The 54,921-nt window shown below is 68.7% G+C and carries 52 protein-coding genes (2 of these 52 cut by a window edge); 29 read left to right on the forward strand and 23 right to left on the reverse strand.

Annotated elements, in window-relative coordinates; translation table 11 throughout:
- The 3 genes in view from ACSFBC_RS10105 to ACSFBC_RS10115 are tightly spaced (at most 11 nt apart) and all read right to left on the reverse strand, a layout consistent with a single transcriptional unit that may run on beyond the window.
- Positions 1-628, reverse strand: the 5' portion of a protein-coding gene (locus ACSFBC_RS10105; RefSeq protein WP_435510192.1) for a sensor histidine kinase. It extends 440 nt beyond the left edge of the window; only the first 628 of its 1,068 coding nucleotides appear in the window; it begins with the start codon at positions 626-628; the stop codon falls past the left edge of the window.
- The gene (locus ACSFBC_RS10110) at positions 625-921 is read right to left on the reverse strand and encodes a 2TM domain-containing protein (protein ID WP_435510193.1); all 297 of its coding nucleotides are present in this window, start codon (positions 919-921) and stop codon (positions 625-627) included. Before ACSFBC_RS10110 ends, ACSFBC_RS10105 begins: the two co-directional genes overlap by 4 nt.
- A gap of 11 nt (positions 922-932) precedes the next feature.
- Complete coding sequence (locus ACSFBC_RS10115; RefSeq protein ID WP_435510194.1) at positions 933-1,460, reverse strand: DUF6622 family protein; 528 nt, start codon at positions 1,458-1,460, stop codon at positions 933-935.
- Positions 1,461-1,755: 295 nt separating this feature from the next.
- Here ACSFBC_RS10115 and ACSFBC_RS10120 point away from each other — a divergent pair, with 295 nt between their 5' ends.
- From ACSFBC_RS10120 to ACSFBC_RS10165, 10 genes are all read left to right on the forward strand, one after another.
- The gene (locus ACSFBC_RS10120; protein ID WP_435510195.1) at positions 1,756-3,102 is read left to right on the forward strand and encodes an efflux RND transporter periplasmic adaptor subunit; all 1,347 of its coding nucleotides are present in this window, start codon (positions 1,756-1,758) and stop codon (positions 3,100-3,102) included.
- Positions 3,103-3,115: 13 nt separating this feature from the next.
- Positions 3,116-6,214, forward strand: coding sequence for an efflux RND transporter permease subunit (locus ACSFBC_RS10125; RefSeq protein ID WP_435510196.1), 3,099 nt, complete (start codon positions 3,116-3,118; stop codon positions 6,212-6,214).
- A 136-nt stretch (positions 6,215-6,350) separates the two neighbouring features.
- A complete protein-coding gene (locus ACSFBC_RS10130) occupies positions 6,351-9,554 on the forward strand; it encodes an efflux RND transporter permease subunit (protein WP_435510197.1) in 3,204 nt (1,067 codons plus the stop codon).
- Positions 9,555-9,574: 20 nt separating this feature from the next.
- A complete protein-coding gene (locus tag ACSFBC_RS10135) occupies positions 9,575-10,984 on the forward strand; it encodes an efflux transporter outer membrane subunit (RefSeq protein ID WP_435510198.1) in 1,410 nt (469 codons plus the stop codon).
- Between the two features lie 197 nt (positions 10,985-11,181).
- Complete coding sequence (locus ACSFBC_RS10140) at positions 11,182-11,709, forward strand: 2,4'-dihydroxyacetophenone dioxygenase family protein (RefSeq protein WP_435510199.1); 528 nt, start codon at positions 11,182-11,184, stop codon at positions 11,707-11,709.
- Positions 11,706-12,440, forward strand: a complete 735-nt coding sequence (locus ACSFBC_RS10145; RefSeq protein ID WP_435510200.1) for an SDR family NAD(P)-dependent oxidoreductase — start codon at positions 11,706-11,708, stop codon at positions 12,438-12,440. Before ACSFBC_RS10140 ends, ACSFBC_RS10145 begins: the two co-directional genes overlap by 4 nt.
- A gap of 22 nt (positions 12,441-12,462) precedes the next feature.
- A complete protein-coding gene (locus tag ACSFBC_RS10150; protein ID WP_435510201.1) occupies positions 12,463-13,182 on the forward strand; it encodes an SDR family NAD(P)-dependent oxidoreductase in 720 nt (239 codons plus the stop codon).
- 184 nt (positions 13,183-13,366) lie between these two features.
- Positions 13,367-14,200: an IclR family transcriptional regulator gene (locus ACSFBC_RS10155; protein ID WP_435510202.1), complete on the forward strand. Its 834-nt coding sequence runs from the start codon at positions 13,367-13,369 to the stop codon at positions 14,198-14,200.
- A gap of 162 nt (positions 14,201-14,362) precedes the next feature.
- Complete coding sequence (locus tag ACSFBC_RS10160) at positions 14,363-15,187, forward strand: undecaprenyl-diphosphate phosphatase (RefSeq protein WP_435510203.1); 825 nt, start codon at positions 14,363-14,365, stop codon at positions 15,185-15,187.
- Positions 15,188-15,198: 11 nt separating this feature from the next.
- Complete coding sequence (locus tag ACSFBC_RS10165) at positions 15,199-16,671, forward strand: amidase (RefSeq protein ID WP_435510204.1); 1,473 nt, start codon at positions 15,199-15,201, stop codon at positions 16,669-16,671.
- A gap of 21 nt (positions 16,672-16,692) precedes the next feature.
- Here ACSFBC_RS10165 and ACSFBC_RS10170 read toward each other — a convergent pair whose 3' ends face one another.
- On the reverse strand, positions 16,693-17,502 hold the full coding sequence (locus tag ACSFBC_RS10170; RefSeq protein WP_435510205.1) for an IclR family transcriptional regulator: 810 nt from the start codon (positions 17,500-17,502) through the stop codon (positions 16,693-16,695).
- Between the two features lie 132 nt (positions 17,503-17,634).
- Here ACSFBC_RS10170 and ACSFBC_RS10175 point away from each other — a divergent pair, with 132 nt between their 5' ends.
- Both ACSFBC_RS10175 and ACSFBC_RS10180 read left to right on the forward strand, forming a co-directional pair.
- Positions 17,635-18,603 (forward strand): Bug family tripartite tricarboxylate transporter substrate binding protein, encoded by a 969-nt coding sequence (locus ACSFBC_RS10175; RefSeq protein WP_435510206.1) that lies wholly within the window; start codon positions 17,635-17,637, stop codon positions 18,601-18,603.
- An 18-nt stretch (positions 18,604-18,621) separates the two neighbouring features.
- Positions 18,622-20,970 carry a cytochrome P450/oxidoreductase gene (locus tag ACSFBC_RS10180; protein ID WP_435510207.1) on the forward strand — a complete coding sequence of 783 codons (2,349 nt, stop codon included), beginning with the start codon at positions 18,622-18,624 and terminating at the stop codon, positions 20,968-20,970.
- Positions 20,971-21,034: 64 nt separating this feature from the next.
- On the opposite strand, the gene ACSFBC_RS10185 is transcribed toward ACSFBC_RS10180, so the two are convergent.
- Entirely contained in the window at positions 21,035-21,643 is a 609-nt protein-coding gene (locus ACSFBC_RS10185) for a GNAT family N-acetyltransferase (RefSeq protein ID WP_435510208.1), read from the reverse strand.
- 291 nt (positions 21,644-21,934) lie between these two features.
- Between ACSFBC_RS10185 and ACSFBC_RS10190 the strand changes: the two genes are divergently transcribed.
- Positions 21,935-24,103: a tetratricopeptide repeat protein gene (locus ACSFBC_RS10190; RefSeq protein WP_435510209.1), complete on the forward strand. Its 2,169-nt coding sequence runs from the start codon at positions 21,935-21,937 to the stop codon at positions 24,101-24,103.
- A gap of 30 nt (positions 24,104-24,133) precedes the next feature.
- Here ACSFBC_RS10190 and ACSFBC_RS10195 read toward each other — a convergent pair whose 3' ends face one another.
- From ACSFBC_RS10195 to ACSFBC_RS10210, 4 genes are all read right to left on the reverse strand, one after another.
- Positions 24,134-24,952 (reverse strand): alpha/beta hydrolase, encoded by an 819-nt coding sequence (locus ACSFBC_RS10195; RefSeq protein ID WP_435510210.1) that lies wholly within the window; start codon positions 24,950-24,952, stop codon positions 24,134-24,136.
- 65 nt (positions 24,953-25,017) lie between these two features.
- Positions 25,018-25,857 carry a proteasome-type protease gene (locus ACSFBC_RS10200; protein WP_435510211.1) on the reverse strand — a complete coding sequence of 280 codons (840 nt, stop codon included), beginning with the start codon at positions 25,855-25,857 and terminating at the stop codon, positions 25,018-25,020.
- 84 nt (positions 25,858-25,941) lie between these two features.
- Entirely contained in the window at positions 25,942-28,542 is a 2,601-nt protein-coding gene (mutS, locus tag ACSFBC_RS10205) for a DNA mismatch repair protein MutS (protein ID WP_435510636.1), read from the reverse strand.
- Between the two features lie 322 nt (positions 28,543-28,864).
- A complete protein-coding gene (locus tag ACSFBC_RS10210) occupies positions 28,865-29,734 on the reverse strand; it encodes a MurR/RpiR family transcriptional regulator (RefSeq protein ID WP_435510212.1) in 870 nt (289 codons plus the stop codon).
- Positions 29,735-29,861: 127 nt separating this feature from the next.
- Between ACSFBC_RS10210 and ACSFBC_RS10215 the strand changes: the two genes are divergently transcribed.
- Complete coding sequence (locus ACSFBC_RS10215) at positions 29,862-30,857, forward strand: Bug family tripartite tricarboxylate transporter substrate binding protein (RefSeq protein WP_435510213.1); 996 nt, start codon at positions 29,862-29,864, stop codon at positions 30,855-30,857.
- A 4-nt stretch (positions 30,858-30,861) separates the two neighbouring features.
- Positions 30,862-31,815 carry a M14 family metallopeptidase gene (locus tag ACSFBC_RS10220; RefSeq protein WP_435510214.1) on the forward strand — a complete coding sequence of 318 codons (954 nt, stop codon included), beginning with the start codon at positions 30,862-30,864 and terminating at the stop codon, positions 31,813-31,815.
- 3 nt (positions 31,816-31,818) lie between these two features.
- Here ACSFBC_RS10220 and ACSFBC_RS10225 read toward each other — a convergent pair whose 3' ends face one another.
- From ACSFBC_RS10225 to ACSFBC_RS10245, 5 genes are all read right to left on the reverse strand, one after another.
- Positions 31,819-32,142, reverse strand: coding sequence for a DUF3325 domain-containing protein (locus ACSFBC_RS10225; protein WP_435510215.1), 324 nt, complete (start codon positions 32,140-32,142; stop codon positions 31,819-31,821).
- Entirely contained in the window at positions 32,135-33,817 is a 1,683-nt protein-coding gene (locus ACSFBC_RS10230; RefSeq protein WP_435510216.1) for a PepSY-associated TM helix domain-containing protein, read from the reverse strand. The genes ACSFBC_RS10225 and ACSFBC_RS10230 overlap by 8 nt, the downstream gene beginning before the upstream one ends.
- 13 nt (positions 33,818-33,830) lie before the next feature.
- Entirely contained in the window at positions 33,831-34,127 is a 297-nt protein-coding gene (locus ACSFBC_RS10235) for an iron uptake protein (protein WP_435510217.1), read from the reverse strand.
- Between the two features lie 237 nt (positions 34,128-34,364).
- Positions 34,365-34,886, reverse strand: coding sequence for a hypothetical protein (locus ACSFBC_RS10240; RefSeq protein WP_435510218.1), 522 nt, complete (start codon positions 34,884-34,886; stop codon positions 34,365-34,367).
- Between the two features lie 104 nt (positions 34,887-34,990).
- A complete protein-coding gene (locus tag ACSFBC_RS10245; protein ID WP_435510219.1) occupies positions 34,991-35,896 on the reverse strand; it encodes an AEC family transporter in 906 nt (301 codons plus the stop codon).
- 109 nt (positions 35,897-36,005) lie between these two features.
- Here ACSFBC_RS10245 and ACSFBC_RS10250 point away from each other — a divergent pair, with 109 nt between their 5' ends.
- The 8 genes from ACSFBC_RS10250 (at position 36,006) to ACSFBC_RS10285 (ending at position 43,116) form a co-directional block, all read left to right on the forward strand.
- A complete protein-coding gene (locus tag ACSFBC_RS10250; protein ID WP_435510220.1) occupies positions 36,006-36,980 on the forward strand; it encodes a tripartite tricarboxylate transporter substrate binding protein BugE in 975 nt (324 codons plus the stop codon).
- A gap of 63 nt (positions 36,981-37,043) precedes the next feature.
- Positions 37,044-37,985 (forward strand): site-specific tyrosine recombinase XerD, encoded by a 942-nt coding sequence (xerD, locus tag ACSFBC_RS10255; protein ID WP_435510221.1) that lies wholly within the window; start codon positions 37,044-37,046, stop codon positions 37,983-37,985.
- A complete protein-coding gene (locus ACSFBC_RS10260; RefSeq protein WP_435510222.1) occupies positions 37,982-38,764 on the forward strand; it encodes a DUF72 domain-containing protein in 783 nt (260 codons plus the stop codon). The genes xerD and ACSFBC_RS10260 overlap by 4 nt, the downstream gene beginning before the upstream one ends.
- The gene (locus tag ACSFBC_RS10265) at positions 38,761-39,732 is read left to right on the forward strand and encodes a Bug family tripartite tricarboxylate transporter substrate binding protein (RefSeq protein WP_435510223.1); all 972 of its coding nucleotides are present in this window, start codon (positions 38,761-38,763) and stop codon (positions 39,730-39,732) included. Before ACSFBC_RS10260 ends, ACSFBC_RS10265 begins: the two co-directional genes overlap by 4 nt.
- Before the next feature lie 31 nt (positions 39,733-39,763).
- A complete protein-coding gene (locus tag ACSFBC_RS10270; protein WP_435510224.1) occupies positions 39,764-40,756 on the forward strand; it encodes a Bug family tripartite tricarboxylate transporter substrate binding protein in 993 nt (330 codons plus the stop codon).
- 62 nt (positions 40,757-40,818) lie between these two features.
- Positions 40,819-41,394 carry a TetR/AcrR family transcriptional regulator gene (locus ACSFBC_RS10275; RefSeq protein ID WP_435510225.1) on the forward strand — a complete coding sequence of 192 codons (576 nt, stop codon included), beginning with the start codon at positions 40,819-40,821 and terminating at the stop codon, positions 41,392-41,394.
- A gap of 92 nt (positions 41,395-41,486) precedes the next feature.
- Entirely contained in the window at positions 41,487-42,620 is a 1,134-nt protein-coding gene (locus ACSFBC_RS10280) for a thiolase family protein (RefSeq protein WP_435510226.1), read from the forward strand.
- A 46-nt stretch (positions 42,621-42,666) separates the two neighbouring features.
- Positions 42,667-43,116 carry a MaoC family dehydratase gene (locus ACSFBC_RS10285; protein ID WP_435510227.1) on the forward strand — a complete coding sequence of 150 codons (450 nt, stop codon included), beginning with the start codon at positions 42,667-42,669 and terminating at the stop codon, positions 43,114-43,116.
- A 6-nt stretch (positions 43,117-43,122) separates the two neighbouring features.
- Here ACSFBC_RS10285 and ACSFBC_RS10290 read toward each other — a convergent pair whose 3' ends face one another.
- The gene (locus ACSFBC_RS10290; RefSeq protein ID WP_435510228.1) at positions 43,123-43,926 is read right to left on the reverse strand and encodes a ferritin-like domain-containing protein; all 804 of its coding nucleotides are present in this window, start codon (positions 43,924-43,926) and stop codon (positions 43,123-43,125) included.
- Between the two features lie 42 nt (positions 43,927-43,968).
- Here ACSFBC_RS10290 and ACSFBC_RS10295 point away from each other — a divergent pair, with 42 nt between their 5' ends.
- Positions 43,969-44,493, forward strand: a complete 525-nt coding sequence (locus ACSFBC_RS10295) for a gamma carbonic anhydrase family protein (protein ID WP_435510229.1) — start codon at positions 43,969-43,971, stop codon at positions 44,491-44,493.
- A gap of 126 nt (positions 44,494-44,619) precedes the next feature.
- On the forward strand, positions 44,620-45,618 hold the full coding sequence (gene hslO, locus ACSFBC_RS10300; protein ID WP_435510230.1) for an Hsp33 family molecular chaperone HslO: 999 nt from the start codon (positions 44,620-44,622) through the stop codon (positions 45,616-45,618).
- 21 nt (positions 45,619-45,639) lie between these two features.
- On the opposite strand, the gene ACSFBC_RS10305 is transcribed toward hslO, so the two are convergent.
- The 7 genes from ACSFBC_RS10305 to ACSFBC_RS10335 form a co-directional block, all read right to left on the reverse strand.
- Positions 45,640-46,311 (reverse strand): AAA family ATPase, encoded by a 672-nt coding sequence (locus ACSFBC_RS10305; RefSeq protein WP_435510231.1) that lies wholly within the window; start codon positions 46,309-46,311, stop codon positions 45,640-45,642.
- Positions 46,308-46,925 carry a nicotinamide riboside transporter PnuC gene (gene pnuC / locus ACSFBC_RS10310; RefSeq protein WP_435510232.1) on the reverse strand — a complete coding sequence of 206 codons (618 nt, stop codon included), beginning with the start codon at positions 46,923-46,925 and terminating at the stop codon, positions 46,308-46,310. The genes ACSFBC_RS10305 and pnuC overlap by 4 nt, the downstream gene beginning before the upstream one ends.
- Before the next feature lie 162 nt (positions 46,926-47,087).
- Positions 47,088-47,363 (reverse strand): septum formation initiator family protein, encoded by a 276-nt coding sequence (locus tag ACSFBC_RS10315; RefSeq protein ID WP_435510233.1) that lies wholly within the window; start codon positions 47,361-47,363, stop codon positions 47,088-47,090.
- A 21-nt stretch (positions 47,364-47,384) separates the two neighbouring features.
- Entirely contained in the window at positions 47,385-48,668 is a 1,284-nt protein-coding gene (gene eno / locus ACSFBC_RS10320; RefSeq protein WP_435510234.1) for a phosphopyruvate hydratase, read from the reverse strand.
- Between the two features lie 30 nt (positions 48,669-48,698).
- Positions 48,699-48,986: a DUF1330 domain-containing protein gene (locus tag ACSFBC_RS10325; protein ID WP_435510235.1), complete on the reverse strand. Its 288-nt coding sequence runs from the start codon at positions 48,984-48,986 to the stop codon at positions 48,699-48,701.
- Positions 48,983-49,840 carry a 3-deoxy-8-phosphooctulonate synthase gene (kdsA, locus tag ACSFBC_RS10330; protein ID WP_435510236.1) on the reverse strand — a complete coding sequence of 286 codons (858 nt, stop codon included), beginning with the start codon at positions 49,838-49,840 and terminating at the stop codon, positions 48,983-48,985. The genes ACSFBC_RS10325 and kdsA overlap by 4 nt, the downstream gene beginning before the upstream one ends.
- A 14-nt stretch (positions 49,841-49,854) precedes the next feature.
- Complete coding sequence (locus ACSFBC_RS10335) at positions 49,855-51,525, reverse strand: CTP synthase (protein ID WP_435510237.1); 1,671 nt, start codon at positions 51,523-51,525, stop codon at positions 49,855-49,857.
- Positions 51,526-51,661: 136 nt separating this feature from the next.
- Here ACSFBC_RS10335 and coaBC point away from each other — a divergent pair, with 136 nt between their 5' ends.
- The 4 genes from coaBC (at position 51,662) to ACSFBC_RS10355 (ending at position 54,529) form a co-directional block, all read left to right on the forward strand.
- Positions 51,662-52,888, forward strand: a complete 1,227-nt coding sequence (coaBC, locus tag ACSFBC_RS10340; RefSeq protein WP_435510238.1) for a bifunctional phosphopantothenoylcysteine decarboxylase/phosphopantothenate--cysteine ligase CoaBC — start codon at positions 51,662-51,664, stop codon at positions 52,886-52,888.
- Entirely contained in the window at positions 52,885-53,367 is a 483-nt protein-coding gene (locus tag ACSFBC_RS10345; protein ID WP_435510239.1) for a hypothetical protein, read from the forward strand. The genes coaBC and ACSFBC_RS10345 overlap by 4 nt, the downstream gene beginning before the upstream one ends.
- A gap of 4 nt (positions 53,368-53,371) precedes the next feature.
- Positions 53,372-53,818 carry a dUTP diphosphatase gene (gene dut, locus ACSFBC_RS10350; protein ID WP_435510240.1) on the forward strand — a complete coding sequence of 149 codons (447 nt, stop codon included), beginning with the start codon at positions 53,372-53,374 and terminating at the stop codon, positions 53,816-53,818.
- Positions 53,819-54,028: 210 nt separating this feature from the next.
- Positions 54,029-54,529: an outer membrane lipoprotein gene (locus ACSFBC_RS10355; RefSeq protein WP_435510241.1), complete on the forward strand. Its 501-nt coding sequence runs from the start codon at positions 54,029-54,031 to the stop codon at positions 54,527-54,529.
- Between the two features lie 147 nt (positions 54,530-54,676).
- On the opposite strand, the gene ACSFBC_RS10360 is transcribed toward ACSFBC_RS10355, so the two are convergent.
- A protein-coding gene (locus tag ACSFBC_RS10360) for an FKBP-type peptidyl-prolyl cis-trans isomerase (protein WP_435510242.1) crosses the window boundary here: on the reverse strand, positions 54,677-54,921 show its 3' end. Its footprint extends 280 nt past the window's final position; the window shows 245 of its 525 coding nt (coding positions 281-525); the start codon falls outside the window, past its right edge; the stop codon is at positions 54,677-54,679.

The following is a 54,921-nucleotide window of genomic DNA, read 5'->3' on the forward strand; positions in this document are numbered from 1 at the left end:
ACAACGTCACGCGCAGGTAGCTGTTGAGCCGGTCGAGCATGGTCACGGCACGCGGCGGGTCGAGCGTGATCAGCACCCGCAGGTTGGCCAGCGTGTTGAAGAGCATGTGCGGCTCGAGCTGCGTCTCGAGCAGCTTGAGCCGGGCCTCGGTGGCGGCGCGCTGTGCCAGGTCGATCTGGCTTTGCAGGTGCTTGCTCCTGCCCAGGCTGTAGAAGAAGTAGCACACGCCGATGGTGGCGGTGACCGTGATGACGAGCGCGGTGGCCAGCTTGTGGCCGGCGAAATCCAGGAAGTCGAAAGTCGGTGCGCCGACCCAGGCGTCGCCGATGAGGTTGCCGCCCAGGAAGCCGAAGGTCCCGCCGACCACCACCACCAGGTAGCCCCTGTAGCCGAGCGGCCAGCGGATGTCGCGGCCCCGGGTGAGCAGCAGCCTGCCGAGGTCGATGAACAGCCAGCTGATGGTGCCGATGGCCAGCGAATAGACCAGGTGGTCGGCCCAGTCGCCGCCCATGGTGAGGGTCAGCGCGATGGCGATCAGGCAGCAGAAGACGGCGGTGACCAGGCCATGCCGCAGGATGTCCCGAAGGTCTTCGGCAAGGCCCCGGGACGGAGGCTCGGCCAGGCTCATCCGCGCTCCCTGGCGCGCAGTGCGCGGCGTTCTCGTTCCAGCAGCCGGTCGTAGAGTCCGCCGCCGGGCGCGAGCAGCCAGATCGCCGCGCCATGGACCAGCAGGCCCAGGCCCCAGCCCATGAGCGGATAGATCGCCCAGGTGCGGCCGTTGGCGGCCGACAGCGCGACCAGCCCGAGGTTGACAAGCACGTAGACGAAGGCATGGATGTACCAGCCCATCTTGGCGCCGGCGCGGCGGCGGGCCATGCGTTCGATGTCGGGCAGGGTGGTGTTCGAAGCGGTGTGGATCATGGCGATGCGCCTCAGCATAAGGGGTGGGCAACGCCGCTGGCCATCGAATCGGTCGCGAGCGCCAGCTTCCACAGGCGCAGCGCGCGGGCCGCGAACACGCCGGTGAAGGCGCCGTAGAGCGTGGGCACCACCCAGGCGAAGGTGGCCTGGTGCTTCAAGTCGGGGTGCAGGGCCAGGGCCACGCCCACCACGTACTTGGTCAGGAAGATGCCCATCATCAGCATCAGCGGCACGGGGCTGCCGGCCAGATGGAAGCGGCGCGCCACCGCGTCGTAGCGGGTGGTGGCGGGCAGCGGCCGTTGCAGCAGCAGGGCCAGCATCACGGCCGCGGCCACCGCCCAGCCGAGCAGGGCGCCGGGGGAGCCGCCGAAGGCCGAGATCACGCCGTAGAGCGACAGGGCGCCCATGGCGACGGGCATCAGCGTGACGCGGTTCAGGCCCACGCTGTTGGCGAACAACTGCTTCGTGCCGAGCCAGAGCAACAGCGCGAGAACGACGAACACCCACTTGGGGGTGTGGAGGATGACTTGCATCAGCATGGTGGCACTCCGTGGAAGGTTGGGGAGACGGTGGAAGAAGAGGGCGGGAAGCGATGGATCGGACTGTGCCGGGCAGCGCCGGCACCCGCCATCGGCTTGCGACGGAACGCCTTCCGGCGGCGCGAGCGGGCGTCCTGCAGCGCCAGATGCGGCCGGCGGCAAGGTCGGGCCGGCGCTTTACCCGCCGTTTACGGACAGACGGAGCAAGCGTCGCAATCCGCGCCTGGGTGCAAGCTACGATTCGATGCAAATTTCCGCGCGTCGGTCCGACCGGCGGCTCTCTTCAGGACTCTCCATGGACAACCGTCCCGCCGAAGCACCCTCGCCCCCCCCGTCGACCGCAACACCGCCGCGCCCGCGGCGGCGCTGGCTCGGGGGCACGATCGCCCTGCTGGTCCTGGCCGCGCTGATCGGTACCGCCTGGTATCTGGCCAATCGGCCACCGGCCGACGCCGCGCCCGGGGGCCGGCCCGGCGCCGGTGCGCGTGGCCCGGGCGGACCTGGCGGCCCTCGGGCAGGCGCCGGCGGCGCCGGTCCGCTGGTGACCGTGGGCATGGCCGTGGCCCAGCGGGCCGACGTGCCGGTCTACCTGGATGCGCTGGGCACCGTGACGCCGGTCACGACCATCACGCTGCGACCGCAGGTCTCGGGCGTGATGACCGATGTGCTGTTCACCGAAGGCCAGACCGTCAAGAAAGGCGAGGTGCTGGCGCGCATCGACCCGCGGCCCTACGAGCAGGCGCTGATGCAGGCGCAGGGCGCGCGCGTGCGCGACGAGGCGCAGCTCGAGGCCGCGCGCGTCACGCTCGCACGTTTCCGCACGCTGCTGGGCCAGGACTCCATCGCGCGCCAGGAGGTCGACACGCAGGCTGCACTGGTCAAGCAGCTCGAAGGCACGGTGCTCACCGATCGCGCTTCCGAAGCCACGGCACGGCTCAACGTCGAGTACACCCGCGTCACCTCGCCGGTGAGCGGCCGCGTCGGCCTGCGCACGGTCGACCCCGGCAACTACGTGGCCGGCGGCGCGACCACCGGCATCGCCGTGATCACGCAGATGACGCCCATCGACGTGCAGTTCTCGGTGCCGCAGGACCGCGTGCCCGACATCGAGCGCCGCGTGGCGCAGGGCGCGAAGCTGAGCGTGACCGCGCTCGACCGCACCAAGGCCAGCACGCTGGACACCGGCGTCTTCTCCACGCTGGACAACGTGGTCGACGTGCAGACCGGCACGGTCAAGGCCAAGGCGCGCTTCGCCAACGCGGGCAGCACGCTGTTCCCGAGCCAGTTCGTCAACGTGCAGCTGCTGCTGCGCACGGTCGAGGGCGCGGTGGTGGTGCCCGTGACGGCGCTGCGCACCGCGGGCACCGGCAACTATGTGTATGTGATCAACGAGGACCGCACGGTGTCGATGCGCAACGTGAAGCGCGGCGAATCGACGGTCGAATCGGTGGTCATCACCGAGGGCCTCAAGGAAGGCGAGCGCGTGGTGACCGAGGGCGGCGACCGCCTCAAGGACGGCACCACCGTGCAACTGCCGACCGATGCGCCGGGCGCGCGGGCGCGCGGCGGCGCATCGGGCGCGCGCAACGGCGCTTCGGGGCCGCGCAGCGGCGCCTCCGGCCCGCGCCGCCGCCCGGAATGAGGGTGCGCCAGCCATGAGTCCGTCGCGCCCCTTCATCGAGCGGCCGGTCGCGACCGCGCTGCTCATGCTCGCCATCGTGCTCGCGGGCTTCGTCGGCTTCCGTTTCCTGCCGCTGTCGGCGCTGCCGCAGGTCGACTACCCGACGATCCAGGTGCAGACGCTCTACCCGGGCGCCAGCCCCGAGGTCATGAGCCGCACCGTGACCGCACCGCTCGAGCGCCAGTTCGGCCAGATGTCGGGCCTGAACCGCATGAGCTCGACCAGCGCCGCGGGCGTGTCGATCATCACGTTGCAGTTCGGCCTGGCCGAGACGCTCGACGTGGCCGAGCAGGAGGTCCAGGCCGCCATCAACGCCAGCAACTCGCTGCTGCCGGCCGACCTGCCCGCACCGCCGGTGTACGCCAAGGTCAACCCGGCCGACGCGCCGGTGCTCACGCTCGCCATCAGCTCGGGCACCATGCCGCTGACCGAGGTGCAGAACATCGTCAACACGCGGCTCGCGCAGAAGATCAGCCAGGTCTCGGGCGTGGGGCTGGTCACGCTCTCGGGCGGCCAGCGGCCGGCCGTGCGCATCCAGGCCGACACCAAGGCACTGGCCTCGTACGGCATCGGCCTCGACACGCTGCGCACCGCCATCTCGGCGGCCAACTCCAACAGCGCCAAGGGCAGCTTCGACGGCCCCAAGCGTTCGTACAGCATCAACGCCAACGACCAACTGGTCACGGCCCGCGACTACCGCGACCTGATCGTGGCCTACCGCAACGGCGCGCCGGTGCGCATGTCCGACGTGGCGGGCGTGGTCGACAGTGCGGAGAACACGCGCCTCGGGGCCTGGTCGGGCATCGACGGGCAACTGACGCCCAGCATCATCCTGAACGTGCAGCGGCAACCCGGCGCCAACGTGATCGCCACGGTCGACGCCATCAGGCGCCAGCTGCCCGACCTGCAGGCCGGCCTGCCGCCCACGCTCGACGTGCGGGTGCTGAGCGACCGCACCACCGGCATCCGCGCCTCGGTCAAGCACGTGGAAATCGAGCTGGTGCTGGCCGTGCTGATGGTGGTGCTGGTGATCTTCTTCTTCCTGCACAGCTGGCGCGCCACGCTGATCGCCAGCCTGTCGGTGCCGATCTCACTGATCGGCACCTGCGGCGTGATGTACCTGATGGGCTACAGCCTCAACAACCTGAGCCTGATGGCGCTGACCATCGCGACCGGTTTCGTGGTCGACGACGCGATCGTGATGATCGAGAACATCTCGCGCTACCTGGAGGAGGGCGAGGCGCCGTTCGCCGCGGCCGTCAAGGGCGCGACGCAGATCGGCTTCACCATCATCTCGCTCACCGTCTCGCTGATCGCGGTGCTGATCCCGCTGCTGTTCATGGGCGACGTGGTGGGCCGGCTGTTCCGTGAGTTCGCCGTCACGCTGGCGATCACCATCCTGATCTCGGCCGTGGTGTCGCTGACGCTGGTGCCGATGATGGCGGCGCGCATGCTCAAGAGTGAATCGCACAACGCTACGCGCGGCCTGGCCGGCAAGGTCCAGGCCTTCTTCGACCGCGTGGTCGCGCGCTACGACATCTGGCTGCAATGGGTGTTCCGCCGCCAGGGCCTGACGCTGATCGTGGCGCTGGCCACGCTGGCCTGCACGGTGCTGCTCTACGTGTTCATTCCCAAGGGCCTGTTCCCCACGCAGGACACCGGGCAGCTGCAGGGCCGCATCGAGGCCGCGCAGGACGTGTCCTATGCACGCATGGCCGAGCTGCAGCAGGCGGCCGCGCGTGCCGTGCTGGCCGACCCCGAGGTCGAGAGCCTGAGTTCCTTCACCGGCGTGGACGCGGCCAACAACACCATGCTCAACACCGGCCGCATGCTGATCAACCTGAAGGCAGACCGCGGCTCGCAGGAGGCCACGATGAACCGGCTGCGCGAGCGCGTGGCGCAGGTGGCGGGCGTGAAGCTCTTCCTGCAGCCCACGCAAGACCTGACCATCGACGCCGAGACCGGCCCGACCGAGTACCGTTTCTCGATCGAGGGCGTCGACTCGGCCACGGTCACCGAATGGGTCAACAAGCTGCGCGCGCGGCTGCAGGACGTCAAGCAGGTGCGCAACGTGACCAGCGATGCCGGCGCGCAGGGGCTGTCGGCCTACGTCGACATCGATCGCGCCACCGCCTCGCGGCTGTCGGTCACGGCCAGCGCGGTTGACGACGTGCTCTACAGCGCCTTCGGCCAGCGCATCGTCTCGACCATCTTCACCGAGACCAACCAGTACCGCGTGATCCTCGAGGCCAAGGTCGATTCGATCGAGACGCCGCAGCAGCTGGGCACGCTGAACCTCACGACCGGTTCGGGCGCGCCCACGTCGCTGGCCGCCATCGCCACCATCCGCGAGCAGCTCGCGCCGCTGCAGATCACGCACGTGGCGCAGTACCCGGCCGCGACGGTGGGCTTCGATACGGCCGACGGCGTGTCGCTGGGCCGCGCGGTCGATGCGATCCGCCAGGCGGCCAAGGACGTCGGCCTGCCGACGGGCGTGACCATGACCTTCCTGGGCGCCTCGGGTGCCTACGAGAAGTCGCTGTCGAACCAGCTCTGGCTGATCCTGGCGGCGGTGGTGTGCGTGTACATCGTGCTGGGCGTGCTCTACGAGAGCTACATCCACCCGCTGACCATCCTGTCGACGCTGCCCTCGGCCGGCGTGGGCGCCTTGCTGGCGCTGATGGTGACGGGCAACGACCTCGGCGTGATCGGGATCATCGGCATCATCCTGTTGATCGGCATCGTCAAGAAGAACGCGATCATGATGATCGACTTCGCGATCGAGGCCGAGCGTCACCAGGGCAAGACGGCCCTGGAGGCGATCCACCAGGCCGCGCTGCTGCGCTTCCGTCCGATCCTCATGACCACGCTGGCGGCGCTGTTCGCCGCGGTCCCGCTGATGCTGGGCTTCGGCGAAGGCGCCGAGCTGCGCCGGCCGCTGGGCCTGGCGATCTTCGGCGGGCTGATCGTGAGCCAGGTGCTGACGCTGTTCACCACGCCGGTGATCTACCTGGCTTTCGACCGGCTGGGTCGGCGCTTCGGCGGGCGGCGTGAAGAGGTGAGCGCAGCATGAACGGCTTTGCGCATTTGCTCCCTCCCCCTCCGGGGGAGGGCTGGGGTGGGGGCCTGCGGCCTGAGCAGCTGGCGGCATGGTTGCCCCCATCCCAACCTTCCCCCGGAGGGGGAAGGGGCAAGACAGGGGAGGGGTCATGAATCTCTCCAAGCCCTTCGTCGAACGCCCGATCGCCACCATTCTGCTGACCGTCGGCATCGCGCTCGCGGGCATCGCGGCCTTCTTCGTGCTGCCGGTGTCGCCGCTGCCCAAGGTCGACTTCCCGATCATCTCGGTCAGCGCCTCGATGGCCGGCGCGAGCCCGGACACCATGGCCAGCAGCGTGGCCACGCCGCTCGAACGGCGGCTGGGCACCATCGCCGGCGTCAACGAGATGACCTCGAACAGCTCGACCGGCTCGGCCCGCGTCACGCTGCAGTTCGACCTCGACCGCAACATCGACGGCGCCGCGCGCGAAGTGCAGGCCGCGATCAATGCCGCCCGCGTCGACCTGCCGGCCTCGCTGCGCAGCAACCCGACCTACCGCAAGGCCAACCCGGCGTCGGCGCCGGTGGTGATCCTGGCGTTGACCTCCAAGACCAAGACGCCGGGCCAGATCTACGACGCGGTGTCCAACATCGTGAGCCAGCGCCTGTCGCAGGTCGAGGGCGTGGGCGACGTCGAGATCGGCGGCGGCTCGCTGCCCGCGGTGCGGGTCGAGTTGCTGCCCTTCGCGCTCAACCGCTACGGCATCAGCACCGAGGACGTGCGCGCCGCCATCCAGGCCACCAACGCCAACCGGCCCAAGGGCGCGATCGAGGGCGAGGGCCGTCGGCTGCAGATCTACACGCCGTCGCCGGCACGCAAGGCCAGCGAGTACCGCTCGATGATCGTGGCCTGGCGCAACGGTGCGGCGGTGCGGCTGTCGGACGTGGCGAACGTGGTCGACGGCGTCGAGAACCGACGCACGCTGGGCCTGTTCAACGGGCAGCCCGCGATCATCGTGCTGATCACGCGCGAACCCAGCGCCAACATCATCGAGACGGTCGACCGCGTGCGCGCGCTGATCCCCGAGCTGCGCGCGCAGCTGCCGCAGGACATCGAGGTGCAGGTCGCATCCGACAGCACCAACTCGATCCGCGCCTCGCTCGAGGAGATCGAGCTGACGCTGGTGGTCTCGATCGTGCTGGTGGTGCTGGTGGTGGGCCTGTTCCTGCGCAAGGCGCGCGCCACCATCGTGCCGGCCGTGGCCACCGTGGTGTCGCTGCTCGGCACCTTCGGCGTGATGTACCTGCTGGGCTTCAGCCTCAACAACCTGAGCCTGATGGCATTGACCGTGGCCACCGGCTTCGTGGTCGACGACGCCATCGTGGTGCTCGAGAACACCATGCGCCACATCGAGGCCGGCATGGACCGCGTCGAGGCCGCGCTGCGCGGCGCACGCGAAGTCGGCTTCACGGTGCTGTCGATCAGCCTGTCGCTGGTGGCGGTGTTCATCCCGCTGCTGTTCATGGACGGGCAGGTGGGCCGGCTGTTCCGCGAGTTCGCGATCACGCTGTCGGCCGCGGTGCTGATCTCGCTGGTGATCTCGCTGACCACCACGCCCATGATGTGCGCGCTGCTGCTGCGCCCCGAGCCGAAGCTCGAAGGCCCGCCGCGCCGGGCGTCGTGGCCCGCGCGCTGGGCCGAGCGCGGCTACGACGCGGTGCTGCGCGGCTACGAGCGCTCGCTCGACTGGGCCCTGGCCAGCAAGGCGCTGGTGATGCTGATCCTGCTGGCGGTGATCGGCCTCAACGTCTACCTGTTCGCGAAGGTGCCCAAGGGCTTCTTCCCGCAGACCGACAACGGCCAGCTCAACGGCGGCCTGCGCGCCGACCAGAGCATCTCGTCGGAGGCGCTGGGCGACAAGCTGCGCCAGGCGGTCGACATCATCCGCCAGGACCCGGCGGTCGACACTGTGGTCGGCTTCTCGGGCGGCAGCCGCGCGGGCGGCGGCTTCATGTTCGTCAACCTCAAGCCGGTGAGCGAACGCAAGGTGAGCAGCCAGGCGGTGATCGCCCGGCTGCGGCCACAGCTCGACCGGCTCACCGGCCTGCGCGTGTTCCTGGGCCAGGTGCAGGACCTGCGCGGCGGCGGGCGCTCGAGCAACTCGACCTACCAGTACACGCTCAAGGCCGACAACATCGCCGATCTGCGCCTGTGGGTCGGCAAGCTGGCCGACCGGCTCAAGCAGGAGACGGCGCTGACCGACATCGACAGCGACCAGTCGGAGAACGGCGTCGAGACCTATGTGACGGTCGACCGCGAGACCGCGTCGCGCCTGGGCATCACCTCGAGCACCCTCAACAGCGCGCTCTACAACGCCTTCGGCCAGCGCTCGGTCGCGACCATCTACGACGAGCTCAATCAGTACGCGGTGATCATGGAGTGGGCGCCGAAGTTCATGCAGGGCCCGGTGGCGCTCAAGGACCTGTACGTGCCCGCCTCGGCCGCGACGGCCACTGGCGCAACCGTGACCGCGACCTCGGCCAATCCGGGCCAGCGCGGCGCGTCCACCGGCGCGCCGCTGAGCACCAGCGCCACGACCATGGTGCCGCTGAGCGCCATCGCCAAGCTGTCCGAGCGCGCGATCCCGACCTCAATCTCGCACGACGGCGGCGAGCTGTCGAGCACCATCTCCTTCAACCTCGAGGCCGGCGCCACGCTGGGCCAGGCGCAGGCGATCATCGACCAGGCCACGGCGGACATCGCGATGCCCATCAACGTGCGCGGCAGCTTCGGCGGCACGGCCGCCACCTTCCAGCAGTCGCAGGGCCAGCAGCTGTTCCTGGTGCTGGCGGCGCTGGTGGTGATCTACATCGTGCTGGGCGTGCTCTACGAGAGCCTGATCCATCCGATCACCGTGCTGACCACGCTGCCCTCGGCCGGTGTGGGCGCGGTGCTGGCGCTGATGGTGCTGCGCATGGAGTTCTCGCTGATCGCGCTGATCGGCGTGTTCCTGCTGATCGGCATCGTCAAGAAGAACGCCATCCTGATCATCGACTTCGCACTCGATGCGGAGCGCGCGCGCGGCCTGAGCGCGACCGAGGCGGTGCGCGAGGCCTGCATGCTGCGCTTCCGCCCGATCCTCATGACCACGCTGGCCGCTGCGCTCGGCGCGCTGCCGCTGGCCATCGGCTTCGGCCAGGGCGCCGAACTGCGCCAGCCGCTGGGCGTGGCCATCGTCGGCGGGCTGATCGCCAGCCAGCTGCTGACGCTGCTGACCACGCCCGTGGTCTACGTGCTGATGGACAAGCTGCGCCGCCGCGCCCCCAACGAACACCGTCTGGCCCGACCCGATGCGGCCACCACCGCGGCCTGAAGAGAAGAAACGAAACTGCCATGACCTCCCGACGCTTCCTGTCCACCCTGACTGTGCTGGCCGCCGCGGCTGCGCTCAGCGCCTGCGCCGTCGGGCCGCGCTACGAACGCCCGGCGATGGACGCCCCGAGCGCCTGGAAAGAAGCGCCGGCCGCCGAGGGCTGGCTGCCCGCCGCACCGGCCGATGCGCTGGCGCGTGGTCCGTGGTGGCAGCTGTTCGGCGACACCGACCTCGATGCCCTGGCCGATCGCGTGCAGGTGTCGAACCAGAACATCGCCGCGGCCGTGGCCAGCTATGCGCAGGCGAGCGCGCTGGTGCGCCAGCAGCGCGCGGGGCTCTTCCCCAGCGTGTCGCTGACGGGCGGCGCCTCGCGCAGCGGCAACCGCGACGCCGGCTCGGCCAGCGGCAGTGCCAACGCGACGCTGGGCGCGGACTGGGCGCCCGACGTCTGGGGCCGGCTCGGCCTGGCGGTGGACAGCGCCGCGGCCCAGGCCGAGGCCAGCGCGGCCGATCTTGCGGCGGCGCGGTTGTCGGCCCAGGGCGCACTGGCCTCGAACTACTTCTCGCTGCGCGAGGCCGATGCCGAACTGGCGCTGCTGGCGACCACGCTCGAGGGCTACGAACGCTCGCTGACCATCGCGCGCAACCGCTACGAGGCCGGCATCGCGGCGCAGAGCGACGTGCTGCAGGCGCAGACCACGCTGGTCAACACGCGCGCCGAACGCGTCGCGCTGCAACGCACGCGCGACACGCTGGAGCATGCGATCGCGGTGCTGGTCGGTGTGGCGCCGGCCGACTTCCGGATCCCGGTGGCCGGCAGCTGGACCCCGACCGTGCCGGCGGTGCCGCTGGGCGTGCCCTCGACGCTGCTGCAGCGCCGCCCCGACATCGCGTCGGCCGAGCGTGCCGTGGCCGCGGCCAATGCGCAGATCGGCGTCGAGCGCTCGGCCTACTACCCGAGCTTCAGCCTCAGCGCGTCGCTGGGGCGTTCGTCGAGCCGCGTGTCGGATCTGTTCGGCGCCTCGAACACGCTGTGGTCGCTGGGCCTGTCGGCCGCGCAGGTGATCTTCGATGCGGGCGCCATCGGCGCGCGTGTCGATTCGGCCAAGGCCGCGCACGAGGCCGCGGTGGCGCGCTATCGGCAGACCGTGCTCACCGCCTTCCAGGGCGTGGAGGACCAACTCACCGCCACCGCCAGCCTGGCCCAGCAGGAAGCGTTGCGTCGCGAGGCCTCGGCCGCGGCCGACCTGACCGAGCAGCAGATCCTCAACCGCTACCGCGCGGGGCAGGTGAGCTACACCGAGGTGGTCACGGCCCAGGCCTCGGCCCTGAGCGCGCGGCGCACGGTGCTGCAGCTGCAGGTCAACCGCCAGAACGCGGCCGTGACGCTGATCCAGGGGCTGGGCGGCGGCTGGACCGCGCCGGATTGAGAACGTGCGAATGAACCTGCTGCGCACCCCGATCCCGCATCTGCGGTGCTCACCGCACGTGAGTGCGGCTCCGCTCCTCAATGCAGGCTCGGCGCGCTCGCGACGGTTCCTTCGCACGTTCTGAGGGTTACTCCGACACGGGCGCTCACGGCATCTATCTACAATATGGACGACCATCCACATTATGGACAGATGACATGCCCGTCGAAGCCAACGATCCCGACCCGAAAACCCCCTACCAATACCCGAACCCACCGGACGCGCTGCCCGAGATCGTGATCAACCACGCGATCCCGCAGGACGAGCGCCTGTGGGTGCCGCAGGCCGAGAACGTGTGGTTCCGGCCGCTGTGCCTCAACGCGAGCCAGGGCTACTGGATGAACCTGCTGCGGGTGCGCAAGTCGGGCGTGCTGAGCCGCCATCGCCATCCGCAGGCGGTGCACGGCTTCGTGCTCAAGGGCCGCTGGCGCTACCTCGAGCACGACTGGGAAGCGACCGAGGGCAGCTACGTGTTCGAGCCGCCGGGCGAAACTCACACGCTTTACGTGCCCGAGGACGTCGAGGAAATGATCACCTACTTCCAGGTCAACGGTGTCATGTACTACACCGACCCCTGGGGCAAGGGCATCGGCTACGAGGACGTGTTCACCAAGATCGACATGTGCCGCAAGCACTTCGAGGCCGTGGGCCTGGGCGCGGACTTCACCAAGCAGTTCATCCGATGAGCCAGGGCTACGGCACCGCGCGCTACGACTTCGGCGGCAGCGTGGCGATCGTCACCGGCGGCGCGAGCGGCATCGGGGCCGAGGTGGCGAGCCGGCTGCGCGAGAGCGGCGCGCGGGTGGCGCTGTGGGACATGGCCGAGAGCGTCGACGCCGAAGCCTGGCAGGTCGACGTGACCGACCGCATGGGTGTGGACAACGCCGCACAGGAAGTGCTGGCGCGCTTCGGCCGCATCGACTTCCTGGTCAACAGCGCGGGCTTCACCGGCCCGACCCTGCCGCTGGAGGACTACGACCCGGCGCTGTGGGCGCGCATCGTCGAAGTCAACCTCGTCGGCGTGTTCAACGTGTGCCGGGCGGTGGTGCCCACCATGCGTGCGGCGGGCGCGGGGCGCATCGTGAACATCGCCTCGCTGGCCGGCAAGGAGGGCACGCCCAACGCCTCGGCCTACAGCGCGGCCAAGGCCGGCGTGCTGGCGCTGACCAAGTCGCTGGGCAAGGAGCTCGCGACCACCGGCATCCTGGTGAACGCCATCGCCCCTGCGGCAGTGCGCACGCCGATCCTGTCGCAGATGTCGATCGCGCACGTGCAGGCCATGGTCGACAAGAGCCCGATGGAGCGGCTGGGCGAACCCTTCGAGGTCGCCGAGATGGTGGCCTGGCTGTGCTCGGGCTCCTGCAGCTTCAGCACCGGCGCGGTGTTCGACCTGTCGGGCGGCCGCGCGACCTATTGATCCGGAATTTCTTTCTTCTCTCATGACCTATCAGGCAGATCTTTTCAAGGGCAAGCGCGCGCTGGTGTCGGGCGCGACGCAGGGCATCGGCGCCGTCATCGCCAACCACCTGGCCGCGCTGGGTGCGCAGGTCACGGCCATCGGGCTGGGCAAGGGCGACGGCACGCTGGATGCGGCGGTCGAAGTCAAGCAGGCCGACGTGACCTCGGCCGAGAGCGTCGAGACGGCGCTCGCGCCCATCGAGCGGCTCGACATCGTCTTCAACTGCGCGGGCATCATCCAGCGCGGCGCCGAGCACGACATCGAGGTCTTCGAGCGCGTGCTGGCGGTGAACCTCACCGGCACCATGCGCGTGTGCGGCGCGACGCGCGCGCGGCTCAAGGCCAGCGGCGGCTGCATCGTCAACACCGCATCGATGCTGAGCTTCTTCGGCGGCGGGCTGGTGCCGGGCTATGCGGCCAGCAAGGGCGGCGTGGCGCAGCTCACCAAGTCGCTGGCGATCGCCTATGCGGCCGACGGCATCCGCGTGAACGCGGTGGCGCCGGGCTGGATCGCGACGCCGCTCACGCAGGCGCTGCAGGACGACCCGGCACGCGCCGGCCCGATCCTCGCGCGCACGCCGCTGGGCCGCTGGGGCACGCCCGACGATGTGGCGCGCGCGGCGATGTTCCTGTGCACGCCGGCCGCGGCCTTCATGACCGGCGTGATCCTGCCGGTGGACGGCGGCTACATGGTGGCCTGAACGCACGAATGAACCTGCTGCGCACCCCGATCCCGCACCTGCGGTCCTCACCGCACGGGAGTGCGGCTCCGGTCCTCGATGCGGGCTCGGGGCGCTCGCGACGGTTCCTTCGCACGTTCTGAGCGCCAGGGCATGCGCAGATAATCGCGCGGCCCTTCGCCCACCTTCCTTCTTCATCCTTCGCATGCCCGCCCTTAGGTCTCCCACCGCCGTCGCCACGCCCGTCTCGGCGCAGGTCGCGGGCACCGCATCGTTCTCCAAGTTCATGCATGTGCTGCAGCTGGTGTCCGATGCAGAGGAGCCGGTCAACGTCGCGGCGCTGATGCGTGCCAGCGGCTACCCGCGGCCGACGGTGCACCGCATCGTCGCGGCGCTGATCGCCGAGCGGCTGCTGGTCGAGAACGAACGCAGCGGCATGCTCGCGCTGGGCCCGCGGCTGATCCAGCTCGCGAGCCGCAGCTGGGGCCGGTCCGAACTGCGGCTGGCCGCGGTCGACGAACTCAAGCGCCTGCGCGACCTCACGGGCGAGACCGTGCACCTCGCGGTGCCCAACGGCGCCAGCATGGTCTACATCGAGAAGCTCGAGAGCCCGAGCGCGGTGCGCATGACATCGCGCATCGGCACCAGCGTGTCGTTGCATGCCACGGCCGTGGGCAAGGCCTACCTCGCCGCCCTCGACGAGGCTGCGCTGGCGCCGCTGCTGCAGGGCCTGCCGCTGCCGCGCTACACCGCGAACACCGCCACCGACGTCGCGGCGCTGCGCGCGCAGGTCGCGCTCACGCGCACGCGCGGCTGGTCGGTCGACAACGAGGAGAACGAGGCCGGCATCTTCTGCTTCGGCGCCGTGGTCCGCGGCGGCACGGGCGCGCCGGTCGCGGCCATCAGCGTGAGCACGCTGGTGTTCCGTCAGAAGGACGATCCCGAGCAGGCCTATGTCACGCCGCTGCTCGAGGCCTGCCGCGCGATCTCGGAGCGCATCGCGCAGACGCCGGCGCTGTCGGCGGCGGACATCCTTTAGCGCTCAGGACAGGCGCGCGCCCGCGCGGCCTTGCGTTGCAAGCCGAGCCTCGACCGAACCTTTCCGCGACCCTTCGCGCATCGATCGCCCCACGGGTCGGATGCCTGAACGCCACCTGACTTGCGCGCTCGCGATAATCCAGGCTCTTTCAAAGGAGTACGCGTGGACATTGTTTTGCTGGCCAAGGCCGCCATCATGGGAATCGTCGAGGGGCTGACCGAGTTCCTGCCGATTTCGTCGACCGGCCATCTGATCCTCGCCGGCTCGCTGATGGACTTGCATGGCGACAAGTTCAAGGTCTTCGACATCGCGATCCAGACCGGCGCCATCTTCGCGGTCATCCTGGTCTACTGGCAGAAGATCCATTCCACGGTCGTGGCACTGCCGCGGCAGGCCAAGGCGCGACGCTTCGCGCTCAACGTGGTCATCGGCTTCCTGCCGGCGGTGGTGCTGGGCCTGCTGTTCGGCAAGGTCATCAAGGCGCACCTGTTCATCCCGACCGTGGTGGCCACCACCTTCATCGTGGGCGGCTTCATCATCCTGTGGGCCGAGAAGCGGCCGCCGGGTTCGGTGCGCATCGAGAGCGTCGACGACATGACGCCCTGGGACGCGCTCAAGGTGGGCCTGGTGCAGTGCTTCGCGATGATCCCCGGCACCAGTCGCAGCGGTTCGACCATCATCGGCGGCATGCTGCTCGGCCTGAGCCGCAAGGCCGCGACGGACTTCTCCTTCTTCCTCGCGATCCCCACGCTGATCGGCGCCGGCGCCTACAGCCTCTACAAGGAGCGTGCCTTGCTGTCCACGGCCGACATCCCGCTGTTCGCGGTCGGTCTGCTGTTCTCCTTCCTCAGCGCCTGGCTGTGCGTTCGCTGGCTGCTCAAGTACATCAGCACGCACAACTTCGTGCCCTTCGCCTGGTACCGCATCGCCTTCGGCATCGTGGTGCTGGCGACGGCGTGGAGCGGTGTGGTGGTCTGGGCGGACTAGGAGAGTTTGAGATGACGTTGGCGATGAGCTGGGACGACTGGGCCGCACACGACGGCCTGGGGCTGGCCGAAAGGGTCCGCAAGGGCGAGGTGTCGGCGGCCGAACTCGCGGCGCAGGCCGCGGCCGGCGTCGCGAAAGTGAATCCGCAACTCGACGCGGTGGTCGAGGTGTTCGACGACGTGGTGGCCGATCCGCTGAAGGACGGCATGAACCCCGCGGGCGTGTTCGCCGGCCTGCCGTACCTGATGAAGGACCTGGGCCCCACGCTCAAGGGCCGGTTGCAGGAATTCGGCTCGATGATCATGCAGGGCCATCGCCCCGCGGCCGACAGTTTCCTCACGCAGCAGCTGCGCAAGGCCGGCCTCAACATCGTGGGCCGCAGCACCACGCCCGAGTTCGGCGTCTGCAGCTCGGTCGAGAACGCGCTGCATGTCACGCGCAATCCGTGGGACCTTGCGTACACCACCTGCGGTTCGTCGGCCGGTACGGCCGCGGCGGTGGCAGCGGGCGTGCTGCCGCTGTCGCATGCCACCGATGGCGGCGGCTCGATCCGCATCCCCGCGGGCGTGAACGGCAACATCGGCCTCAAGGTGTCGCGCGGCGTGTTCTCGCTGGCACCGAACCTGTCGGACCTGTCGGGCCTGGTGTCCATTCAAGGTTGCCACAGCCGCACCGTGCGCGACACCGCGGCCTTCGTCGACCACTGCCGCGGCGGCGCGCCCGGCGAGTTCATGCCCTTCTGGTCGCCGGCCGCGCCGTACAGCGAATTGATCAAGAAAGACCCGGGTCGGCTGCGCATCGCGCTGTCGCACGAATGGGGTGACTTCCGCGCCACGCCGCATTTCGTGGCCGAGCTGACGCGGGTCGGCCGATTCCTCGAAGGGCTGGGCCACCATGTCGAATGGGCGCTGCCCGCGGTCGACTTCCAGGGTGCCTTCGCCGCGCAGACCACCTGCTACATCAGCAACTTCGCGCAGGTCATCGACGGCCACCTGCATCGCCTGGGCCTGGAGCGTCCGCCGGCCGAGCTGCTCGAGCCGATCAACATCAAGATCTGGGAAGCCGGGCTGCACACCTCGTTCTCCGAGCGCTCGAAGATGCAGGCGGTGTTCAACACCACCTCGCGTGCCTTCGGCCAGTTCTTCCAGGACTGGGACATCATCCTCACGCCGATCACCGCGCTGCCCACGCCCCGGGTCGGCACCAGCGAGTATCTGACGACCAGCACCAACCCTTCGGTGCACGACTGGTTCGCCAACCTCTGGCAAAACTTCGCCTACACGCCGCTGGCCAACCTCTGCGGCATGCCAGGCATTTCGCTGCCGATGGCAGCGCAGGAGAACGGCCTGCCGCTGGGCATCCAGGCGCAGGCGGCGCAAGCGAACGACGGCTTGCTGCTGCAGCTGGCGGCGCAGATCGAACGCGCGCTGGACGGCAAATGGAACGCGGGCCGGCGCCCGGGCGTGCACGTCACTCAGGGCTGAGCCGAAGCGCGCGCGGCCTGCTCAGCCGCGGGCGCCGAGGATGGCGCTGGTGGCCTGCGCCTCGCGCTGCACGGCCAGGGCGATCGGCCCGCCCAGGGCCGGGTCGAAACCGCCCGTGGCGCCCAGTGCCGTGAGCACGGCGCACACGCGGCCCGCATAGTCGTAGACCGGTGCCGCCACGGCGCTGATGCCGCGCAGGTAGGTGTCCTTCACGCTGGCGCAGCGCGCCTGCTGCACCTCGCGGCGCAGCTGTCCGATGGGGTCGGTGGCGTCGAGCGTGGCGCGCATGTCGGGCGTGGCCGCGGCCAGCTCCTGCTCGGCCAGCGCCACCACGCGCGACTCGTCGAGCAAGCCGAGGAAGGCGCGTCCGGTGGCCGACCACAGCATCGACATCACCGAACCGGCGCGCACGTTCACCGTCACCGGCAGGCCCGGCTCCTCGAAGCGCACGATGGTCGGGCCCTTGTTGCCCATCACCGCGATGAAGCAGGTCACTTCCAGCGATTCGCGCAGCCGGATCAGGCAGGGCTCGGCCGCGCGGATCGGGTCGGCCTGTCGCATGGCCGCCAGCCCGATCTGGATGGCTTCGGTGCCCAGGTAGTAGTGCTGCGATGCGGCGTCCTGCGACACCAGCCCTTCCTCCATCAGGCTGGCCAGGTAGCGGTGCACCTTGGCCGGGCTCTCCGCGACGTGGGCGGAGAGGGCGGTCAGGCTGCTGCGCCCGCCCAGGTAGGCCAGTCCCTTGAGCACGGCCATGCCGGTCTCGGCGGCCTGGACGCGCTGGCGCCGTTCGCGCACGGGCGCCGGGGAGTCGGGTGAGGAGGAAGTCATGTCGCCTGGATGTTAGGGGCTCGGATCGGTCATGCCTGCGCGTCGGGCGTGGGGTGGGTAAACCCGCAATTTGCAATTACGCAATGCGGATCATACTTACGCAATACACAACATCCCATCCGGAGACACCCCATGAAGAAGCACCTTGCCAGCGGCCTCGCACTGCTCTCCCTTGTCGTGGCGGCAGGCGCCAGCGCGCAGAGCTATCCCACCAAGCCGATCCGCTGGATCGTTCCGTACGCGGCTGGCGGCGGCTCCGATTTCCTGGCGCGCACGGTCGCGCAGACGCTGTCCACCCAGGTCTCGCAACCGGTGCTGGTCGACAACAAGCCCGGCGGCAACACCGCGCTGGGTGCCGCCGAGACTGCGCGCGCACCGGCCGACGGCTACACCATCCTTTCGGCCGACAACGGCACGCTGGTGTTCAATCCCGCGCTCTACAAGTCGCTGAGCTACAACGCCACCAAGGACTTGGCCCCCGTCACGCTGATGGGCAAGTTCCCGATGATCCTGGTGGTCGGCACCAACTCCGGCTTTGCCACGGCCAAGGACTTCATCGCGCAAGCCAAGGCCAAGCCTGGCGGCATCAACTACGCTTCGGCCGGCGCGGGCAGCCCGCACCACCTGGCGATGGAACTGCTCAAGGTGGAAGCGGGCCTGTTCATGGTCCACGTGCCCTACCGCGGCGCCGCGCCGGCGCTGGCCGACGTGGTGGGCGGACAGCTGCCGGCCATGATGGTCGACCTGGCGGCGGGTGCCGGCTTCATCAAGGGCAACAAGGTGCGCGCACTGGCCGTGGCCAACCCCACGCGCCTGCCGCAACTGCCCGACGTGCCGACCTTCGCCGAGCTTGGCTACAAGAACGTCGAGGCCGCTGCGCTGGTCGGCGTGGTGGTGCCCGCGGCTACGCCGACGGAGGTGGTGAACACGCTCAACCGCCAGATCGTCGCGGCCATCCACGAGCCCGCGGTGCGCACCCGCATGATCGACTTCGGCGTCGAGCCCGTGGGCAACACGCCCGCGCAGTACACCGAGCTGCTGAAGAACGAAACGACGCGCTGGCACAAGCTGATCCGCGACCTGAAGATCACGCTCGACTGAAAGAACGGAACGCCCGCCATGCCCGACACCGCCACCCCTTCGCGCGCTTCCGGTTGCCCTGTCGCGCACGGTCCGCTCTCCGCCGAGCGCACGCCCACCGGCTGCCCGGTGAGCCAGCGGGCCGCCGCCTTCGATCCCTTCGAGGACGGCTACCAGCAGGACCCGCCCGAGTACGTGCGCTGGGCGCGCGAGCAGGAGCCGATCTTCTACAGCCCCAAGCTGGGCTATTGGGTGATCACGCGCTATGCCGACATCAAGGCGGTGTTCCGCGACAACATCACCTTCAGCCCGTCGAACGCGCTGGAGAAGATCACGCCCACGGGCGACGAAGCCAATGCGGTGCTCGCAAGCTACGGCTTCGCGCTCAACCGCACGCTGGTGAACGAGGACGAGCCGGCCCACATGCCGCGCCGCCGCGCGCTGATGGACCCGTTCACGCCCGAAGAACTCAAGCACCATGAACCCATGGTGCGCGAGCTCGCCCGCAGCTACGTCGACCGCTTCATCGACGACGGCCGTGCCGACCTCGTCGACCAGATGCTGTGGGAGATCCCGCTCACCGTGGCGCTGCACTTCCTCGGCGTGCCCGAGGAAGACATGGACACGCTGCGCAAGTATTCGATCGCGCACACCGTCAACACCTGGGGCCGCCCCAAGCCCGAGGAGCAGGTGGCGGTGGCGCATGCCGTGGGCAACTTCTGGCAGTACGCGGGCAAGGTGCTCGACAAGATGCGGCAGGACCCCGACGCGCCCGGCTGGATGCAGTACGGCATTCGCAAGCAGATGCTGCAGCCCGAGGTGGTGACCGACTCGTACCTGCACTCGATGATGATGGCCGGCATCGTGGCCGCGCACGAGACCACGGCCAACGCCACGGCCAATGCGATGAAGCTGCTGCTGCAGCATCCGCAGGTGTGGCGCGAGCTGTGCGAAGACCCGGGGCTCATTCCCAACGCGGTGGAAGAGTGCCTGCGCCACAACGGCTCGGTCGCGGCCTGGCGGCGCCTGGTCACCGCCGACACGCAGATCGACGGCGTCGACCTGCCCGCGGGCTCGCGGCTGCTGATCGTGACCTCGTCGGCCAACCACGACGAAGGCCACTTCGCCGATGCCGACCTGTTCGACATCCGTCGCGACAACGCCAGCGACCACCTCACCTTCGGCTACGGCTCGCACCAGTGCATGGGCAAGAACCTGGCGCGCATGGAGATGCAGATCTTCCTGGAGGAGTTCACGCGCCGGCTGCCGCACATGCGGCTGAGCGAGCAGCGCTTCAGCTACGTGCCCAACACCTCGTTCCGCGGGCCCGAGCACCTGTGGGTCGAGTGGGACCCGGCCGCCAACCCCGAGCGCAACGACGCCGGTCTGCGCGACGTGCGGGTGCCGGTGCGCATCGGCGAGCCTTCGCGCCATGCGATCGCACGGCCGGTGGTGGTCGAGCGCGTGACGCGCGCAGCCGACGGCGTCGTCCGGCTGCGCCTGGTGTCGCCCGACGGCAAGCCGCTGCCGCGCTGGACCGCCGGCTCGCACATCGACGTGGAATGCGGCACGCCCGCGCTGTCGCGCCAGTACTCGCTGTGCGGCGACCCCGACGAAGCGGGCGTGTTCGAGATCGCCGTGCTGCACGAGCCCGAAGGCCGGGGCGGCTCGGCCTGGGTGCACGGCCAGGTGAAGGTCGGCGACAGGCTGCGCATCCGCGGCCCGCGCAATCACTTCCGGCTCGACGAGTCGTTGAAGAAGGCGATCTTCATCGCCGGGGGCATCGGCATCACGCCGGTCAGCGCGATGGCGCGCCGCGCGAAGGCACTGGGCATCGACTACGCGCTGCACTACAGCGGCCGCAGCCGGGCGTCGATGGCGATGGTCGAGGAACTGCGTGCGCTGCACGGCGAGCGCCTGCACCTTCACATCGCCGACGAAGGGGGCCGCAACGATCTGCAGGCCCTGCTCGCGCAGCCTGTGTCGGGCGCACAGGTCTACGCCTGCGGCCCGTTGCGGATGCTCGAGGCGCTCGAATCCTGCTGCGCCGCATGGCCCGAAGGCGCCTTGCGTGTCGAGCATTTCGAATCGACGCTGGCGACGCTCGACCCGTCGAAGGAACGGGCCTTCGAAGTGGAGCTCAAGGATTCGGGCCTGGTCCTCACCGTGCCGCCCGGCCAGACCCTGCTGACCGCGCTGCGCGCCGCCAACGTCGACGTGCAGAGCGATTGCGAGGAAGGCCTGTGCGGTTCCTGCGAAGTGCAGGTGCTGGCCGGCAAGGTCGACCACCGCGACGTGGTGCTGACGCGCATGGAGCGCGATGCGAACAGCAAGATGATGGCGTGCTGCTCGCGGGCATGCGACGGGCGGCTGGTGCTGGCGCTCTGAAGCCGCGCATCACGGCGAGATCGGCAAGTGGTGCGCCGCCTGGCGTCCGCGGTGGGCCTGCGGGTCAGCGGGTGCGCGCGCTGCGCGGTGCACGGCACATGATCAGGTAGTCCGCGTCCGTGACCGGCTCGCGGTGCGTGGCCGCGGCACGGAAGCCCAGCCGTTCGTAGAAGCCCACGCTGAGCGGCGTGAAGGTCTCGAGGAAGCAGGGCACGCCCGCGGCATCGGCCTCGGCCAGCGTGGGGGCCAGAAGCGTCGCGCCGAGGCCACGGCCTTGCGCGGCGGGCGCGATGCCCAGGATCGACAGGTACCACGCGCCCGCCGGCACGACAGCCGGTGCCTGCGCGGCCATGAACTCGACGATGCGGTGGTAGTGGGCCAGGCCCCGCGGGCCCAGCGTGCGGGCGAGGAATGCATTCTTCGCGGCCGACTCCGCCGCCTCGGCCTCGTCGCCGCGCGGCAGCAACCATGCCGCCGCACCCAGCGTGTGGTCTGCGGGTGTCAGGCAGCGTCCGCTGCGCTCGGCTTCCTCCATCGCGTACGCGAAGTACGACGCGAGCACGGCCTTGCGAGCCGGCATGTCGTGTTCGAAATCGACGGAGATCGACAGGTAGAACGGGTCGACGATCAAGGCGTCGGCCAGGGCGGGTGCGGAGAGGGGTGCGAGCGACATGCGTGTTTTGCGGCGGGCTTTCGTAGGACCCGTGCGATTCTAGGCAGCGTATCCATGCGCGGTGGCATGGCCCGGCCGGCTTGTTCGATAGCGCGAACCTTCTTGAGGCGGTCCACGCACGCGCAGGTGCACCGACATGTCTTGGCAAAATCCAAGAAGGGCTGAGCAGCCCCGGTCGAAGGGAAAAGTTCTCAGTCTGTAGAACGTGCGTTTGAAGTTCAGCCGAATGGCAATAAAAATTGATTCTGCGTTCCGCCAATGCGCCAGGATGTCCTGCTTGGAGTTTTCTCAATGCAACCCCTTTCATTCACAGCAGGCCTTGCACTGCGATCTCTGTGGGCCGTGTGTGCGTATGCGGCGGCAGGCTGGACTCCACTTGCCGAAGCGGCAGAGGAGAGCGCGAGCGCACGCCTGGCGGCATGGGTCCAGAACGAGTTGACGGTCCATGCGGGGAATGCGTCATTCGCCGGTGTCGTCGCCGGTGCTGGCAAGGTGGTCACCGTGTGCCACCGTCTTGCGGGCGCGGAGTCCTATGCGCTGCAGACCAGGGACGGGCGCCGCCATGCCGCGCGCCTCTTGGCCGCGGACCAGGATCGCAATGTCTGCATCCTGCAGGTCGATGGTCTCTCGCTGCCGGATTCCTTGATCGGCGCTGCACAAAGCTCGGATCAAACAAGGTTGGCGGTCGTGCTGTTCGAAAAGGATGAGCGGTTCTACCCGGCAACATGGCAGGTCAGCTACATGGCCAAGGTCGTCGACGGCTTCTACCTCGGGCTCGTGACGCCGCTGCTGTCGAACGAAAAGATCACGGTTCGCGATGGTGCGGCGGTCTACGACTGGCAGGGCCGGATGATCGGCATGGCCTCGACCGACACCTCGGGGCCGTCCCCGACCCTCCTGGTGCTGCCTGTCGAATGGCTGGCGCAGGTCGGTGCCAGCCTGACGCCACCCGATCTTCCGCTGACGGCCAACGCCTGGATGAATCAGGCGCGTGCATACGAGGCTCGCGGCGACCGCGACGGCTTGCTGCGCAACAACCTCGCATGGACCAAGGCGCGCCCTCGAAGCGCATGGGCGTGGAACAACCTGGGAAATGCGTACAGGCTCAGCCAAAAAGACGACAGGCTCGCCAATGCAACGGCCGCTTATCAACGAGCGGTGGAAGTGGACCCTCGGCTCGTATCGGCCTGGAGCAACCTTGGCAACGTTCTTGCGGAAAACCAAGAAACCGTGCGGGCGATCGACGCATATCGCAACGCCATGCGGATCGATATGAGCTACAGCCTTGCATGGAAGAACCTCGCCAATCTGTATCTCAAGAACGGGCAGCGCCAGGACGCTGTGATCACGCTGAAGCTGGCAGCCCGTGCCGGGAAAGGGAGCGAAAGAGCGCGGGCGTTGAACGATCTCGCGCTCCTGCAGGACGACCCCAAGGAAGCTGCGGAAACGCTTCGCCTGGCAGCGACAGAGTCGCAGGACGACCCCTTGCTCTGGAACAGTCTGGGGGCGGCTTTTGCCAGGGCGGGCGATCTGGAGAAGGCGATCCGCGCCTATGAAACGGCTATTCGGATCGGGCCGCGGTCCCTCTCCCCTTGGCTCAATTTGGGCAGCGCCTACGTGCAAGCCAAACAGCCGGCACAGGCGTTACAGGCCTTTCGAATGGCGACGGCCATCGATCCCAAAAACGGCGAGGCCTGGAAGTGGCAAGGCGTTCTGATCAACGATCACGAGCGTGACTTCAAGCGCGCCATCGCGGCCTATCTTGAAGCCGTGCGAAACGGCGAGAAAGGCGCCGACCTCTGGAGCGCACTCGGGGTGGCCTATTTGCAGGATGGGCAGTTGGACAAGGCACAGGAGGCCTATCTACAGGCCATTGAGCGCGAGCCGAAGGTCGCGCTGCATCGGACCCGTTTGAGCTGGCTCTATCTGACGCAGGACCGACTGGACGAGGCCGCGCAAGTCGCCGAAGAGGCGATCAAACAGGGGCCGCTCGATGCTGCGGCCTGGGACATGGTGGGCAACGTGAGGTCCCGCCAGCGGCAATGGCCGCAGGCGGTTGCAGCGCATCGGCGGGCGACGGAGCTCGATCCGAAGTTGACCGTGTCATGGATCAATCTGGGTACCGCACTGAACGAATCGGGACGGTATGCCGAAGCCGCTGCGGCCGCGAAGCAGGCCATCGCCCTCGAACCGGACAACCGCGATGCTCAGATCACACTGGGCGTTTCCCATCTCCGACGCAAGGCGTTCGACGCTGCGGCGGCCACGTTCGAAGGCTTGAACAAGTCCAAACCCGACGATGCGCTGATCCTGGCCAACCTGGTGTCGCTCTATAGCCGCTGGGGAAAGATGGAGGAGGCCATGCGGTTCCATCTTCTGCTGCAGAAACTGGATGTCGGGTTGGCGCAGCGTGTTTTCGATCAGGAACTCAAGGCGCAAGCCGTGGCGCGGCCATCCTGACCGGCGTCTGCCCGAGGCCGAGGCTCGGGCTCAGAGCAGGTTGCGCAGCGAGGCTTCCACCGCCGCAGCCGACGCGATCGGCTTTTCCATCGGGAACAGGTGCGTGCCGTCGAGCATGGCGATGCGCCCGCGCGTGATGCGGTCGGTCATGGCCATGCCCACGCGGCGCATCTCGACCGACTGGCGCCCGCCCACGAACGCCACATGGCATTGCAGCGGGTTCGCGCGCAGCAAGGTCGCGAGGTTGTGGGGCAGGGTGTCGTAGATCGCGGTCTCGACGTCGCGGTCGAAGCTCAGGGTCAGCGCGTCGGCGGGATCGGCGGCGTCGGGCGCTTCGAGCATGCCGTGCTCGACGTAGTCGCGCAGCACCTGTTCGTCCCAGCGCGCGAAAGCCTTCTTGGCGCGGAAGTGGGCGAAGGCGGCTTCGCGGTCGTCCCAGCGGTTGCGCCGCTTGCGGCTCACCGCGCCGGGCGAGACGGTCTTCATCAGCGCGGTGCGCTTGACCAGGCCCAGCGTGTTGGCGCGCCAGCCGCCCACCAGCGGCGAGTCGAGCATGACCACGCCGCGCGCCAGCGTCGGGTGGCCGGAGGCGCACATCAGGCTCAGGAAGCCGCCCAGCGAATGGCCGACCAGCAGCGCCGGCTGGCCCGCTTCCTTGACCACGCCGCGCGTGAAGTCGGCGAGCTGCGCGACCAGGTGCGGCCAGTTGTTGGTCACCGGGTACTTCGGGTCGTGCCCGAATTTCTCGATCGCGTGGACGTCGAAGCCGCGGTTGCGCAGGCTGTCGAGCATCACGCGGTAGGTGCTCGCGGGGAAGCTGTTGCCGTGGGAGAAGACGATGGGGGGCATGCTGTGAAACCGTTCGGGCTGCGCTTGTCGAAGCCCTTCGACAAGCCCAGGGTGAACGGCCTGCTTCAAATCAGTTTTTCGTCAGGCGTCGAGATCTTGCGCAGCGGCGCGTGGCGCGCGGTCGGCATCATCAGCGGATGCTCGGTGAAGCTGCCGTCCCAGACCGGGTCCTCGATGCTGTCGAACACCTCGCGCAGCTTCTGGCCCCAGCTGTTGTGCATCATCTGGTAGTAGGGGTTGTTGGCGTCGAGGCACACGATCTTGTCCGTCCGCAGCCGGCCGGCCTCGTACACCACCAGGTCCAGCGGCAGGCCCACCGAGAGGTTGGACTTCATGGTCGAGTCCATCGACACCAGCGCGCACTTGGCGGCCTCGTCGAGCGGCGTGTCGGGCGTGAGCACGCGGTCGAGCACCGGCTTGCCGTACTTCGATTCGCCGACCTGGAAGTAGGGCGTCTCGTTGGTGGCCTCGATGAAGTTGCCGGCCGAATAGACCAGGAACAGGCGCATGCCTTCGCCCTTGACCTGGCCGCCGAAGATGAAGGACACGTTGAAGTCCACGCCCGCATGCTTGAGCGCCTCGGCGTCGCGGTCGTACACATGGCGCACCGCCGCGCCGAGCACGCGCGCGGCGTCGAACATGCTCCTGGCGTTCCAGATGGTGATCGGCGGGCCGGGCTCGCCGTTCTCCTGGATCTCGCGCACCTCCTCGATCTGCAGGATCTCGCGCACCGACTGCGAGATGCTCAGGTTGCCGGCCGACAGCAGCACCATGACGCGGTCGTCGGGCTGCTCGTAGACGATCATCTTGCGGAAGGTGCTGATGTGGTCCACGCCCGCGTTGGTGCGCGAGTCCGAGAGGAACACCAGGCCGGCGTTGAGTTTGATGCCTACGCAATAAGTCATTTGTGGACAGACACAGGGTTCATCCGTTCACGCCGAGCTTGTCGAAGCGCCGCAGAGGGCTTCGACAAGCTCAGCCCGAGCGGTTTATCGATGATCGGGCTGCTCGCGAGCGTGCAGCTTTTTGAGACTGTACAGCGCCTCGAGCGCTTCCCGTGGGCTCATCGCGTCGAGGTCGAGTGCGGCCAGCGCGGATTCTACGGCGCTGTCCTCGGGCGTCTCGGCCACCGGCGGCGGCGCGAACAGGTCGACCTGGGCCCGGGTCTGCGTCTGCTGGGCCTCGAGCGCCTCGAGCGCCTGGCGCGCATGGTTGACCACCGCGGCCGGCATGCCGGCCAGCCGCGCCACCTGGATCCCGTAGCTCTTGCTTGCCGGGCCGGGCTGCATCTCGTGCAGGAACACGATGTCGCGGCCCGATTCGGTCGCGCTCACGTGCATGTTGACCGCGCCGTGGTGCGTGGCCGGGAACTCGGTCAGCTCGAAGTAGTGGGTCGCGAACAGCGTGAAGGCCTTGGTGCGGTCGTGCAACTGCGCGGCGATGCCGGCGGCCAGCGCCAACCCGTCGAAGGTGCTGGTGCCGCGGCCGATCTCGTCCATCAGCACCAGCGACTGCGCGGTGGCGCCGTGCAGGATCTGCGCGGCCTCGGTCATCTCGAGCATGAAGGTCGACTGCGCATTGGCCAGGTCGTCGGCCGCGCCGATGCGGGTGTGGATCGCGTCGATCGGCCCGAGCCGGCAGGCCGCGGCGGGCACGTGCGAGCCGATCGAGGCCAACAGCACCACGATCGCGATCTGCCGCATGTAGGTCGACTTGCCGCCCATGTTGGGGCCGGTGATGATCTGCATGCGCTGCTGCGGGCCGAGCTGGGTGTCGTTGGCGATGAAGGCGCCGGCCGACTTCTCGGCCAGCCGCGCCTCGACCACCGGATGGCGGCCCTGCGCGATCTCGATGCAGGGATGCGAGACGAAGCTCGGCGCCTTCCAGTGCAGCGTGTGCGAGCGCTCGGCCAGCGCGCACAGCGCATCGAGCGTCGCGATGCCCGCGGCCAGCCCGGTGAGCGCGTGCACATGCGGCTGCAGCGCGTCGAGCAGCTGTTCGTAGAGCCACTTCTCGCGCGCCAGGGCGCGGTCCTGGGCGCTCAGCGCCTTGTCCTCGAAGGTCTTGAGTTCGGGCGTGATGAAGCGCTCGGCGTTCTTCAGCGTCTGGCGGCGGCGGTAGTTGTCGGGCACCTTCGAGAGCGCGCTTTGCGTGACCTCGATGTAGAAGCCGTGCACGCGGTTGAACTGCACCCGCAGGTTGCTGATGCCGGTGCGCTCGCGCTCGCTCACTTCGAGCTTGAGCAGGAAGTCGTCGCAGTTCTCGCTGATCGCGCGCAGCTCGTCGAGGTCGGCGTCGTGGCCGGTGGCGATCACGCCGCCGTCACGCACCAGCGCGGCCGGATCGGGCTTGAGCGCCGCGACCAGCAGCTCGGCGCAACCCGCGGGCGGCGAGAGGCGCTGCGCGATCTGCTGCAGCAGCGGCGCCGCGCCGGGCAGCGCGGGCGCGAGCTGCTCGGCCTTGGCCAGCGCCAGCCGCAGGGCGACCAGTTCGCGCGGGCGCACCTGGCGCAGCGCGATGCGCGCCGCGATGCGCTCGACGTCGCTGGTGTTCTTGAGCTGTTCACGCAACGCGCGCCAGGGCGCGGTGCTGCCGCCCGGGGCGGGCGCCTGCAGCGCGCCGATGGCGTCGAGCCGCGACTGCGCCTCGCTGCGATCGCGCCGTGGCGACAGCAGCCAGCGCTTGAGCAGGCGGCTGCCCATGCCGGTCATGCAGGTGTCGAGCAGCGAGAAGAGGGTGGGCGAATCCTCGCCGCGCAGCGTCTGCACCAGTTCGAGGTTGCGCCGCGTGGCGGGCGGCAGCTCGATCAGGTCGCCGTCGCGCTCGACCGTGAGGCGCTGCAGGTGCGGCAGCGCGCGGCCCTGCGTGTGTTCGGCGTAGCCCAGCAGCGCCGAGGCCGCAGCATGCGCATTGCCCAGCGTCTCGGCGTTCCAGGCCGACAGGCTCGCGCTCGCGAGCTGCTCGCAGAGCTTGCGCTCGCCCAGGGCGCCGTCGAACTGCCAGGCCGGCCGCACCGACAGCGTGAAGGGCTGGGCCGCGCGCGCGGCCCTGAGCCGGTTCTCGAAGGCCGGCGTGACCTCGGCGCTGTAGAGCACCTCGCTGGGCGCGATGCGCGCGATCCAGGCTTCCAGCGCATCGGCCGGGCATTCGGCCAGGCGCAGCTCGGCGCCGGTCACGCTGAGCCAGGCCAGGCCGCAGAAATTGCGGCCGCCCGCATGCACGGCCAGCAGCAGCGATTCGCTCTTGTCGTTGAGCAGCTCGGCATCGGTCAGCGTGCCCGGCGTGACCACGCGCATCACCTTGCGTTCGACCGGCCCCTTGCTGGCGCCGACCTCGCCGACCTGCTCGCAGATCGCAACCGACTCGCCCAGCTTGATGAGCCGCGCCAGGTAGGTATCGACCGCGTGGAAGGGCACGCCGGCCATCGTGACCGGCTGGCCGCCCGACTGGCCGCGCTGCGTGAGCGTGATGTCGAGCAGGCGCGCGGCCTTCTCGGCGTCGGCATAGAACAGCTCGTAGAAGTCGCCCATCCGGTAGAAGAGCAGGGTGTCGGGATGGTCCGCTTTCAGGCGGAAGTACTGCGCCATCATCGGCGTGTGCTGCGCGAAGTCGTCCTTCGCCAGCGTCGGGTCCGGCAGGCTTTTCTTGCCTGCGCCGCGGAGCCCATCGGAGTTCGTTGCACTCGCCTCGGTCATTGTTCGCTTGTCTTCACTGGTCCGCGCCGCGCGACGTTCGCGCTTGCGGCGTCGGCGCTTGGCCTGTCGATTGGGAAAGGGGTACCGGGTTGTTTCCGACCCATGGGGCGCTGCACCGGAGCGCTCCCGTGGCGGTCGAATGCCCGCACCGAAAGCGGCGGCAGCCCGGCCACGCATTATGGTGGACGGGGGCCGGGCCTTCCGCCGACGCGTGCGCTCAAATGCCCTCTTCCTTCCAGTGCTTGACCCACAAGGCCTCGCCACGCTCCAGCGCGGCGCCCAGTTCCTTCCTGCGGCGCTGCGCCACCGCCATGACGAGCGCGTTGGCGACGGACAAGGCGGCGGTGTAGGAGTCGAAAGGCGAGGCACTGGAGGTGCGCACCAGCAGCACGTGGTCGGCCGAGGCGACCGGCGGGGCGGTGGGCACGTCGGTGATCACCACCACCTTGGCGCCGTGGTCCCTGAAGTACTTCGCCGCGCGCGTGATCGCCAGCGAGTGGCGGCGGAAGGTGGGGGCCAGCAGCACGTCGTGCTCGCCGATCCACAGCATCTCGTCCTCGATGAACAGCGGGCCGGTCGAACTCATGAGCCGCACATCCGGCAGGCACAGGTTCAGGTGCAGGGCCATGTGGCTGGCGATCGGGGCGCCGTGGCGCTGCCCCAGCACGTACACGCGCGCCTTGCGCTGCGTGAGCAGGCGCACCGCGGCCTCGAACGCGGCCACGTCGAGCGCGGCGAAGGTGGCGGCCAGGTTGTGCTGGTCGTGCAGCAGCACGTTGTCCAGGCACGAGCGGATGGAGGTGTCGTCGCCGATCACGGCGCTCGCGCGGGTGCCGGGCGAGGCGAGCAGGGCGGTGACCTCCGAGCGGGCTTCCATCTGCGCCTCGGCATAGCTCGCATAGCCCAGCTTGGCGAGCAGTCGCACCACGGTGGAGGCGCTGGTGTTCACCTTCCTCGCCAGCTGGCTCGCCGATTCGAGCAGGCCCTGGGGGTGCTGGGCCTGCAGTTCGGCGACCAGGCGACGCTCGCTTTTGGTGAGCTTCCTGTCATAGCCGGCGATGCGCTGGTGGAGGTTGTGGGTGGCCATGGGGGGATTGTGAGCAAACTGCCTGCCTGCAGATTTTGAAGACTTCATTGCAATTTAAACAAGTAAATGAAAAAATCTCTTCAAATATCTTTATTGCTCCTCTCCCACCCTTTCAGGACCCCCCGCCATGCGATCCTCCTCCGACGCTTTCACGCTGCGCCGCCGCAGCCTTCTGGGCATGGGCCTGGCCGCCGCACTCCCGCTGGGTGCGCATGCGCAGTCCTTCCCGTCCCGGCCGGTCACGCTGGTGGTGCCGTTCCCCGCGGGCGGCTCGGTCGATCTGATCGCGCGGCTCTATGCCGAACCGCTGGCCAAGGCGCTGGGCACCTCGGTGGTGGTGGACAACCGGGCGGGCGCAGGTGGCTCCATCGCCAGCGCCCAGGTCGCGCGCGCCAAGGCCGATGGCTACACGCTGGTGGTGTCCTCGCAGAGCTCGCACCTGGCCAACCCGCTGACGCAGCCCAACACGGGCTACGACCCGATCAAGGACTTCGCCTCCATCGCGCAGCTGGCACGCACGCCCAACGTGCTGGTGGTCAACCCGGCCGTGCCGGGCAAGACCTTCAAGGCGTTCCTCGCGCATCTGAAGGCCAACCCCGGCCAGCTCAACTTCTGCAGCGCGGGGCCGGGCAGCATGGGCCAGCTCAACATGGAGCTGCTCAAGAACGCGGCGCAGTTCGACGCCGTGCACGTACCCTACCGCGGCGGTGGCCCGCTGGTCGCGGCGCTCATGGCCAACGAGGTGCAGTTCGGTCTCGACAACCTCGCGCCCTTCCTGCCGCAGATCCAGGCCGGCAAGCTGCGTGCGCTCGCGGTGGCCGCGCCCACGCGCCTGTCGGTGCTGCCCGAGGTGCCCACCTTCGAGGAGCTGGGCTACCCCGTGGTCAATGCCACCTCGTGGATCGGCCTGGCGGCGCCGGCCAAGACACCGCCCGAGGTGCTGGCCGCGCTGTACAAGGCCGTGCGCTCGGTGGCGGAGCAGCCGGCCATGCTGGACGCGCTGCAATCGCGCGGCGCGCTGGCGCCCGAGGCGCTGTCGTCGGCACAGTTCACCGCCATGATGTCCGAGCGCCTCGTGGTGTACGGCGACCTGGTGAAGCGTGCCGGCATCAAGGGTGAGTGAGCCCATGACGCAGGCGACCTTCGCTCCGGACACCTCGCCGCTGGAGGTGCTGCCGCGCGACCTGTCGGCCTACCGGCAGGGGAACACCGGCATCGACTTCGTGCACCGCTTCGAATCGGGCCGGCCCGGGCCGCATGTGCTCGTCAATGCGCTGACCCACGGCAACGAGATCTGCGGCATGGTCGCCGCCACGCACCTGCTGGACACCGGCGTGCGGCCCCGGATCGGCACGCTCACGGTGAGCTTCGCGAACGTCGAGGCCTACGAGGCCTTCGACATCGACCGGCCCTACGAGAACCGCCAGCTGGTGCACAACCTCAACCGCATCTGGTCGCCCGCGATGCTCGATGGCACCGAGCAGAGCCCCGAGCTGCGCCGCGCCCGCGAACTGCGCCCGGTGCTGGCCGCGGCCGACGCCATCCTCGACATCCACTCCACGCGCGCGCCGGTGCAGCCCTTCTGGGTCTACCCGGCGTTCGAGCGCAATGCCGTGCTGACGCTGGCGGTGGGCAGCCCGCTGGTGCACCTGGTCATGCCACCGGGCGCGGCACCGGGTACCGGTGTGATGTCCTATGCGCGCCATGGCGATCCGGCCGGTGCCAGCCTCGGTGCCGTGGTGGTGGAGTGCGGCCAGCATTTCAGCCAGTCGGCAGCCGAGCTGGCGACCGACGTGACGCTGCGCTTCCTCGCGCACCACGGGCTCATCGATGTGCGGTCTGCAGTGGCGGTGAGCGCGCCCGCACGGCGCTTCCGGCTGCTCGAGGTGCACATGGTGCAGACGGCGGACTTTGCCTTCGTGCGGCCGGTGATCGGCTTCGAGACCTTCGCCAAGGGCGAGCTGATCGCGGTGGATGCAGGCCAGGAGATCCGCTCGCCCTGCGACGCCTGCACCCTCTTCATGCCCACGCGCGATCCGGTGGTGGGGCGCGAGGGGGTCTATCTCACGGTGGAGATTTAAGCGTCAGGCGGCCCGCCGCAACCGTCCCATCAACAGCCCCAGCCACCGCGCCCGCCAGCTCAGCGTGAAGGCGATCGCCAACGCGGAGCCGGCCAGCGTCATGAACCAGACCAGCAAGGCCATCGATGCGTGGTCCACGCGCAGGCACAGCGCCAGCGACACGAGCAGGCCCGCCACCCCCAGCACGCGCAGCAGCTTCACGGCGGCGGGCGATGCCGGCCGCGGCCCGAACACCTGTTCCCAGTGAACGTCCATGGCCAGGGCCAGCCAGCCCAGGCCGGCGAGGTTGGCCGCCACGGCCAGCAGCAACAGAAGGGACTCAGGCACGGGCACGCTCCCGGGCGATAGCGGCGCTTGCGGGCACCGGTGCACCGGCGCGGCGGCCGAGCTTGCGCGCCACGGCAATCGCGAGGGCGGCGCTGGCCAGCAGGAACAGGTCGACCCCGGCCACCGGCCAGTAGCGTTCGCCGATCGTGCGCAGCAGGTGGTCGCCCGTGGTCATCCAGTTGAGCAGCACGGCCGTGACGGCCAGGGCCGCGATGGCCCGGCATTGCTCGGCCCAGGCCGGCGCCATGCGCGCTTCGGCCACCGGCGCGGTGCGCCAGAGGCCATGCAGGCCGGCCAGCACCCAGGCGCCCCAGAAGATGTACTTCTCGCAGTCGCCCTTGCCGGGCCAGCCGGCGGGCATCGCGTCGGGCAGCAGGCGGTTGCCGATCAGAATGGCGAGCGCGGCGATCAGCATGCCGGTGACCGTGGTCACGGCGAAGCCGTCGACCCAGCGCGCGCCGCTCCGGCCTTGCCTGGCGTGCTGGCGCTTGCGCTTCTCCACGAAGAAGATGAAGCCGGTCGCGATGCAGGCGCAGCCCGCCAGGCCGCCCAGCACATAGAGCCAGCGCAGCAGCCAGTGGCGGAAGTGCTGCAGGTGCAGGCCGGTCAGGAAGGTGTTGATGCTGGCCACGGGCGTGAGCGGCGGGTCCTCGCGCAGCAGTTCGCCGGTCGCGGCCTTGAAGTGCATGCCCTCGCCGGTGAGCGCGATGCGGTCGGTGCCGGCGCGGTACACGCTGACGTAGCTGTTGGCATCGCCCACGTGCTGCACGCTCAGGAAGCCCACCTCGCCCGCCATGCCCTTGGCGGTCCAGCGGCGCTGCGCCTCGGCCACCATCGCATCGACCGAGGCCAGCGGCCCGGCCACGCCCGCGCGGTCGTGCGGCAGGCCGGTCTCGAGGGCCTCGTGTTTTTCGTGCATCTCGTGCAGCGGCTCGAGTTGCGTGTGTGTCACGGGAAAGTAGATGCCGCCGAAGATCACCAGGCCCGAGAAGGCGAAGATGAAATGGAAGGGCAGGGCCACCACGCCCGTGAGGTTGTGCAGGTCGAGCGCGCTGCGCTGCGTGTGCTTCTTCGGCCGGAAGGTGAACAGCTCGCGGAAGATCTTGCGGTGCATCACCACGCCGCTGACCAGCGCCACCAGCATGATCAGCGCCGCGAAGCCGACGATCCAGTAGCCCAGGTTCTTCCACTCGAGGTGCAGGCTGTAGTGCAGCGGGTAGAAGAACTGGCTGCCGATCTTGAGGTGGTCGTCGGGCAGCGACTTGCCGTTGCGCGGGTCGATGGTGCGGGTGCCGAACACGCCGTCTTCGGGGTCCTTGGCGTTGGGCAGTTCGTAGCTCGAGAACAGGCCCAGCACCGGATCGCGGTGGGTGGTGTAGGCGCCCCAGCGCTTGACGACCGGGAAGCGCTCGGCCATCGGGCCGTTCACGCGGCTGCGGGCCTGCGCGATGCTCTCGGGGCTGGCCTTCATGTCCTGGAACACGGGCAGCAGCACCTTGTCGAACGAGGGCATGGGTTGCGGTGCGAAGCGCGATTCGGGAATCGCCCAGCGGTCGATCTCGCGGTCGAACACCGACAGCGAACCGAAGAAGAAGACGACCATCAGCACGAAGCCCAGCACGAGGCCGAACCAGGTGTGCAGCCAGGCCATGGAGAGACGGAAATTCTGGAACATGGTGTCGCTTTCCTCAGAGCAGTGCGCGTTGCACCAGCCAGGCCGTGCCGGTCATGAGCGCGCCGCCGCCGGCCAGCACCAGCCACACGCGGGCCAGGCTGCGCGCGCTGAAGGCCCAGAGGAACATCCCCAGGAAGACGATGAAGCCGAGGATGTAGCCCAGCGCCTCGGCGTCGTGGAATTCCATCTTCGCGGCGAAGAGCAGGCCGATCGTCAGCGCGATGAAACCCCAGGTGAAGGCGTAGCCGCCCAGGATGCCCGCGGCGATGCGCGAGACGAGGTGGGTGCGGGACAGGGTCGAAGCGGTCATGGTCGTTGGTCAGGAACGGGCGCGGCAAAGCGCGGGCGGTCGCTGCGACAGGCTGGCTTGGGAAGCGTGGCTGACCTGTGATCTGCGGAAGCGGCGTGATTATCCCCGACCCTCCGCATGCACTGCGCGATACGCATGCGCTTTGCAGGGACAGCGATCGCGCAATTCATCATCGACACGCGGCTGCGCGTCAAGCTGCAGGGGCCGCGCGCTTAGCTGAAGGCGTGCTTCTGCGGCTCAGGCCTCGCCGCGCCGCCGGCGCGCGACCTTCACCGCATCGAACCAGAAGTCGACGTTGAAGCGCTGGCCGGTGGCCGCCATGCGGGCACTCTGGATCGCGCGCAGCGGCACCACGCGGGTCTGGCCCGGCAGGTCGCCGTGGCCCACGATGAAGCGTCGGCGCAGGTCGACCTGCTCGATCTGCAGCGTGCATTCGGCCTTGTGCCCCTGCGGGTCGCGGTAGCGCAGGTGCACGCGCGGCCGCTCGTCGACCACCGCGTGCCCGCCCTTGCCCTGGATGAACCACTCGGGCAGGGTGTCGGGCGCGGCGCTGCTCTGGGCGTTGCCCAGGCCGCCGCGCATCGTGGGGATCTCGTTGGGCAGGTGGCCCGCGCGCACCCGGGCGGCCGCGATGCGCCGGCGGGCCGAACGCCGCATGGCGAGCCAGCGCCACCCCCAGCCGCCGAGCGCCAGCAACAGCAGCAGTCCGCTCGCCAGCCGAAGCTGCGCGTTGTCGAAAAGGTCGAGTCCGAAGCCCATGGGGAAGCTCCTTTGCCGTGGTCGGTCAGGCCAGGAATGCTAGTTCTTTGGTATTCGGTTGAACAGTACCCCGAATGGGGGATGGCGCCTTCGGCACCGCGCTGTCAATGCAGCAGCGCGAGCGCGAAGGGCAGGCTCAGCACGCCCAGCAGCGTGGACAGCGTGACCAGCCCGGCCACGTAGGGCCCGTTGTAGCCCATGCGCGCCGCGAGCACGTAGGCGCTCGAGGCCGTGGGCACGGCGGAAAAGGTCATGAGCACGCTGGCCTGCACCGGGTCCAGCCGCAGTGCGAGCGCCAGGCCCCCGCCGATCAGCGGCAGCAGCAGGTGGCGGATCGACAGCAGCGACACCGCGAGCACCTTGCCGCGCGCCAGCGTCGCGAACTGCATGCCGGCGCCGGCCGCCATCAGCCCGAGTGCCAGCGAGGCCGCGCCGATGCGGGTCAGCGTCGGCTCCATCCAGGTCGGCACGCCGAGCCCCAGCAGGTTGACCACCAGGCCGGTGGCGGTCGCGACGATCAGCGGGTTGCGCAGCAGCTGGCGCAGGAAGCCGGTTTGCGCGTGGCGCGCCATCGGCCAGACAGCGGCCACGTTCATCAGCGGCACGCCGACGCCGATCAGCACCGCGATCATCAGCAGGCCTTGCGCGCCGCCGAGCCGGTCGGCCAGCGCCAGGCAGATGAAGGAGTTGAAGCGGAACGCGACCTGCACGCTGCCCGCGTGTTCGCGTCGGTCGATGTGCGGGCCGATGCCCGGCAGGTAAGGCAATGCATAGGCCAGCGCGACGCCGCTCGCGCAGACGCCCAGGCCCGCGGCCAGCAGGTGCGAGGCCTCCCCGAAGTCGATCGGGCTGCGCACGATCGAATGGAACAGCAGCACCGGGAAAAGGAAGTAGTACACCAGGCTCTCGACCTGGTCCCACACGCGCCGGTCGAGGGCCGTGTAGCGGCACAGCAGCCAGCCGCACGCGATCAGGGAAAAGTCGGGGAAGAGGAGCTGCGCATAGTTCACCGGTCGAGGATAAACCGTGCGCTTCGTGGGTAATCCTGGGCATCGCAATCACCGGCGAGCCGCTAGCATGGCCGTTTTCGTTTCCACGACTTTCACAAGGAGTTTGCTGATGCAACGTCGTCAATGGGGGGCCCTCGCGGGCGCTGCCGCACTGGTCGCCTTCACGGCGCCGGTGCTGGCCCAGGGTTATCCGAACAAGGCCATCGAACTGCAGGTGCCCTTCGCACCGGGCGGCACCACCGACATCGTGGCGCGCGTGATCGCCGACCCGCTGGGCCGGATGCTGGGGCAAAGCGTGATCGTCATCAACAAGGCCGGCGGCGGCGGCGTGGTCGGCGCCGCCGAAACCGCGCGGGCCACGCCCGACGGCTACAAGCTGGGCATCGCCACGGTGTCGAGCACCGCGGCCAACCCGGCCATCAACCCGAAGACGCCCTACGATCCGATCAACGACTTCACGCCGATCATCAACATCGCGGCCACGCCGAACATCATCGCGGTCAACCCGAGCTTCCCGGCCAAGAACTACGCCGAGTTCGTGGCCGAGCTCAAGAAGAACCCGGGCAAGTACTCGTACGCGTCGTCGGGCACGGGCGGCATCGGCCACCTGCTGATGGAGCTGTACAAGAGCCTGACCAACACCTTCGTCACGCACATCCCGTACCGCGGCGCGGGCCCGGCGCTCAACGACACGGTGGCCGGCCAGGTGCCGATCATCTTCGACAACCTGCCTTCGGCGCTGCCCTTCATCAAGTCCGGTCGGCTGATCCCGATCGTGGTGAGTGCGCCCAACCGCGTGGCAGCCCTGCCCAATGTGCCGACCTTCAAGGAAGTCGGCCTGGAGCCGGTCAACCGCATGGCGTACTACGGCATCCTGGGCCCCAAGGGCCTGCCGAAGGAAGTGGTCGACAAGATCAGCGAAGGCACGCGCAAGGCGCTGGCCGACCCGGCGGTGCGCAAGCGCATCGAGGACACCGACTCGATCATCGTGGCCAACACGCCCGAGCAGTTCGCCGCCCAGATCAAGGCCGAGTTCGAGGTCTACAAGCAGGTCGTGGCCAAGCAGAAGCTCAAGTTGGAGTAAGCCGCCGCCGTTTCTCTTGCCAAGCCGCCTTCGGGCGGCTTTTTGTTTGCTATCTTGCAGCCCATGCCCCGTTCCGTGAAACCGCCCGCTGCGTCCGCGTCCGTCCCCGAAGTCGACGATTTCGTCGACGCGCTGTGGCTGGAGGACGGCCTGTCCAAGAACACGCTGGCCGCCTACCGGCAGGACCTCGCGCTGTTCGCGCAATGGCTCAAGGCCGAGCGCGCCACCACGCTCGACCGCACGGCCGAGAGCGACCTGCAGGCCTACATGGGCGAGCGGCTGGCGCATGGCGGGCGCGAGGGCCGCACCGGCAAGGCGACCTCGGCCAACCGGCGGCTCACGGTGTTCAAGCGCTACTTCCGCTGGGCCCTGCGCGAGAACCGCATCACGGCCGACCCCACGCTGCGCCTCGCCCCCGCGCGCCAGGCGCCGCGCGCGATCAAGCTGCTGTCCGAGAAGCAGGTCGACGACCTGCTCAACGCGCCCGACGTGAACACGCCGCTGGGCCTGCGCGACCGCGCGATGCTCGAGCTGATGTATGCGAGCGGCCTGCGCGTGAGCGAGCTGGTGGCGATCAAGGTCTTCGAGCTGAGCCTCAACGACGGCGTGCTGCGGGTGCTGGGCAAGGGCGACAAGGAGCGCCTCGTGCCCTTCGGCGGCGAGGCGCGCCGCTGGATCGAGCGCTACATGGACGAGGCCCGCGCCGAGATCCTGGGCGGCCAGCAGACGCCCGACCTGTTCGTGACCGCGCGCGGCGCGGGCATGACGCGGGTGATGTTCTGGATCATCGTGAAGAAGCAGGCCGAGGCCGCGGGGATCCGCTCGCCGCTGTCGCCGCACACGCTGCGCCACGCCTTCGCGACGCACCTGCTCAACCATGGCGCCGATTTGCGCGCGGTGCAGCTGCTGCTGGGCCATGCCGACATCTCGACCACCACGATCTACACGCACGTGGCGCGCGAGCGGCTCAAGCAGCTGCACGCGCAACACCATCCGCGCGGATGACGAACACCGACCTGCTCCCGTTGCGTATCGGCTGTGCCGGCTGGAGCCTGCCGCGCGCGCAGTGGCCGAACTTCCCGGCCGAGGGCTCGCACCTCGCGCGTTACGCGCAGCGTTTCGATGCGGTGGAGATCGACACCTCCTTCTACCGGCCGCACCGCCTGGAGACCTATGCGCGCTGGGCGGCGAGCACGCCGGCGCACTTCCGCTTCGCGGTCAAGCTGCCCAAGACCGTCACGCACGAACGCCAGCTGGTCGATGCGATGCAGCCCTTCGACGATTTCCGCGCGCAGGTCGCCGGCCTGGGCGGCAAGCTCGGCTGCCTGCTGGTGCAGCTCGCGCCGCGGCTGGCCTTCGACGCTGCCGTCGTGCGGCGTTTTCTCTCGGATGTTCGCAAGCGCCATGCGGGCCGGCTCGCGCTCGAGCCCCGCCATGCAAGCTGGTTCACGCCCGAGGCCGATGCGCTGCTGGCGCGCTTCGAAGTCGGCCGCGTGCTGGCCGACCCGGTCCTGCACGAGGCGGCCACCGCGCCCGGCGGCTGGCCCGGCCTGGTCTACGTGCGCATGCACGGCACGCCGCGGGTCTACTGGTCGGCCTACGACGACGCCGTGCTCGCGCGCGTGGCGCAACGCCTGCGCCAGGCGCAGGCCGAGGGCGCGGCATGCTGGTGCGTGCTCGACAACACCGCCGGCGGCGCGGCCGTCGGCAATGCACTGAGCCTCGCGCGGCACGCGGCAGAATCGGCGCCGCCACACAACAACACGGAGACCGCATCCTCATGACCGCTCGCAGAATCTTCTGGACCTCGCTCGTGCTCGCCGCCGCCACAGGCCTGGCCTCGGCGCAGGGTTACCCCACCACCAAACCGATCCGCCTGATCGTCGGCTACCCGCCGGGCGGCGGCATCGACTTCGCGGCCCGCACGGTGCAGGTGCCGATGCAGGAGGCGCTCAAGCAGCAGATGGTGGTCGACTACAAACCCGGCGCCAGCGGCATGATCGCCGCGACCGAGCTGACCCGGCAGGCGCCCGACGGCTACACGCTGCTGCTGGCCAACACCGGGCCCTTCGCCATCGCGCCCTACCTGCAATCCAAGCCGCCTTACGACCCGGTGAAGCAGTTCACCTACATCGGGCAGATCAGCCAGGGCAGCTACATCGCCGTGACGCGCAACGACCACCCGGCCAAGGACCTCAAGGCCTTCGTGGCCTGGGCCAAGGGACAGCCGGGCAAGGTCAACTTCGCTTCGGGCGGCGCCGGCACCTCGACCCATCTCAACGGCGAACTCATGAACCAGGTCACCGGCCTGGACATGACGCACGTGCCCTACAAGGGCAGCGCGCCGGCCGTGCAGGACCTGATCGGCGGCCAGACGCAGATCCTGATCGACGCCGGCAGCGTGCTGCTGCCACAGGTCAAGGGCGGCAAGCTCAAGGCGCTCGCCGTGACCGGCCCGAAGCGCGATCCGCAACTGCCCGACGTGCCGACGGTGGCCGAACTGGGCCTGGCCGGCATGGAGTCGGTGGGCTTCCAGGGTCTGGTCGGCCCCGCGGGCATGCCGAAGGACGTGGTCGATCGGCTGTCGGCCGAACTGGCCAAGGTGCTGGCGCAGCCCGACATTCAGGCCAAGTTCGCGGTCGCGGGTGCCGAGGTGCATTCGCTGGGCCCGACGGCGTTCTCGGCCTTCGTGAAGGCCGACAACGAGAAATGGGCCAAGCTCATTCGCGAACGCAAATTGCAGCTCGACTGAGCACCGAACAACCTTCAACGAGAACGATCGAATGGATTTCCGAATTTCGCGGCGCGGTGCGCTGGCCCTTTCCGTGCTGTCCCTGGCCGCGGCCGGCACGGTCTGCGGCACGGGCGCTTCCGCACAGACCCTGCCCAAGACGCTGCGCATCATCGTGGCCTATCCCGCCGGTGGCGTGAGCGACTCGGTGGCGCGAGCGCTGGCCGACAGGCTGGCGGCACAGATGAACATCACGGTGGTGATCGACAACAAGGCCGGCGCGAGCGGCAGCATCGGCATGGACGCGGTCGCCAAGGCCGCGCCCGACGGTGCCACGCTGGGCTTCTCGTCGATCAGCCCGCTGGTGCTCAACCCGCACCTGGGCAAGTCGCCTTTCGATCCGCAGAAGGACATCCAGCCGATCGTCAGCGTGATGTATTCGCCGGTGCTGCTGATGGCGACCTCGGCCGGCACGAGCAAGGACTTCGCCGGCCTGCTGGCCGATGCGAAGGCCCGGCCCGGTGCGATCCGCTGGGCGACCTCGGGCCAGGCCTCGCTCGGCCACATCATGCTGGAGCAGCTGCACGCCGGCGCGCGCATCGAGGTCACGCACGTGCCCTACAAGGGCGGCGGCCAGCAGATGAACGACGCGTTGGGCGGACAGTTCGAGGTGTTGTCGACCAATGCCGGCGGCACGCTGTCGCAGCACATCAAGGCCGGCAAGCTGCGGCCGCTGGCCGTGGGCGCCCCGGCGCGGCTCGAGAGCCTGCCCGAGGTGCCGACCCTGGCCGAACTCGGCTACCCGGCCGCCAACCTGTCGTCGCTGTTCGGCGTGTTCGCGCCGGCGGGCCTGCCGCAGCCATTGGCCGCGCGCTACAACGCCGAGATCAACAAGGCGCTGGCCACGCCCGACCTGCGTGCCAAGCTGGTCGCCACCGACAACGTGCCGACCGGTGGCACGGCCGCCGACTTCGCCAAGGCCATCGCGGCCGAGTACGAGAGCAACGGCCGTGCGATCAAGGCGGCCGGCATCAAGGCCGACTGAGCGACAGGGTCATCGGCCGGGCCGGGTTGGCGCCTCTCGTTAGCCTACCTTATAGTAGGCACATGCCCGCTGATGCCCTTGCCGCCCCCAACCCCTCCACCCGCGAGCAGATCGTGCGCGTGGCGCGCCGGCTGGTCCGCACGCGCTCCTACCTGGGCTTCAGCTTCCAGGACGTGGCCGACGAGGTCGGCATTCGCAAGGCCAGCCTGTACCACCACTTCGCGACCAAGGAAGCGTTGGGCATCGAGGTGATGCGCGAATCGAACCAGTCCTTCAAGGACTGGGCCGCCAAGCCGCGCGCACCGGCCGAGGCGCTGGACGCCTATTTCCGCATGTACCGCAATGGCCTGCAGGCCGGCTCGGCCGTGTGCCCCGCGGGCGCGCTGGCGCCGGGCTGGGACTGCATCCAGGACGAGCTGCGCCAGACCGTGCGCGAACTGCGCGACACACAGCTCATGTGGCTCACCGGCGTGCTCGGCGCGCTGGTGCACGGCGCCGCGCGGCCGGTCTCGGCCGGGGCGCTCGCGGCCTGCGTTTTCGCGACCAGCCAGGGCGCGCTGCTGTCGGCGCGCATGAGCGGCCAGCCCGAAGATTTCGATCTGGTCGTCGACCAGCTGAAGGCCATGCTGCCGACCTGACACCTTGTTTCCCGTGGGCACGCCTGGCGTGCCTTTTTTTAGCGCTGAAAAACTACCGATCGGTTGGTAGTTTGACTTCGAAAGGAATCGACATGAACGCCGTCATCGCCGCTTATGCGCGCACGCCCTTCCACTTCGCCCGCAAGGGCGCCTTGGCCGAAGTCCGGCCCGACACGCTGGCGGCCCAGGCCGTGCGCGGCCTGCTCGCGCGCACCGACCTCGACCCCGCGCTGATCGAGGACGTGATCCTCGGCTGCGCCTACCCCGAGGCTGCGCAGGGCAACAACCTCGCGCGCATCGTCGGCCTGCTCGCGGGCCTGCCGCTGGAAGTGGGCGGCATGACGGTCAACCGCTTCTGCGGCTCGTCGATGCAGGCGGTGCACATCGCGGCCGCGCAGATCGAGGCCGGCATGGGCGAGGCTTTTCTCTGCGTGGGCGTCGAGTCGATGACCATGGTGCCGCAGGGCGGCTTCAACTTCTCGCCTCACCCGGAGTTGCTCGCGAACACGGCGGCCTACATCTCGATGGGCGAGACGGCCGAGAACGTGGCCACGCGCTGGAACGTGAGCCGTGCCGACCAGGAAGCGCTGGCGGTCGAATCGCACCGCAAGGCCGCGGCCGCCCGCGCCGAAGGCCGGCTGGCCGACGAGATCGTGCCGGTGCGCCTGGCCAACGGCGACGTGGTCGATGCCGATGGCTGCATCCGGCCCGGCACCTCGGCCGAGGCGCTGGCCGGGCTCAAGCTGGCCTTCCGGCCCGATGGCTCGGTCACGGCAGGCACTTCGTCGCCGTTGACCGACGGCGCGGCCGTGGTGCTGGTCACCAGCGACGCCTTCGCCGAGGCGCACGGCCTGAAGCCGATGGCGCGCATCCGCTCCTTCGCGTCGGTGGGTGTCGACCCGGCCGTGATGGGCATCGGCCCGATCCCGGCCACGCGCAAGGCGCTGGCGCGTGCCGGGCTCACGGTGGCCGACCTGGACGTGGTCGAGATCAACGAGGCCTTCTCCTCGCAGGCGCTGGCCTGCATCCGCGACCTGGGGCTCGATCCGGCCACGGTCAACCTCGACGGCGGCGGCCTGGCCATCGGCCATCCGCTGGGCGCCACCGGTGCGCGCATCACGGGCAAGGCGGCTTCGCTGCTGGTGCGCGAGAACGGGCGCTATGCGCTGTCGACCCAGTGCATCGGCGGCGGTCAGGGCATTGCCACGGTGCTCGAGCGCGTCTGATCGCGCGCGTGACAAGATCGACGCACCAGATTCCCAGGAGCCTCCGGTGCAGAAAAAACTCTACCTCGACGACCTGTCGGTCGGTGACCGCTTCACCAGCGGCGAGCATGCGCTCGATGCGGCGCAGATCGTCGCCTTCGCACGGCAGTTCGATCCGCAGCCCTTCCACACCGATCCCGAGGCCGCGCAGTCGACCTTCTTCCGGGGCCTGGCCGCGAGCGGCTGGCACACGGCCGCGCTCACGATGAAGCTGCTGGTGGAAAGCGGCCTGCCGCTGGCCGATGGCGTGATCGGTTCGGGCGGCGAGATCCAGTGGCCGCAACCGACCCGGCCCGACGACGTGCTGCACGTCGAGGGAGAAGTGGTCGAGATCGTCCCCTCGCGGTCCAAGCCCGGCCGCGCCATGGTGCTGATGCGCTGCGAGACCCGGAACCAGCGTGGCGAGGTGCTGCAGCGCTTCGGGCCGAAGCTGGTGGTGGCGAGCCGGCCGGCCTGATCCGGCTCAGCCGCCGACCAGATCGCTCAGCTCTTCCTCGGTGAAGCCGGCCAGCGCGCGGGCCTCGAGGTTGAAGGGCGCGCGCAACCGCGGCGCGTCGTGCCGGCGGTACAGCACGCGGTAGTGCGCGATCGGGTCGAAGCCGTCACGCACGCAGGCCCAGCGGTACCAGCGGTTGCCCACCGCCACATGGCCGACCTCGTCGCGCAGGATGATGTCGAGGATCGCGATGGCCGCGATCGCATCGGGCGTGGCCACGCGCTTCAGCTTGGCCTGGATCAGCGGCGTGGCGTCGAGCCCGCGCGCCTCGAGTGTGCGCGGCACCAGCGCCATGCGCGCGAGCACGTCGTGCGCCGTCTTCTCGCACATCGACCACAGGCCGTCGTGCCCGGTGAAGTCGCCGTAGCGAAATCCGAGGGTCTGCAGGTGCGCGTGCAGCAGCTCGAAGTGCAGCGCCTCTTCGCCGGCCACGCGCAGCCAGTCGCGGTAGTAGGCCTCGGGCATGCCGTCGAAGCGCCAGACCGCATCGAGCGCGAGGTTGATCGCATTGAACTCGATGTGGCAGATCGAATGGATCAGCGCCGCGCGGCCGTCGGGCGTGAAGGGCGAACGTTTGCCGACCTCGGTCGCGCCCACGCGCAGCGGCCGCTCGGGCCGGCCCGGAACGTCGTGTTCGTCGACGCTGCCGTGCAACGCGATCGGGGGCAGGGGCACGGTGGCGGCGTCGGCAGCGAGCGTGCGCGTGGCGGCCACCTTGGCCTCGGGATCGGTCAGGCGCAGTGCGGCGAGGGCGCCAAGACGAGGGTGCATCCCTACAATTCTAGTTTTGCCCCAAAACAAGGAGACACCGCAATGGCCCTGTATGAACTCGATGGCGTGGCGCCGCAACTCGCAGACGGCGCCTGGGTGGCCGACAGCGCGCAGGTGATGGGCGCGGTGGTGCTGGGCGAAAACGCCAGCGTCTGGTTCGGCGCGGTGCTGCGCGGCGACACCGAGACCCTGACGATCGGCCGCAACAGCAATGTGCAGGACCTGTCGGTGCTGCATTCGGACATCGGCTGCCCGCTGACCCTCGGCGAAAACGTCACGGTCGGCCACCAGGTCATGCTGCACGGCTGCACCATCGGCGACAACACGCTGATCGGCATCCAGGCGGTGGTCTTGAATAACGCGAAGATCGGCCGCAACTCGATCGTTGGCGCCGGCAGCGTGGTGACCGAGGGCAAGGAGTTCCCGGACAACTCCCTGATCATCGGCGCGCCGGCCAAGCTGGTGCGCACGCTCGACGATGCGGCCGCCGCCAAGCTGCGCGCGAGCGCCGAACACTATGTGAAAAACGCCCATCGCTTCGCGAAGGGCCTGAAGAGAATTAGCTAACCCCCAGGCTTGCCCACTTCGTGTGGCCTCCCTCCCCCTTGCAGGGGGCCATACCAGCGGCCCGGCAAAGCCGGTTCCGCGGTATGTCACGTGAAGAAAAAGCCTGAACAAGAGAAAGACGATGTTGTGAGCGAGCTGCACAAATTCCTGTTCGACGGCATGCCGGTGCGCGGCATGATCGTGCGCCTGACCGACGCGTGGCAGGAAATCCTGGCGCGCCGCGCCGCCAACACCACCACCGGCGCCTACCCGACGCCCGTGGCCGAGTTGTTGGGCGAGATGACCGCGGCGGCCACGCTGATGCAGTCCAACATCAAGTTCAACGGCTCGCTGATCCTGCAGATCTTCGGCGACGGACCGGTCAAGGTCGCGGTGGCCGAAGTGCAGGCCGACCTCGGCCTGCGCTCGACCGCCACGATGGTCGGCGAACTGCCGGCCGACGCGCGCTTCCCCGACATGGTCAACGTCCAGAACAAGGGCCGTTGCGCGATCACGCTCGAGCCCAAGGGCCGCGTGCCGGGCCAGCAGCCCTACCAGGGCGTGGTGCCGTTGTTCGGCGACGACGGCGAGAAGCTGGGCAAGCTCAGCGACGTGCTCCAGCACTACATGCTGCAGAGCGAACAGCTCGACACCACGCTGGTGCTGGCGGCCGACGACAAGGTGGCGGCCGGCCTCTTGATCCAGCGCCTGCCGGTCAAGGGCGAGGGCAACCTCGAAGGCACCGCGGGCAGCGACCTGAACCTGGCCAATCAGGACGAGATCGGCCGCAACGAGGACTACAACCGGATCTCGATCCTGGCCTCGACGCTGACCCGCGAGGAACTGCTGACGCTCGACGTCGACACCATCCTGCGGCGCCTGTTCTGGGAAGAGAAGGTGTTGCGTTTCCAGCCGAACGTCGGCACGCTCGGCCCGCACTTCGCCTGCAACTGCAGCCGTGAACGCGTGGCGCAGATGATCCGTGGCCTGGGCGTCCAGGAGACCGAGGAGATCCTCGCGGAGCGGGGCGACATCGAGGTCGGTTGCGATTTCTGCGGCAAGCAGTACCGCTTCGACGCCGTCGATGCGGCCCAGATCTTCCGCCCGCCGGGCAACCAATTGCCGGGCAGCCCGACGGTCCAGTGAACCGTGGCGGCCAGGTGGCCGTCAGGTGCGGCGCGCCACCAGTTCGGTGAACAGGCGGTGCTCGCACACCGGGTCGGAGCACTTCTCGCAAGACCACTGCCAGCCTTCGTTGGCGCGACCGGCCGGCCGACGGAAAGCTGGCGCTTCGGATTGCGCCGCGAGGTTCAACGCCGTCCAGGCATTGCCGAGGCGCTCGCCGCCGCTGCCGTGCACCACTGCATACGACACGCCCCCCCGGCCGAGCGCGGCGCGCACCAGCGCATCGACGGGCTCGCGCACGTGCGGGCCGTCGCGCTGCATGCCGTCGGCGACCCAGGGCAGGTCGAGTGCGGTGAGCAGCGTCACGGCGTAGCCGGCCTGTGCGGCCAGCGCGTCGGCATACAGCGAGCGGTCGTCGAACAGCAGGTCGCTGTAGACCGCGGTCATGAGCGCCGTGGTGTCGGCCACGGCCACGCCTCGTCGCGCGGCCAGCGCGATGCGCCGGCTCTGCTCGGCGGCGATGGCGGCCTGTTCGTCGGGTCGTGGCGTGCGGCCTTCGCGCTCGCACCATTCGCGCAGGTACTCGGGCACCTGTGTGGCCACGATGCCGCGCTGCGTCAGTCGCTCGGCCAGCGCCCCCGCGAGCGCGGTCTTGCCCGTGCTCTCGGCCCCGAGCACCGCGATCACGCAACCGGCCGACAGCGAAGGCGTCATGCGGCGACCTTCGGCAGGCGCCGGTGCCAGGTCAGGTAGCCTGCCACGCTGAGTGCCGCGAACACCGCATAGAGGCCCACCGTGAGCCACAGCCCCTTGTGCACGAACAGCCCGATGCTCACCGCGTTCACGGCCAGCCACACCAGCCAGTTCTCGATGTACTTGCGGCCCAGCAGGAACTGGCCGACCAGGCTCAGCCCGGTGGCGAAGCCGTCCCACCAGGGCACGTCGGTGTCGGTGAAGCGGCGCAGGAAGAGGGCGATCGCGGGCCAGGCCACGGCGCAGGCGAAGAGCACCAGCGCGATGCCGCGCGGCGACAGCCGTGTGACCCGCAGCGCGCTGCCGTCGGCGCGATGCCCGCGCAGCCACTGGAACCAGCCCCAGAACGCGACGATGGCGAAGAAGATCTGCAGCGAAGCGTCGCCGTAGATGCGGGCCTGGGCGAACACGCCGAAGTACAGCAGCGAACTCACGATCGCCAGCGGCCAGCCCCAATGGACCTCGCGCATGTTGCAGCCCACCATGACCAGCGCCAGCGACGCCGCGAGCACCTCGAGCCAACTGGTCGGGGTGCCCCAGAGCATGAAAGCGGGCGCGGAAAAGAATTCAGGCATCACCGCATTCTGCAAGGAGTGGGAGGAGGCCTGTCGCCATCAGCGGCAAGCGAAGCGAGGCCCCTTCGTGAAACACCGCGGAACCGGCTCCGCCGGGCCGCTGGTGTTGCCCCCTTGAAAAGGGGGAAGGAGAAGCGACACGAAGTGCGCGAAGCCTGGGGGTTACTTCGTTATTTGTACGAAAACTTCGTCCGGCTTGACCATGCCCAGCTCCTGCCGCGCACGTTCTTCGACCATCTCGAGGCCTTCCTTGAGGTCGTTGACCTCGGAGCCGAGCCGCTCGTTGGCCAATGCCGCGCGAGCGTTGGCGTCCTTCTGGGCGACCAGCTTGGATTCGAGCTGCGTCACCTCGGGCACGCTCCCGCGCCCGGTCCACAGCTGCCACTGAAGAATCAGCAGCAGCAGGGCCAGGACGAGGGGAGCGATGCGCGAGCGCATGCGGCGCCGGGACGCTTTGCTTTAGCGGAGGTTGTAGAACGCGGCGCGGCCCGGGTAGCTCGCGACGTCGCCGAGGTCTTCCTCGATGCGCAGCAGCTGGTTGTACTTGGCCGTGCGGTCCGAGCGCGACAGCGAGCCGGTCTTGATCTGGCCGGCGTTGGTGCCCACCGCGATGTCGGCGATGGTGCTGTCCTCGGTCTCGCCCGAGCGGTGCGAGATCACGGCCGTGTAGCCCGCGCGCTTGGCCATCTCGATGGCGGCGAAGGTCTCGGTCAGCGTGCCGATCTGGTTGATCTTGATCAGGATCGAGTTGGCGATGCCCTTGTCGATGCCTTCCTGCAGGATCTTGGTGTTGGTGACGAAAAGGTCGTCGCCCACCAGCTGCACGCGCTTGCCCAGACGCTCGGTCAGGTGCTTCCAGCCGTCCCAGTCGCCTTCGTGCATGCCGTCTTCGATGCTGATGATCGGGTACTTGTCGACCCAGGTCTCGAGCATGTCGGTCCAGCTCTCGGCCGACAGCGACAGGTATTCGCCCGACAGCACGTATTTGCCGTCCTTGTAGAACTCGCTGGCGGCACAGTCCAGGCCCAGGGCGATCTGCTCGCCGGCCACGTAGCCTGCCTTGTCGATCGCCTCGAGGATCAGCTGGATCGCTTCTTCATGGCTGGCCACGCTGGGTGCGAAGCCGCCTTCGTCGCCAACGGCGGTGCTGATGCCGCGGTCGCTCAGGATCTTCTTGAGTGCGTGGAAGGTCTCTGCACCGTAGCGCACGGCCTCGCGGAAGCTCTTGGCGCCCACGGGGATGATCATGAACTCCTGCAGGTCCAGGCTGTTGTTGGCGTGTGCGCCGCCGTTGATGACGTTCATCATCGGCACCGGCAGCTGCATGCCGCCCATGCCGCCGAAGTAGCGGTACAGCGGCAGGCCCGATTCCTCGGCTGCGGCGCGCGCCACGGCCATCGACACGGCCAGCGTGGCGTTGGCGCCCAGGCGTGCCTTGTTCTCGGTGCCGTCGAGGTCGAGCAGCGTGCGGTCCAGGAAGGCCTGTTCCGAGGCGTCGAGGCCCAGCACCGATTCGGAGATCTCGGTGTTGATGTTCTCGACGGCCTTCAGCACGCCCTTGCCGAGGTAGCGCTTGGCATCGCCGTCGCGCAGTTCGATCGCTTCACGCGAACCGGTCGATGCGCCCGAAGGCACGGCCGCGCGGCCCATGGTGCCCGATTCGAGCAGCACGTCGCATTCGACGGTGGGGTTGCCGCGGCTGTCGAGGATTTCGCGCCCGACGATGTCAACGATTGCACTCATGCTTCTTCTTTCCTTCTCAAGACTAAAAACTCAGAGACCTTCGACCACGATCATTCGCATGATCGCGGCACCCTGGCGCGCCGCGCGCGCCTTGCCGTATTCGGGGGAGCTGTCGAACTTCCTGGCGGCTTCGACGCTGGGGAACTTGAGGATCACCAGGCGCTCGGGCGCCCAGTCGCCTTCGAGCACTTCGACCTTGCCGCCGCGCACGCACACCTCGGCCCCATGCGCCTGCATGGCGGCCGTCGACCACTTCTTGTACTCCTCGTACTGGGTCGGATTCGTCACTTCGACGTTGGCGATGATGTAGGCGCTCATGACTGGAAGATGTCCTCGAGGAATGCGTTTTTCTTGGTCACCTGGTCGAGCGCGACGAGCGTCTCGAGCAGTGCCTTCATGTGCTTGAGCGGCACGGCGTTGGGGCCGTCGCTCAGCGCCTTCGATGGGTCGGGGTGCGTTTCCATGAACAGGCCTGCGACGCCGACCGCGACCGCCGCGCGCGACAGCACCGGCACCATCTCGCGCTGGCCGCCCGAGGTCGTGCCCTGGCCGCCGGGCAGCTGCACCGAATGGGTCGCGTCGAACACGACCGGCGCACGGGTCTCGCGCATGATCGCGAGCGAGCGCATGTCCGACACCAGGTTGTTGTAGCCGAAGCTCGCGCCGCGTTCGCAGGCCATGAAGCTGTCTTCGTCGAGGCCGGCTTCGCGCGCAGCCGCACGTGCCTTGTCGATCACGTTCTTCATGTCGTGCGGCGCGAGGAACTGGCCCTTCTTGATGTTGACCGGCTTGCCCGACTGCGCCGCGGCGTAGATGAAGTCGGTCTGGCGGCACAGGAAGGCGGGCGTCTGCAGCACGTCGACCACCTTGGCGGCCTCGGTGATGTCCTCGTGCGTGTGCACGTCGGTCAGCACCGGCAGGTTCAGTTCGCGCTTGACCTTGGCCAGGATCTCCAGGCCCTTGTCGCGACCCGGGCCGCGAAAGCTCGTGCCCGAGGAGCGGTTGGCCTTGTCGAAGCTGCTCTTGAAGATGAAGGGGATGCCGAGCGCCGAAGTGATTTCCTTCAGCGTGCCGGCGGTGTCCATCTGCAGTTGCTCGGACTCGACCACGCAGGGTCCGGCGATCAGGAAGAAGGGCTGGTCCAGCCCGATGTCGAATCCGCAAAGCTTCATGGTGGGTTGTTCCTTCAGGCCACGACTTTCAAGGCCTTCTTGTCCGCGCCCTGGTGTTCGAGCGCGGCCTTGATGAATGCATTGAACAACGGATGACCGCTCCAGGGCGTGGATTTGAATTCCGGATGGAACTGCACGCCGATGAACCAGGGGTGCACGTCGACCGGCAGCTCGACGATCTCGGTCAGGTGCTCGCGCTGCGTGAGCGCCGAGATCACCAGGCCGGCATCGCGCAGCTGGTCGAGGTAGTTGACGTTGGCTTCGTAGCGGTGGCGGTGACGCTCGGTCACCACGTCGCCGTAGATGCTGTGCGCCAGCGTGTCGGGCGACACGTCGGAGCTCTGCGCGCCCAGGCGCATGGTGCCGCCGAGGTCGGATTTCTCGTTGCGCATCTTGACCGTGCCGTCGGCGTCCTTCCACTCGGTGATCAGCGCGATCACGGGGGTTGGCGTCTCGGGATCGAACTCGGTGCTGTTGGCGTTCTTCAGGCCGGCGACGTTGCGTGCGTACTCGATGGTCGCGACCTGCATGCCCAGGCAGATGCCGAGGTAGGGCACCTTGCTTTCGCGGGCGAAGCGGGCGGTCGAGATCTTGCCCTCGACGCCGCGCTTGCCGAAGCCGCCGGGCACCAGGATCGCGTCGTACTTGGCCAGGCGCGAGACGTCCTGCGGCGTGATGGTCTCGGAATCGATGTACTCGATCTTCACCCGCGCATGGTTCTTCATGCCGGCATGGCGCAGGGCCTCGTTGACCGACTTGTAGCTGTCCGACAGATCGACGTACTTGCCGACCATCGCGATGGTCACTTCGCGCTGCGGGTGCTCGACCTCGTACACCAGGTCGTCCCAGCGCTTGAGCTTGGCCGGCGGCGTGTTGATGCGCAGCTTGTCGCAGATCAGGCCGTCGAGGCCCTGTTCGTGCAGCATGCGCGGCACCTTGTAGATGGTGTCGACGTCCCACATCGAGATCACGCCCCATTCGGGCACGTTCGAGAACAGCGAGATCTTGGCGCGCTCGTCGTCGGGGATCGGGCGGTCGGCGCGGCACAGCAGCACGTCGGCCTGGATGCCGATGGCACGCAGTTCCTTGGCGGTGTGCTGGGTCGGCTTGGTCTTGAGTTCGCCGGCCGCGGCGATCCAGGGCACGTACGACAGGTGCACGAAGGCCGAGTTGTTGGGGCCGTTGCGCAGGCTCATCTGACGCACGGCCTCGAGGAAGGGCAGCGACTCGATGTCGCCCACCGTGCCGCCGATCTCGACGATCGCGACGTCGACCTCGTGCGCGGTGTCGATGCCGGCGCCGCGCTTGATGTATTCCTGGATCTCGTTGGTGATGTGCGGGATCACCTGCACCGTCTTGCCGAGGTAGTCGCCGCGACGTTCCTTCTCGAGCACCGACTTGTAGATCTGGCCGGTCGTGAAGTTGTTGGCCTTGCGCATCCGGGTGTTGATGAAGCGCTCGTAGTGGCCGAGGTCGAGGTCGGTTTCGGCCCCGTCGTCGGTGACGAACACCTCGCCGTGCTGGAACGGCGACATCGTGCCGGGATCGACGTTGATGTACGGATCCAGCTTGATCAGGGTGACGGAAAGGCCGCGCGACTCAAGGATGGCGGCGAGCGAGGCGGAGGCGATTCCCTTGCCCAGGGAAGACACCACACCGCCGGTGACGAAGACGAATTTGGTCATGCCATTTCCAGACTTTTCAGGTCCGGTCAGTGGGAAATGAGGATTATAGGTGGCTGCGGGTCGCCATTTCGCGCCGCGCACCGAGTCTCCCTACGCATCTGCCTGCCGCGTGGCATCTCATTACACTTCGGGCGATATGCAAGACCTCCTCGGAAAACACATCGTCCTCGGGCTCACCGGCGGCGTGGCCTGCTACAAATCGGCCGAACTGTGCCGGCTGTTCGTGAAGGCCGGCGCCACCGTGCAGGTGGTCATGACCGAGGCGGCGACGCAGTTCATCACGCCGGTCACGATGCAGGCGCTGTCGGGGCGCCGGGTCTACGTGTCGCAATGGGATGCGCGCGAAGACAACAACATGCCGCACATCAACCTGAGCCGGGAGGCCGACGCGATCGTGCTGGCGCCGTGCAGCGCCGACTTCATCGCCCGACTGGCAGAGGGCCGCAGCGACGAACTGCTGAGCCTGATGTGCCTGGCACGCCCGACCGCGCAGGTGCCCCTGCTGATCGCGCCGGCGATGAACCGCGAGATGTGGGCGCACCCCGCGACCCAGCGCAACCTGCAGCAGGTGGCCGCCGACGGCGCCACGATGCTCGGCGTGGGCAGCGGCTGGCAGGCCTGCGGCGAGACCGGCGACGGCCGCATGCTGGAGCCGGCCCAGTTGCTCGAGGACATCACGGCCTTCTTCCATGCCAAGGTGCTCGCGGGCCAGCGCGTGCTGGTCACGGCCGGCCCCACCTTCGAGGCACTGGACCCGATCCGCGGCATCACCAACCATTCGTCCGGCAAGATGGGCTTCGCCATCGCGCGCGCGGCCCGCGAGGCCGGTGCCGAGGTCACGCTGATCGCCGGCCCGGTGCACCTGCCGACCCCGCGCGGCGTGCGCCGGATCGATGTGCTGTCGGCGCTGGACATGCTCGCCGCTGCCGAGCGCGAGGCGGCGCATGCGTCGGTCTTCGTCGCCACGGCGGCGGTGGCCGACTGGCGCCCGGCTTCGCACAGCGACCAGAAGATCAAGAAGGACGGCAGCGGCCTGCCGCCGGTGCTGAATTTCATCGAGAACCCGGACATCCTGGCCACGGTGGCACGCAGCCCGCGCGCAGCCAGTGGCGCGCTGTTCTGCGTCGGCTTCGCGGCCGAGAGCGAGAACCTGGCCGCGCATGCCAAGGCCAAGCGCGAACGCAAGGGCATTCCGCTGCTGGTGGGCAACATCGGGCCGCTGACCTTCGGCCAGGACGACAACAGCCTGCTGCTGGTCGATGCCGACGGCGTGCGCGAACTCCCGCGCGCCCCCAAATTGCAACTGGCGCGCGAGCTGATCGCAGAGATCGCAGCGCGCCTTCCGACGAGGACTTCTCCATGAACCTGAACACGCAATCGAACACGCCGCCGAACGGCGACTTCGCCCGCTATGTGGACCAATTGTCGGCGCGTGCCGCGCTGGCGCTGCGAACCGCCTCGGTCGATGGCTCGCACGCGCTCGACGTCGGCATGCCGCCTTCGTCCGAACCGCACGCCGGACTGTCGCCCGGCGCTGTGGCGCCGCGGGGTCGGGCGGCGAAACGCCCGCCCGTGCCTGCGCAAGCGGGTGCCGCGGGCGGCGCAGCGCTGCCTTTCAAGGTGGTGCGCGCCGTGGCCGCGGTCTGGCTGCTGGCGCTGGTCGGCATGTTCGTGTTCGACGCGCCCTTCGGCATGATCCTGCTGGTATTGGCCGGCGGCTTCTGGGTCGCCAAGCAGATGCGCCATCGACTGCTGCCGGCCGGCGTGACCAGCTGGAGCCAGTGGGCCCAGGAAGCGGCCCGCAACGCGGCCGAGAAACAAAGACAACAGCAAGGCAAGTGAAGAAGTGAACGTCGACGTCCGTATCCTCGATCCGCGCATGGCGGACCAACTCCCGGCCTACGCCACCCCCGGCAGCGCGGGGCTCGACCTGCGCGCCTGCCTCGATGCGCCCATCACCCTGGAGCCCAACGGCTGGCAGCTGGTGGGCACGGGCATTGCGGTGCACCTGGCCGACCCCGGCTATGCGGCGCTGATCCTGCCGCGCTCCGGTCTGGGCCACAAGCACGGCATCGTGCTGGGCAACCTGGTCGGCCTGATCGACAGCGATTACCAGGGTGAACTCAAGATCAGCGCCTGGAATCGCAGCAACACCGCCTTCGTGCTGCAGCCCATGGAGCGCCTGGCGCAACTGGTGATCGTGCCGGTGATGCAGGCCAAGTTCAACGTGGTGAGTTCGTTCGAAGCCAGCGAGCGTGGCGAGGGCGGCTACGGCTCCACCGGGCGCGGCTGAGGCTGGGCTGTAGGCGCGGGCCTGCGCCCGTTGCTTGGTTTCGCTCGCGTAAAGATCGGAACTCGCGGCAGCGCCCGGCCCTCGAAATTCGAGATGATGGTTGAATGACAACGGTGTCCGCGGTCATCCTGACAGGCCGTAGCGCGTTGAACAAGAAGCCCTCATTGGCCCGCAGCAAGAGCTCACAACCACATGCGTGGAGCACGAAACATGAAGAAACAACTTCGCTTCCTTTCCATCTCGGCCGGCCTGGTGGCCCTGGCCACGCTGACCGCCTGCGTGGCGCCGGCGCCGGTCTACGAGAGCAGCCGCTACCCCTATCACCCCCATGCGCAGCCAGCCTATGCGGCGCCGCAGCCTTATGGCGAGTACGGTCGCATCGTCAACATCGAGGTGGTGCGCAGCGAGACACGCGGCGCGGGCCCCTCGGGCGGCGGTGCAGTGGCCGGCGGCCTGATCGGCGGCGTGGTCGGCAACCAGTTCGGCCATGGGGGTGGACGGGCTGCAGCCACGGCGCTGGGCATCGTCGGCGGTGCGTTGCTGGGCAACACCGTGGAGGCCAACGCCAACGGCCCGCGCGCCTACGAGAGCTACCGGATTTCGGTCGAGACCGAGCGCGGCGGCTACCGTGCCTTCGACGTGCCTACGCCGGGCGAACTCAGGGTGGGGGACCGGGTGGTGATCAACAACGGTCAGATCTCAAGGTATTGACCACCCCCGAAGCGGCGCACTGCGTGTCGCCGCCTCCCCCTCAAGGGGGCGATACCGGTGGCCCGGCGAAGCCGGTTCCACGGTATCTCTGGAACACAAAAGCCCCGCTTGCGGGGCTTTTGCATTGCGGGGGCTGCTGGCTCTTTCTCAGTGCAGGGTGTCGTTGCCTGGGGTGGTGCTGGCCAGCTTGAAGAACCCGGTGCCGGCCGACCCGCGGCCGATTTCTTCTTCGGTGGCTTCGCGCACCGAGCGGACCGTGAGGTCCAGGCGCAGCGCGATGCCGGCCAGGGGGTGGTTGCCGTCGAGCACCAGATGGTCGGGGTAGACCTCGGCGACGGTGTAGATCGCATCCTTCAGGATGTCCGGGTTGACCCCGGCGGGCAGTGCCGCGC

It is taken from the genome of Variovorax frigidus (genome assembly GCF_051216515.1).
Lineage (GTDB): Bacteria > Pseudomonadota > Gammaproteobacteria > Burkholderiales > Burkholderiaceae_C > Variovorax.

What these genes read in the sequence shown, in the direction of transcription:
- ACSFBC_RS10215 (WP_435510213.1), top strand. Translation starts at nt 29,862, where the DNA reads ATGCGATCCTCCTCCGACGCTTTCACGCTGCGCCGCCGCAGCCTTCTG.
- ACSFBC_RS10115 (WP_435510194.1), bottom strand. Translation starts at nt 1,460, where the DNA reads ATGCTGATGCAAGTCATCCTCCACACCCCCAAGTGGGTGTTCGTCGTT.
- ACSFBC_RS10130 (WP_435510197.1), top strand. Translation starts at nt 6,351, where the DNA reads ATGAATCTCTCCAAGCCCTTCGTCGAACGCCCGATCGCCACCATTCTG.
- ACSFBC_RS10250 (WP_435510220.1), top strand. Translation starts at nt 36,006, where the DNA reads ATGCAACGTCGTCAATGGGGGGCCCTCGCGGGCGCTGCCGCACTGGTC.
- ACSFBC_RS10190 (WP_435510209.1), top strand. Translation starts at nt 21,935, where the DNA reads ATGCAACCCCTTTCATTCACAGCAGGCCTTGCACTGCGATCTCTGTGG.
- ACSFBC_RS10265 (WP_435510223.1), top strand. Translation starts at nt 38,761, where the DNA reads ATGACCGCTCGCAGAATCTTCTGGACCTCGCTCGTGCTCGCCGCCGCC.
- ACSFBC_RS10120 (WP_435510195.1), top strand. Translation starts at nt 1,756, where the DNA reads ATGGACAACCGTCCCGCCGAAGCACCCTCGCCCCCCCCGTCGACCGCA.
- coaBC (WP_435510238.1), top strand. Translation starts at nt 51,662, where the DNA reads ATGCAAGACCTCCTCGGAAAACACATCGTCCTCGGGCTCACCGGCGGC.
- ACSFBC_RS10270 (WP_435510224.1), top strand. Translation starts at nt 39,764, where the DNA reads ATGGATTTCCGAATTTCGCGGCGCGGTGCGCTGGCCCTTTCCGTGCTG.
- ACSFBC_RS10125 (WP_435510196.1), top strand. Translation starts at nt 3,116, where the DNA reads ATGAGTCCGTCGCGCCCCTTCATCGAGCGGCCGGTCGCGACCGCGCTG.
- ACSFBC_RS10240 (WP_435510218.1), bottom strand. Translation starts at nt 34,886, where the DNA reads ATGGGCTTCGGACTCGACCTTTTCGACAACGCGCAGCTTCGGCTGGCG.
- ACSFBC_RS10140 (WP_435510199.1), top strand. Translation starts at nt 11,182, where the DNA reads ATGCCCGTCGAAGCCAACGATCCCGACCCGAAAACCCCCTACCAATAC.
- ACSFBC_RS10135 (WP_435510198.1), top strand. Translation starts at nt 9,575, where the DNA reads ATGACCTCCCGACGCTTCCTGTCCACCCTGACTGTGCTGGCCGCCGCG.
- eno (WP_435510234.1), bottom strand. Translation starts at nt 48,668, where the DNA reads ATGAGTGCAATCGTTGACATCGTCGGGCGCGAAATCCTCGACAGCCGC.
- ACSFBC_RS10145 (WP_435510200.1), top strand. Translation starts at nt 11,706, where the DNA reads ATGAGCCAGGGCTACGGCACCGCGCGCTACGACTTCGGCGGCAGCGTG.
- ACSFBC_RS10315 (WP_435510233.1), bottom strand. Translation starts at nt 47,363, where the DNA reads ATGCGCTCGCGCATCGCTCCCCTCGTCCTGGCCCTGCTGCTGCTGATT.
- ACSFBC_RS10150 (WP_435510201.1), top strand. Translation starts at nt 12,463, where the DNA reads ATGACCTATCAGGCAGATCTTTTCAAGGGCAAGCGCGCGCTGGTGTCG.
- ACSFBC_RS10325 (WP_435510235.1), bottom strand. Translation starts at nt 48,986, where the DNA reads ATGAGCGCCTACATCATCGCCAACGTCGAAGTGACGAATCCGACCCAG.
- ACSFBC_RS10230 (WP_435510216.1), bottom strand. Translation starts at nt 33,817, where the DNA reads ATGTTCCAGAATTTCCGTCTCTCCATGGCCTGGCTGCACACCTGGTTC.
- pnuC (WP_435510232.1), bottom strand. Translation starts at nt 46,925, where the DNA reads ATGCCTGAATTCTTTTCCGCGCCCGCTTTCATGCTCTGGGGCACCCCG.
- ACSFBC_RS10155 (WP_435510202.1), top strand. Translation starts at nt 13,367, where the DNA reads ATGCCCGCCCTTAGGTCTCCCACCGCCGTCGCCACGCCCGTCTCGGCG.
- ACSFBC_RS10335 (WP_435510237.1), bottom strand. Translation starts at nt 51,525, where the DNA reads ATGACCAAATTCGTCTTCGTCACCGGCGGTGTGGTGTCTTCCCTGGGC.
- ACSFBC_RS10165 (WP_435510204.1), top strand. Translation starts at nt 15,199, where the DNA reads ATGACGTTGGCGATGAGCTGGGACGACTGGGCCGCACACGACGGCCTG.
- ACSFBC_RS10210 (WP_435510212.1), bottom strand. Translation starts at nt 29,734, where the DNA reads ATGGCCACCCACAACCTCCACCAGCGCATCGCCGGCTATGACAGGAAG.
- ACSFBC_RS10180 (WP_435510207.1), top strand. Translation starts at nt 18,622, where the DNA reads ATGCCCGACACCGCCACCCCTTCGCGCGCTTCCGGTTGCCCTGTCGCG.
- kdsA (WP_435510236.1), bottom strand. Translation starts at nt 49,840, where the DNA reads ATGAAGCTTTGCGGATTCGACATCGGGCTGGACCAGCCCTTCTTCCTG.
- ACSFBC_RS10170 (WP_435510205.1), bottom strand. Translation starts at nt 17,502, where the DNA reads ATGACTTCCTCCTCACCCGACTCCCCGGCGCCCGTGCGCGAACGGCGC.
- ACSFBC_RS10275 (WP_435510225.1), top strand. Translation starts at nt 40,819, where the DNA reads ATGCCCGCTGATGCCCTTGCCGCCCCCAACCCCTCCACCCGCGAGCAG.
- ACSFBC_RS10235 (WP_435510217.1), bottom strand. Translation starts at nt 34,127, where the DNA reads ATGACCGCTTCGACCCTGTCCCGCACCCACCTCGTCTCGCGCATCGCC.
- ACSFBC_RS10295 (WP_435510229.1), top strand. Translation starts at nt 43,969, where the DNA reads ATGGCCCTGTATGAACTCGATGGCGTGGCGCCGCAACTCGCAGACGGC.
- ACSFBC_RS10345 (WP_435510239.1), top strand. Translation starts at nt 52,885, where the DNA reads ATGAACCTGAACACGCAATCGAACACGCCGCCGAACGGCGACTTCGCC.
- ACSFBC_RS10355 (WP_435510241.1), top strand. Translation starts at nt 54,029, where the DNA reads ATGAAGAAACAACTTCGCTTCCTTTCCATCTCGGCCGGCCTGGTGGCC.
- ACSFBC_RS10110 (WP_435510193.1), bottom strand. Translation starts at nt 921, where the DNA reads ATGATCCACACCGCTTCGAACACCACCCTGCCCGACATCGAACGCATG.
- ACSFBC_RS10195 (WP_435510210.1), bottom strand. Translation starts at nt 24,952, where the DNA reads ATGCCCCCCATCGTCTTCTCCCACGGCAACAGCTTCCCCGCGAGCACC.
- ACSFBC_RS10280 (WP_435510226.1), top strand. Translation starts at nt 41,487, where the DNA reads ATGAACGCCGTCATCGCCGCTTATGCGCGCACGCCCTTCCACTTCGCC.
- ACSFBC_RS10290 (WP_435510228.1), bottom strand. Translation starts at nt 43,926, where the DNA reads ATGCACCCTCGTCTTGGCGCCCTCGCCGCACTGCGCCTGACCGATCCC.
- ACSFBC_RS10260 (WP_435510222.1), top strand. Translation starts at nt 37,982, where the DNA reads ATGACGAACACCGACCTGCTCCCGTTGCGTATCGGCTGTGCCGGCTGG.
- ACSFBC_RS10175 (WP_435510206.1), top strand. Translation starts at nt 17,635, where the DNA reads ATGAAGAAGCACCTTGCCAGCGGCCTCGCACTGCTCTCCCTTGTCGTG.
- ACSFBC_RS10200 (WP_435510211.1), bottom strand. Translation starts at nt 25,857, where the DNA reads ATGACTTATTGCGTAGGCATCAAACTCAACGCCGGCCTGGTGTTCCTC.
- mutS (WP_435510636.1), bottom strand. Translation starts at nt 28,542, where the DNA reads ATGATGGCGCAGTACTTCCGCCTGAAAGCGGACCATCCCGACACCCTG.
- ACSFBC_RS10220 (WP_435510214.1), top strand. Translation starts at nt 30,862, where the DNA reads ATGACGCAGGCGACCTTCGCTCCGGACACCTCGCCGCTGGAGGTGCTG.
- xerD (WP_435510221.1), top strand. Translation starts at nt 37,044, where the DNA reads ATGCCCCGTTCCGTGAAACCGCCCGCTGCGTCCGCGTCCGTCCCCGAA.
- ACSFBC_RS10185 (WP_435510208.1), bottom strand. Translation starts at nt 21,643, where the DNA reads ATGTCGCTCGCACCCCTCTCCGCACCCGCCCTGGCCGACGCCTTGATC.
- ACSFBC_RS10305 (WP_435510231.1), bottom strand. Translation starts at nt 46,311, where the DNA reads ATGACGCCTTCGCTGTCGGCCGGTTGCGTGATCGCGGTGCTCGGGGCC.